This window comes from Ignavibacteriota bacterium (genome assembly GCA_016707525.1).
Classification (GTDB): Bacteria; Bacteroidota; Ignavibacteria; order UBA10030; family UBA6906; genus JAGDMK01.
This window is the reverse complement of sequence record JADJHP010000006.1, coordinates 346,028-403,698: the sequence shown is the minus strand read 5'-3', so window position 1 is coordinate 403,698 and position 57,671 is coordinate 346,028. Positions and strand designations below refer to the sequence as shown.

Sequence of the window (57,671 nt, the reverse complement as noted above, 5' to 3'; positions counted from 1 at the left end):
CGAACGCCAGTGCGGCGGAGTACCCCATGTTCCACCACCGGAAACCCTGCTGGTACATGAGGAGCACGATGCTGAGCGTGCTGTTCATCGGTCCTCCCAGCGTCATGACGTACGGCTCCGCAAAGAACTGGAAGTATCCGATCATGGTGATGATGCTGATGAAGAGGGTCGTCGGCGCCAGCATCGGCAATGTGATCTTGATGAACTGCTGGACGGGCCCCGCGCCGTCGATGCTGGCCGCCTCATACAACGATGCAGGGATATTCTGAAGTCCGGCGATGAAGATGATCATGTTGTAACCGAAATTCTTCCACACGGCCATGATGATCAGCGCGGGCATCGCCCAGTCCGGATCGCCCAGCCAATCGATGGGCGAGAACCCCAGCGCGCCCATAGCGGCGTTCAACAGGCCGAAGCGCGGGTGGTAGACATACCGCCACACCACCGCGATCGCCACGAGGGTGGTGACAACCGGCATGAAATAGATGAACCGGAACATCGGCTTGAAGCGGACCAGACGGGAATGCAGCAGGAGTGCTGCGCCGAGTGACACCGCCACGGAGAGCGGGCCCCCGACGACAAGGAAGTACAGGGTGTTGCCCAGGGCCTTCCAGAAGAGCGGATCGGCAAAGAGCTGGGCATAGTTGCGGAACCCGACGAACCGGGCGTAACGGATATCGCCCAGCGAATAGATATCGAAATCCGTGAAGCTCATCACCAGTGCGGCCAGCACCGGCAGGAAGAAGAACACGCTGATGGCCAGCAGGGCCGGCCCGAGAAAGATCAGCAACGCCCGGATCTGAGAGCTACCGTACATTGAGCATCCACCGTCGTTTTTCGAGAATGCGGTCCACATCCCGGTCGAGAGCGGCAAGGCTCTCCTCGACCGTCATCTTGTTCCGGGCTGCGAGTTCGGCGAAGTCCTGCACCTTCATGGCGATCTGTTCCCATTGCGGGATCGTCGGTGTGGGCGCCACATGCTTCAACTGTTCGAAGAATGCCCGCGCGTAGATGTTCGTCGCGAGCGCGCTGTCCTGCCACGCCTCCACGCGCGCGGGAAGGTCTCCGGTGATCCGGTAGAACGTTATCTGCTGCGCGGGGTCCGACAGATAGCGAATGAGCTCCCAGGCGAGTTCTTTCCGTGGCGAACCGGAGAAGAGGACGAGACTCGATCCGCCGGCGAGCGAGACCCCGGGGGTGCCGGGTTCCGGGCCGGGCAACGGCGCCGTCATCCACATGTCCTGCAACGCGGGAGGAAGACGGCGGGAGAACTCGCCGATGTTCCACGGGCCCGTGATATACATGGCGAAGTATCCTTCGCCGAAACTCTGGTAGATATTCATGACATCGGTGAGTGCGGCGGGGGCGTACCCGCGCTTGAAGAAATCGATGTAGAACCGGAACGCGTCGCGGAACGCCTCACCCGAAAAATCGCCGTACGAGTTCCGGTCGCGCAGCATCAACGACCCCTTCTGCATCCCGAAGATCACCGGCGGCGCCCATTCCGTCGTCGGAAGCAGCACCGCATACCGCTCGCGCCCCCCCTTCGCGGTCACAATGCGCCTGCAGAGCGTATCCCACTCCGCCCAGGTCCGCGGCGGCGCCGCGAATCCCGCCCGGGCACAGATGTCCTTCCGGTAGAACAGCACACGGGTATCGACATACCACGGCAGACCGTACTGTACGCCATCGATGAAGTTCGTGCGCCAGATACCGGGGAAGTAGGACGTGCTGTCCAACCCGCTCTTCCGGATCCATGGTTCCAGCGGTTCGATCGCCTTCAGGGTGACGAACTCCGGGATCCAGGTGTTACCGAGCTGACAGATGTCGGGCGTGGATTCCCGGCATACGCGGTGAGGAGTTTTTCGTGCGCTGCGGTCCATGGGATCACCTGCAGCTTCACGTGCACCCCGGGATGCCGCCGCTCGAATTCGGGAAGCAACGCTTTGACATTCTCCCCCTCCGAGCCAAAGGCCCAGAACTGGATCTCCGTGTCCGGTGCGCTCGCCCCGGAACACCCGGGCCACAACACCGCACAGACAAGCGGAACACCGAAGAGACGAAGCCAGAACCCGGTGGTCATGGGTTCGCCCTCCTGGGGAGCATGGACCACTGCAGGAGATTGAAGAGGTATCGTTCGGCCACCGGGTCCTTCCTGCGGGCGTACAGGCCCCCGGAGGCAGGTTCACCGTTGAGCCGCCCGCGTACCTGCAGACGCGTGACCACAACACGTCCGTCGCCCACCCGCCACTCCATCACGACGGGTACCTCGAGGCGCAGCCCGCACCGTGCAAGGATGCGTGGAGTGGAAGGTGCAATGATGTCGTGCTGCGATACGACTTCTCCGCCGAATGCCCCGTTGAACATGCGCAGATGGGCGGGAGCGAGGCCGTCCCACAACGCATGGCCCGGATCGTCAGGGAAGATGTATGAATCGTACCCGCCCCTGTCGGCATCCACCCGCCGGATGATCCGGAGATCCATCCCCTCCAGGATCGGGATCGTTTCCTCCGCGACAACTCCCGCTTCGGGCTCCATGAGCACCAGCGTACCGCCCCGCTGGACGAAGTGCGTGACCGCGGCAAGGCGCGTGGAGAACGCGGTGCCGCGCGACGCCTGCTCCACAACGAGGAGGATGCCGGGCTGGGGCTCTTCGATCTGATCGAGTGAGATCAGGGGGATGCCGCAATGCTGGAGATACGTCAGCACCTCGCCTCGGGGATCGAGAACACCGATACGCACGCGATGCAGTGCCGGGGGAACTTCAAGAGAAGGAAGCACATAGGCCGGCTTGCGCGAATGCACTTCAGCCCCGCCGTCCACATCGTCCCGCAACACCGCGGTCACCGTATACGCACCCGGTGCCTCCGGGAACGAGATGGCAACATCCTGCAGGGCATGCCCGAGCGCTTCGGCATGCACGGACACATCCTGGTGCACGACCCACCCGCCATCCGCACCCACGACACCGCAACGCACGGTCCCCGTGAACGGAACGGAACGATCATTCATCACGTGAAGCGGGATGCTCCTCCGCTCACCGGGAGAGAAATGCCTGTCCCAGAGTTCGAGACTCACGCCGGTCGGCGCGAACGCGTTCTTCAGTGCCCGCAGCACCGGCCTGGGCTGCAGGTCCTTGATGGCCCCGAGGAACCAGTTCGCCGTCGGTCCCTGGTTGTTGCTGAGATACACGAAGGGTTGAACGGCATCCGCACGCATACGGCGGTAGAGCTCGACGAGTTCGCCTGCGAGGAAGCACTGATGCTGTTCGATCTCCTCTTGCGTCGCCTCCGCTCCGACCCAGCGTGCGATCACATCCCGCGTAAGAACGGTGGGGACACTCTCACGATCGAGCCACCACCAGAGGAATTCGTTGATCACGACAGGTGTGGGCGATGCCGCCAGATCCTGCAACGACCGTGTGAATCCGAACCTGGTGTCGTTCAGGACGGGACCCAGCGAATAGATGTACGGATGATCGTCCCCGAAGTCCACCGGCTCCCACGGCCGCGTGGGATCCAGCTCCTTCATCTTCGGGATCACGGTATGCTCGACGACCGCATCGGTGGATTCATTCAGCGCATCCCAGATCACGATGCTCGGATGGTTCCAGTTGTCGCGCAGCCACCGGGAGAACTCCTTCGTGATCTGCTCCTCGGAACCCGTGGCCATCCAGAATTGCCATTCGTTCTGGAGGAGCATCCCGTGCTCGTCCGCGATGTCATACCACCGGTTGTACATGTGCCCGAGGTGATTGCGGAAGAAATTGAAATGGTGCGCCTTCGGAATGTCGATGAGCAGTCGCTTGATCCATCCCTCATCCCAGGGGAGGGTCCCCCGTTCGGGATCGGAAAGGAAACGATGAAAGGCGATGTTCCCGCCACGGAGGAATATCCTCTGGCCATTCAAATGGAAATGCCCGTCGCGGATCGTGAATTCCCGCATGCCGAATGTCGTGATCGTGCGGTCCACGACGCGCCCGTCCACACGGACGATCGTTTCTGCTTCGTACAGGAAGGGATGGTCGGGTGACCAGAGATGCACATCGCGGATCGCATGCCGGAAGATGATCGGGGTCTCACCTGCGGGCTGGAGCACCACCGGAAGCGCGATATCGCCTGTGACCAGCCGGCCGGAAGCTTTCTCAAAGACGCATGTCCCGACGGACACGTCGCGTGAGGATGCCACCCCGCTGATGGCGACGCGGATCTCGGCCCCTGCAGCTTCGATCTGCGGGATCACCTGCACGCCCGAACACCGGAGCGAGCCGGTCAGCACGAGCGCAACATCACCCCAGATCCCTGGAATGAAGGTCCCTCTCTCCTGATCACGTCCTACAGCGCTCTCGAGAGGCAGCGTGGATCGTGCACCGACACGGACCAGCAGAACGTTCTCGCTGCCGTACTGGAGGAACGGAGCGATATCATATTCCTGAGACGTATAACACGCTATATCTTCGCCTGCGAACCTCCCATTCACCCACACCGACGTGCCGAACATCGCCTGCTCGAATACCAGCAGCGCGGCCTCCCGGCGGAGGGGCTGCGGGACCGTGAACGTATGGCGGTACCAATGATACTCGGTCTGTTGGTGGTCGTAGCCCGGCCGGGCCATATCCACCAGGGAAGGCACCTGGACCGTCCGGCCCCACGACGCCGGCGGCCCGCTCCGCCCACCCGGCTCAAGCTCCCACGTCCCATTCAGGGAGAGAATGATGCGGGCATCGCGACCTTCACGTGGCCTGTTCTTCTGGATATGAAAATCAATACTCAATGATCACCGATGCTGGAAGTGACTGGAGACGGATCTCCCCCGTTGGAGAGCACAACGCATGGGAGCCATTGACGCTGACCCGTTGCACGGGGGATCCGGTGGGCACGGCAACGATAAGGCCCCCCGATGGGATGCGGACTCCCGCGGGGATCTCCACGGCCAGGACAGAGCCATTCTGCTTCATCGTATAGGCGAGCTTCCCGTAGTAGGTGGGGAAGCCACTGATGCCGACGCCGGTCGCCGAAGCGATCCAGGATGCAGGGATCCCCGCACCGATCACGAGCGCGGTATCGCGCTCCCGTTCATACACGAACATGGCACGCACCGATCGGATGAAATCGGATCCGACCCAGGTGTGCGGCATGTCGCCAATGAACTTCGGGGTCTTCGGATCCCGCCAGACCACCTCCGCCCAATGATTCCACGCCGGCGGACGGCGGTCGTTCATGAAGAACTGCAGCGCTTCTTCCACCCGCTCCCGCTGCCCCAGGTACACGAATGTCCCGATCACGCGTGTTTCGTACGGCGTGTAGTTCGGATTGGTCTCCCGGACCTTGCGTTCCTGAAAATACGCAAAGTATTTGTCGAATGTATTGTGAAGTTGGGGTTCCGGGATATTTCCCAGCTCCCCGCCGGGGGCAACCCCGATGGTGGTCGATGTCGCGTCGAAATCCCCGATCTCCGCACATCCAGGGATGTAGTCCACGTTGGTGTTCGCCATCGCAAGGCGCATGGATGCATAGAGGCATGCCCGGAAATCGTCCCGTTCCACGGCGAACTCCGCAGCATCGTTCCGCTCCCCGAGCACAACGGCCATGTCCGCCGCATCCTTCAAACCGCGGAGCGTGAAGAAGTCGTCCCAGTAGGAATGCCGCGGGATGTCCCAGTACCCCTCGTGGCTGATCGACTCAGGCACCAGGCCGTACAGCGCGCGCTGTTCCGGGGTCCCGTTCTTATAGACATCGGCTTTCCGCTGGGCACGCAATGACTGAATATACCGCACGGCCTTCACCACCGTATCGTACTTGCCGCGCAACCACGTGGTATCACCGGTATACCGGAAGTACTGCATGACGGCGTAGATGAACTCTCCGTGACTGTCATGTTCGGGCACGGCATCCGGCCCCCGCGCATCGATCACACACGGGATCTTCCCGCTGGGGAACTGCCCCTGCGCATACCAGTCGAGAAACTCGCGGACCTCCCCCGGATGCCCCGTCTGCAGAAGCGCCGTTGCGGTCAGCGAGCCGTCACGGATCCAGGACCGTTCGTAGCTCCGCGATCCCGGCTGGATGCCCGGGCCATCACGGTTGATCATGATGTATGCGAGGTTCGACTGCACCGTCCGGATCACCGGCTCTGCCTCCGGCGGGACCGTGACACGGAAGGTAGCGAGGTGCCCCTGCCACCACGACAAAGTTTGCTCCGTCATGAGGGTATGATACATACGGTCGCCGCCGGCGGCCATGTTCGCCTGCGGACTCCCCCGCCAGCCGTGGAACGGCACGCCGACATAGATCTCTTTCCGGTCTCCCGTCATGAGACTGAGATCATACATGAGTGCCGCAGACGCAAACCCGTTGCCGTCGGCCGCACGCTGCGCTCCCGGCAGAATGCCGCGGGACAGGTACTCGACGATCTCACCGGACGCGAACGAGGTTGCCCCGAAGCCTGACGGCGCGGTCATCGGCACGACATCCCGTTCATTCACACGGATCCGCCCCTCCGCCATCGCCACGCTGTCGATGCGCGTGACCCCGCCCACCGTATTCAGGAATTGCCACGGCGGATTCACCTGGAACGGCCGGATGGCGAGGAACAGCTTCGGACGCGAGTTGCCGGGCCGCGACATTTCAAGCACATACCGGAGTCCCAGGATCGAATTGCCCGCGACACCTCCCGCAACGGCTTCCATGGTCAGCGTCCACTCGTCGCGATACCGCCACGTGACGCCCGGCGAGGGAAGATAGCCCTGCGCCAGCGAAGGGGTCGAGGTCACATCCTGCCAGGAAAAGAGTCTCCCGTCCAGGTAGATGAATGGCTCGATCGAAAAACTCAACTTGTCCGGCTCCACCGCTCCGATCTCATTCATGAGGGCCTCTTTGTCGTCCCCGGGAGCACCGGTCACGGTCCAGTAGGTCTGCTCATTGTGGAAGTACTTCGGGTACCAACCGCGGGGCGCATCCGCCGCGACAGCGCGGAACAGATCGTTCGGGGAGGCAGAGAAGGAAGGCGGCTGGACCACGATGCTGTCGATGGCCACACCCTTCGTGTCTGCGTATGCCGTTGCCCGGAGACGAAGGAACCGCCCTTCCGCTTCAGGGAGATATACGTAGTCTTTCCCCCCGTTCCCTCCTGCTGCGGTGTGCACGGATTCCCAATCGCGGCCATCATCCGAAAGATCGATCGCGTATCCCGTGGCATGACGGCCATGAGCCCAATGGATGACCAGCCCGCCGAATTCCCGCTGATACCCGAGATCCACATGCAGCGCGGCCGGCGACCGTGACCCCGTCTTCCATCCGGTGACCACCCTTCCATCGGAAGAGATCTTCACCCGTCCGGCGGAGGCCGGTGTGGTTGTGACCTTCGGCTTTGCACTGGCTGCCGCACCGTCGTCGATCGGTTCGAACCGGAAGTTGTCGATGGACACTGTCCCTGTTCCGCCGCTGCCGACAGAGACCACGAACTCGACGGCCCGAACGGACCTGAGAGGTGCATCCCGCTGTGGCCCCCACGCCAAGGAGAGATGACGTTTCTTGATGCGCTGACGCGTCCACGTTTTTGGATACGTGATGTTCAGCTTCTTTATCCAGTGAACATTCTCATGCTCGTCCATCACTTTGAACTCGAAGTTGTTCACCGGGGCATCCGCCTGCATATCGAACGTGAACTGATAGTTCGCCGGCAGGTCAACGGCGAAGTCCTTCCGGGCGATCACATACCCGGAGACTTTGCTGAGGTCGAAGTGCATGGCCAGAGCGTTCCCGGTCTTCCCGGGCACGCCCGCAAGACGCAGATCCGCGCCTTCGGAGACGATCACGCGCCATCCATCCGTTGTTTCGCACCCGTCCAGAAGACGGGGTTGTGTCCAGGCCAGCACAGGGGTGAGGAGGATCAGGAATGCGCCGGGGGCGAGAGAACGCAGGCGTGCGAGATTCGGTCTCATGTGTGGGCCATCATGTGGTCATGGTGAACACGGTCCCGCCGGTCATGACCGGCGGGGTTCTGGTTGAAGAAGAAACGGCTGTGCGGCGTGACGCGCACCGCTGGCATCATGGTGCCGCGTTCGTGAGCCACCCTCCGGAGAAGCCCGCCCGCCGGAGCCCTTTCACGATGGAGGGGTTCCGCGCGATCTGCTTCCACACAAAGCCCGTCCGCAGGTTCTCGATCATGATGGCGATCGGTCCCTGATCGATACCGACGTGATCCGGGTCGAACCACCCATCGGGCCACCGCTCCGTACGGTAGGTCATATTGAACCCGTCCGCGAATCCGTACTTCCGGAACAGGCGGTCGCCATGCAGCGTGCGCATCGCCTTGAGTGCGGGGATGCAGATCTCCGGCGCAAACGGCAGGGAGCCACCGGCCGCGGCCGGCGCGATCGTGCCATCATCCAGGTTCCAATCAAAGGATGCACCTCTCGCCGCATAGCCGGTGAAGCGCCGGCTCACGCCGCCGACAACGAAGGTCGTATCCCCCGGCCCATCGCATGCGGTCATGCCCCACACGGTGTCCGCATAGCCCGCCATGCCGAGCGGGTTGGCGATCGCATAGGCACGTGACGCATAGGTCGCACGCCGCGAGTTCTCGAAATAATCGATCCCCTTCTCGCGGATATACCGGTCGGTCACGCCGCGGAGATCGATCCAGCAAAACGAGAACTGATGACCGAAGAGCGGGGCGAAGCTGATGAAGCTCTGGCCACGATAGTCCGCCCAGCGGCAGGGCTCCAGCCAGTACTCCCACATGCCATCCCGCACGGGATGGGTCGGCGAACCGAGAGCAAGCATGATGAGGAACGCCGATTCGTCATACCCCGCCAGGTGGTCGCATTGAAACCGCTCTCCGGTTTCCAGCCATGGGAGATCCCCGGCCCGTTGTTTGTCGCCCACTGCCAGTCCACCCGCCGATAGAGGGAATCCGTGTACGCACGCAGGGCCGCCTCGTCCGGAGTAACGCCGTCAAAGTACGACTGACAGGTGAACGCCCCCATCAGCATCAGGCCGGTGTCGATGGTGGAGAGTTCGCAATTCCAGTAGCGCGAACCATCGCGAACATCCACAAAGTGATAGAAGAATCCCTTGTAGCCCGACACGGCCGTCGAGCCAGGATGTTGCGGCAGGCTATACAGATACCGGAGGGTGGTTGCTGCACGCCGGGCACCCTCCGCGCGTGTGATCATTCCGCGCTCCACGGCGATCGGATAGCAGGTCAGAGCGTACCCGACAGCGCCGATGCTGGACGGCGAAGGGGACGGCCAACGGTCATACGCCAGCCCGTTCTCCGGTGTTGTCTCCAGGAAGAACTTCAGCGTACGTTCCTGCAGCGTATCAAGGAAGGGATCCCAGGCAACGGACTTCTGCGGCGCCATGATCGGCGCCGACGCTTCGCGCGCACCCGTACACGACAGTGCGACAACCCCGATCACACCAGCGACCAGTAACGTCCAGCGGTAACGCATAGAACTCTCTCCTGTGAAGACCATGGATCGTAGCGTCATTTTGCCAGCAGCATGGAACGGGTGATCGTCGTCGTCCCCGTACGGAGCTGGTAGTAATACATGCCTGAGCTCAGGCGGGTACCATCGAATGTGATCGCATGGTTGCCCCCTCCATCATGCCATCCACAAGATCGGCGACCACCTGGCCGAGCACGTTATGGATACGCAGGCTCACCCGTGCCGTGGCTCCTGCAGGCAGGGAGAACGTGATGGTCGTCGACGGATTGAATGGATTGGGGAAGTTCTGGCCGAGTGCGACAGCGTGCGGCACCAGAGGTGTCGGATCGTCAACCGACGTCACGGTGGTGAATCCTGCTACGGCAAGCCCCCGCTGGATGTCCTCATTCTTCATGAATCGCTTCCAGACCTTTCCCGTGCGATAGTTCTCGATCATGACGATGATCGGCCCCTGATCGATGCCGATGATATCGGTATCCCACCAGTTGACCTTGAGGTTGAACGCATCGCGGAACCCGTATTTGGTCCAGAGATTCCCGCGATAGTTGTTCCACATATTCCTCATCGTGGGGAGCACGGCCTCGGGTGCGAACGCGATGGAGCTGATCGGCGCGGTGGGGACCAGTGTGCCATCGTCATCCTGTGCGGGCGGTGCCCCGTGCGCACGATAGCCGGTCGGCGTGTCGCTCGCCGTCAGCCCCCAGAGGGAGTCGCTGTACCCCGGGAAATTTCCCGGATTGGCGGCGCAATAGGCGCGCTGGGCAAGCGCAGCACGGCGGGAGTTCTCAAAGTACGTGATCCCCTTCCCCCGCATGTACTCATCCTGGATGTTCCGGAAATCGATCCAGCAGTGCGAATACTGATGGCCGAACAACGGCGGAAAGATCACATACGTCTGGCCATAGTGCGTCTGCCACTGATAGCCGGCGGTCCACGCCTTCCACCCGAGCGAATCCACCGGATACGTCGGCGAGCCCATGGCCAGGATATACATGATCATGGCTTCATTATAGCCGACCCACTGGCCGTAGTTCAGGAATCCGCTGCCGGGCATCCAGCCCATAAGGATGCCGGGGTGAAAATTGCGCATCAGGTCCCAGTTCGCTCGCCGGGTGATGTTGTCGGCCAGCGTGCGGATCTCGACTTCGACGGCGTCAGCCCCGTCAAAGAACTCCCGGGCGTCCACGATGCCGGCGAACAACAACGCCGTGTCGATGGTCGACAGCTCACTGTCCCAGGTCCGCTTGGCCGTACTCATGTCGAGCATATGATAGAACAGCCCGTACGCACCGATGTAGTTGGAACCTGACCCTTGCGGCCCGTTCCAGAACGTGCGGAGCATCGTCACAACCCGGTCGGCGGCGGTCGCACGCGAGACCCACCCGTGATCCACCCCGATGCAGATGGCGCTGAGTCCGAATCCACAGGAAGCGATGCTGGAAGGCACCCACGAAATGTAGCCCGTGCCGTTGACGCTGGCGCGGTCACGGATCAATCCATTGGAAGGATTGGCTTCATCCCAGAAGAAACGAAATGCGGTATACTGGACCGTATCCAGAAGGGCGGTTTCGGTGATCTGAGCGTCAACATGGCCGACCGCGAGAATGGCCAGCAGGAACAGAAGTGGTCCGCGTCGCATTGTGATATCCGATCGAACAACCAGTGAGAGGAATGGCCGTCCACCCCGCGAGCAGGACGGACAGCCTGAACCTGAACGGATGGGCTACGCGCCCCCGAGGATGACGCGAACATCGTGCGTCGACCCCGGAATGGCCGGTGGAAGGACCCTGGCACGCGGCCCCATGGATGCGCAGGCTTCGATACCATCCACGAACACTCTGGCCACGCCACACGCGACATGCTGGGGGTTCTCGACCGTGATGGTGTACTGGACACCACGGAACCTACGCCGCACGGTGTAGCGGTCCCAGGAGGGAGGAATGCACGGATCCACGATCAGGCCGTGTGCCGTTGCACGCACGCCGAGGACCCATTCAAGGCCGACCTTATACAACCATGCAGCAGATCCCGAATACCACGTCCAGCCACCGCGCCCATAGTACGGAGACTCCGGGCCTTCGATATTGCCAGGGGTGACGAACGGCTCCGCGCAGTAGACATCCGGCTTGCGTGAGCGATTGATCGGATTCAATTTGGCATAGATCCGATGTGCGGCTTCGCCCCTGCCGAGGAGCGCGGCGGCGATCACTGCCCAGGTTGCGCCATGCGTGTACACGCCGCCATTCTCGCGCATCCCCGGACTGTACCGCGTGAGATAGCCGACGTACTTGTCCGGCGTCGCGTAGGCGGGGGTGAGCAGCAGCGGGCCGATCTCCTTCTCGAGCTCGCGCTCGACGACATCGAAGACCTGCTCTGCGCGCTCGTCATCAGCCACGTCCCCGATGATCGCCCATGTCTGCGGATTCAACCAGACGCGACCCTCCGTGTTCTTCCGGCTCCCGAGGCGTTCTCCCGAATCTTTGGTGGCGCCATAGTAATACTCGCCATCCCAACCGAGCGTGTTCAGCTTCTCGCGGAGCTCCCCTGCCCGGGCACGAAAATGTCCGGACCGGTCGTGGTCGCCCCGGACCGCCGCCACGCCCGAGAAATCCAGAAGGATCCTGTGCAGGAAGTGGCCAAGCCAGATGGACTCGCCTTTGTTGTCGAGCCCCACCGCACTGAGGCCGTCATTCCAATCCCCACCACCGATGAGCGGCAGGCCACGGTCACTGAAACGTGTGAGCGACTTCTCGATCGCGAAAACACAGTGGTCATACATCGATGCGGGCGATGGCTCATCCACGAATGGTTCGGTGCAATCGAGGATGCCGGTATCGCCGGTCTCGTTCAGGTATCCCGTCATCACGTACGGAAGCCAGAGCAGATTGTCCGAGATCTGATTGCGCATGCCGATCTCCGACATCGGGTGCCACCAGTGGTAGACCGAACCATCCGCGAATTGGTGCCGTGCATGGAGCCGCAATTGGTCGCGCGTCCGGGACGGATCGATGGTGAGCCAGAGCTGGCTGTCCTGGAGCTGATCGCGGAACCCGTATGCTCCACCCGTTTGGTAGTACGCCGTGCGCCCCCAGATACGGCCTGAGATCGCCTGATACTTCAACCAGGTGTTCTCCATGAGGTTCATGGAGTCGTCGGGCGTGTGCACTTCAACTGTCGACAACAACCCATGCCACATGCGGCCGACGGCATCCAGAGCGTTCCGGACATCAGCCGGCGTGCGGAACGTGCGGGCCAGGGTCCGGGCTTCGTCAGCGGTTTCGGCACAACCCAGGACATACACGATCGTGGTCTCTTTTCCGGGGGCAAGCCGGATGGTGTGGCGGAGACTGGCGACGGGATCGAGCCAATTGCCGGACTTCTTCGCCAGTGGCCGGGCCGATGCTGCTGCCACGGGATGTGCGGGTGAGCCGTAGTTCCCGAGGAAGGATTCCTTGTCGGTATCAAAGGAAGAAGGCTTCAGGTTCGACGCATGAAATGCCACGTAGGGCCAGTTCGTGTTCCAGTGCCCGCGGTCGGTCGGCACTTCCCAGAGCCGTTTGGTGGCGATCACCGCATGCGCATCCGCATCGTACGACGTTTCAATGAACGACTTGTGGAACTCCCTGTGCCAGTCGGGTGCCTGACCCAGCCCCCATTCCAGATAGGTGGAAAGGGACAACTGCCGGGCACGCCGCGTGGTATTGCGGATGGTGAGCTGCCATACTTCCATGGGGGCGTCAACAGGAACGAACATCGTCAGTTCGGTCTCGATCCCGTGATTCCGTGAGGTGATGACGGAATAGCCGATCCCGTGGCGGCATTCATAGGCTTCCGGCTCGTCACAGACCGGCTTCCATCCTGCCGACCAGAGATTCCCCTTTTCATCGCGCAGATAGATGTACTTTCCCCACTCGTCCCTGATCAGGTCCTGGTCCCACCGCGTGATGCGGTTCAACTGCGCATGGGTGCGCCAGCTGTACCCGCTCCCGGTCTGCGACACGGTGAGCCCGTAGTCCCCGTTACTCATCACATTGATCCACGGACGCGGGGTGCGCGGGGTCGTGATGATGTATTCCATCCCGGTCTCGGAGAACCGACCGTACTTCGTCTTGAAATTCTTCATTGCGATGAGTACACCACCTCCATGGTTAGAACATCACGCCCAGAGTGAGCCGCTGAACCTTCTGCAAACGTCCATAATCCGCCCAGGCATAGTCGAACAGCAGATTGAGTCCGTTCGCATCATACCGCAGTCCCGCCCCCAGTGTGAGTCCCACCTCGGAGTCCTGCAGGAACAAATGCTGATACCCTCCGCGGAGCGCGAAGGTATTGAAGAACAGCCATTCTCCGCCGACGCTGATGCTTTCACCGTTGTCGCTCGGGTGGAATGCATCCACGGCGATCTGCAGCCGGTTATTCTCGTCGATGACGAACGGCATCCCGAGGCCGACACGGAAGAGGATCGGCAGCGGATAGTCGGTCATCATCAGTTCTGCCGGGATCTGTCCATTGTCACCGTTCACTCCGGTGTTCTGGTCGAACAGGACCCGCAGATCACGTCCGTCATACTTTGCCCGCGTCCCCCAGTTCGAGATACTGGCGCCGATCCGGAATCCGTCCTCGGAGATCTGGTAGAGCGTCCCGATGCTCAGAGACATGGCACTGAGCGAGCTGTGCCAGATCCGCTCCTGGAGGTACGTCACCTGAAGGCCGACCGAGAACCGATCGGAGACCCTCTTCCCGTATCCCACCGAGAAGGAGAGGTCGCCCACCGTGTACTTCTCCCCGGTCCCGAGAGGCTGGCTGATCGTCCGCACGTCGATGTCCCCGGAATTCAGGGAGGTCACGCTGGCAAAGATGTTCCCGAGATCACCCATCGCCAGCACGCCGCCGACGTAGTCATAGGTGATGTCGGCGAGCCAGGGACTGTGCGTGAACTGCACGCCGGTCTGCTCGATGTGGCCCGCGGCAGCAGGGTTGAAATATGCCGACTGGATCTCTTCATAGGTCGTCACCCCTGCGTTGCCCATCCCCGCAACGCGCGCGCTGGGCTCGATCAGGAGAAACTGTCCGATGGTGGTCCCCACCTTCGTCTGCGCCGGCACCTGGTGCACACCCAGCGCCAACACCATCATTCCGACAAGCACGTGTTTTTTCATTGCGGCACGCTCACTTTATGATGGCAAATTTGCCGATGTAGGACCCCGCGGTACCTTCGTCGACGTGATAGATGTACAACCCCGGCGCTGCATCGAGGTTGTCCTTGGTGCGAAGGTTCCACGCCACAAATCCATCAGAGGAACCGTCGTGGGTGAGGGTCTGGACCAGGTCGCCGCGCACGGTAAAGATGCGGATCGTGCAGACCTTCGGGATATTGCGGAATTCCAGCCGCCGTTCGCCGCGGCCCACGACGCCGAAGTTGGCCGGCTCGAAGCTGGCTGCGCCCACGTACGGATTCGGAACCACGTACGGCGCGCCACCGTTCTCCTGCGTCACATCCTTGATCACCTCACCCGTGGTCGTGAACGTGAATTCATCACCGGTCGTGTACGGACGCCGGATGAACAACCGGTAGACATCCCCCGTGGTCGGGGTGATCGTGGAAGCGCCATCGCCGGTCAGCGCTATCGTCCAGGTGGTCCGCTCCGTCGGCGTTGCGGTCGACGGGCCCGTCAGGATCTTGATCGCTTCATGGTTCCCGCCCGGCACATGGCCCAGCGTCTGGTTGCCATCCAGATCGAAGAAGAGGAAGGGCAGTTTCTTGTCGCCCTCCGGTGTGTGGGCGATCACCGTGAACTTGACCGGCTGCGGATCGTACGGGAAGCTCTCGACCGACGTGTCCGCGATCTGGTCGGAGAACCGGATCGAGATGTCCCACGGGAACCCGAACCGTTTGTAGTTGATCGGATAGCCGGTGTAGTTGTACGCGGCAGTGATCTTCGCGTTCGTTGTGCTGCCCGCGAGGAAGCCTGTCGCTGAATCGATCTCGATCACCTCCGGCGTGTACACCACCGGCAGGACACCGAGCGCCACCTGCCCGGTGGCCGATCCATCGAAGATGTTGCCGGTCCGGTACAGCACGGTCCCCGTCGTGGAGTCGATCAGGTTGTACGTCGTCGCGTGCACGCTGTCGGGATCACTATTGAAGGTGATCTTGAACAGGTGATCGTTCGGCACCAGCGGTGACGATGCGACCTGGACGCCGACGGTCCCGGTCCCCGTCCCGGCGATACGCTGTGCTGTCGAGACACCTGCCGGGGCATAGCCGAGCACTCGGGGATTCGGGCGCACGGCTGCGACATTCTTCGGAAGCACGGTGCCACCGCGCAACGTGCGCGAGATGGTGATCGGGCTCTCCGATGGATAGTACGTGAATTGCGTGTTCCCGCGGATGAGGACCGGCCCGTAATCGTACGCGCAGACCGCATAGTAAAAGAGTTGCCCGTTCGTCACGGACTCGTCACGGTAGGTATGGGTCAGGCCACCGTCGTTCCCGAGGTAGTACCCTATGCCCTCGACGGTTGTCGCGGTGTAGCCCTGACGGCCGTCCTTCTTGTCGAACTGCGCAAGCGGCTTGCCGTTCCCGCCCATCGTGGTACCACGCGCGGTCAGGATCACCTTCGTATCCAGGAACTCCGGATCGGTCGACCGGTAGATGCGATAGCCCTCAAAGGCATTATATCCCACGATCGGATTCGTCGCATTCTCCGCGACATCGTCCCACGTCAACTGGACATACCGGTCGCCCACCTCTGCCTTCACCGTCGGCGTCGGCGGAGGGGTCGAGAACTGATAGTTCGCATTGTAAATGGCCTGGACAACGGCCACCGTGCGGCGCAGTTCGCCCAGGTCGTCTCCAAAAGCCAGGGCCAGACTGAACCGCTCGGTCCGTTCGGCCTTCAATGTGAACGGGCCGGAGGCGAACACGAAGCCGATATTGTAATTGATGACGACGCTCGCGTCGAACCGGGTCGCCGGATCGCTGGAGGAGAACATCTCGTACAGGCGCTGCGGCCAGTTCTGGATCCGCCCGAGACCCATCGCGAACTGGATATCATCCACCTCGGTCGAAGGGTTCCCCCTGCCGGGACCGATACGGTTCATTTTGAATCCGGTCAGGCCGATCTGGTCCGATTCGTCGGGGTCCGTCTTCCCGAAGTTCGGCTCGCCAACGTCCGGCCGCCCGTTCCCCTCGGTGCCGTCCGCATCCGGACCCGTGTATCCTTCGTTGCGCGGCCCGATACCGTCACTGCCCAGATCATCGAACTGCGCGAGCCAATTCAGGTTCTCGTCGCCGGTCCACCACTCACCCGCCCGGTACGCGGGGCGTTCGGCAAGTTCTCCAAAGAACGTCTTGAACTTGCCCATGTTGTAGTGTGCATTCACGTAGTCGGCAATGGCGCCCTGCCCGACCAGGTGCGTGCCGCGGTCGCCACTACGGGTCTCATCCGTGAGGCCGTCATTGTCGTTGTCCGTCCCGTCGAACTCCTTGCCGGGAGTCTCCAGATAGGCGTACCCGAGATACCCGGTGTGCGCGCACGTCGAACTGAGTCCGACGCCCCTGCCATTCACATCCCACGTATAGACCAGGTTCAATCCGGTCGAGTTGTCCCAGTGTGCATTATCATCATCCGATTCATAGACCCCGTCACAGGACAACGCTTCGCCGCCGACCCCGGAGTCCATGTAGATGCCGAAGATCATGTTCTCTCTGCTGTTGAGCTTCGGATAGTCGGTGGTGCTTTCATTGGTGATGTCGTAGTGCCAGAAGATCACATTCCCGGACTGCGGGTTGGACCACTGGAAGCCCCGGACCTCGACCCTCATACCGAGCCCCTTGCGCGTGGTGTCGCGGGTGTCGGCGACGTAGTCGAATGCATCATAGTAATCGTCGTCCATCACGGTGAAGCTTTCCTGATCCGCGGCCGGCCGCTTCCCGAAATAGCCGTTCCACTTCCCGTTCCAGGTCATGTCCTTGTCGGGCCAGGTCGCAGGCCACGTCAACGTATCGTTGCTGATGGCCGGCGAGAGTGCGCGGTTGATGGTGGTGCTCTCCTGGAAGTAGCCGGGGCGCGGTTCGAAGCGCTGCACACCCGGGCCGTGGGAACGCGCCTTCTGCCGCTCGCGATACCCGGTCTCCATGATGTAGTTCTCGGTGGCACTGCGGTCGAGGATCTTCGACAGGATGAACGGCGTGGTGCCGTCCGAATAGTTGATGCCCGAGCCCTTGGGGACTTCGATCGAATGGAACGTGGACAGATCGACGCGCCCCGGATCGTTCGGGTAGTTGCCCACCATGCCATAGTTCCAGAACTCGGTCCGGATGTTATTGGCATCGTGGGTGCCCTTGCGTTCGTACAACGAGCTGCCGCGCTTTGCCGCAGGCACGGGCAGCGAGATCTGCGCCTGGGCCAGCGAAAGCGCCAGCACAGCACAGAGAAGCGTCACAACGATACGGGTCTTCATGAATGACTGTCTCTCCATGGCCGGCTCACAAAGATGAATTCAGGGAAATACCGATCTCGAACCGGCGCGGTGCGTAGTACCTGGTCGGATCGGCCAGGGACCCGCGGTCGGTGTACGGGGTCGTCGAATAATCAGGGCTCCCGGTGTTGGCGAACACCGAGCCGTTGAAGTATCGGGCATTGAAGAGGTTGAAGACTCGCGCGAAGACACTCATGTTCCACCCGCCGAGCGTGAAGTACTTTTCGCCCCGCAGGTCCACGAGGACCCCTTCCGGTTTCCTCCCGGAATTCCGCTCGATCTGCCCGGTCAACCCGAGGCCGATCGATGGCGTATAGGGTTGGCCACTGGCATAGCGGACGACCGCACTGACGGAATAGTCCTCGGGGTTGGACAACTGCACGGTGAGGTTCACGGTATGGCGCTGATCCCAGGAGAACGGCAGTGTCTGCGGACGGGCATCAAGACCCGCCTGCGCGAGGTTCGCGGTCTCCTGCGGATCGCTGGAATTACCCTGCGCAAGCTGCCAGGTGTAATCGAGCGACGTGCTCAGGAGGCCGATGCGGCGCTGGTCGAGGGAGACGGTGAAACCGGTGACGTTGCCGAAGTCGATGTTCGACAGCCGGGAGTACTGTGCACCGGTATAGGTATTCACGAACTGCACGCCGAGCAGATCACGAATGTCCTTATAAAAGAGGTTCACCGAGATGCCGAAGGCATCCGTGAGCGCGTTCTTGTAGCCGACCTCGTACTGGACGGTCTGTTCGGGCTTCACGTCAGGGTTGCCGAGCACACCGTAATCCAACGCTCCCGCCTGCAACAGCGAAAGCCGGTTGTAGTCGGCGTTACGGTACATATCCCCGAGATTGGGCAGTTGGTAGAAGTGTCCATAGGAGAAATAGACGGATGATGTCGAGGTGATCGGATACGAAATGCCCAGGCGCGGAGCGAGCGTGGTCTTCTTGGTGGTCGACCGCGTCCCCGTCGGCGCGCCGGGAATGGCGTTCGCCGGATTCGCGAGATCCGCGGGCATGGTGGACCGTCCATCGAAGTATTCAAAACGAACACCGGCGCGGATGGTCAGGTCGTTCCACTCGATGAGGTCGTGCAGGTAGGCCGCGCCGGAGATCGGGGTGTACGTCCGTGCACCGGGGTACTCGGGCGGATCGTCATACACGCGGGTCAGGACGGAGGTGTTGCCGACCTGTTTGGCGAGCAGCCATCCGGGCGCACCGAATTCCATCGTCGATCGCTGGACCTCGACACCGGCCTTGATCTGATGCGCACGCGAGATCTGGCTTGTCACCGACGCCTTCGCAAGATAGGTGTCGGTCTTCTGCAGATACCGCGAGAGGTCCACGCCGCGCACGATGGCCCCATAATAGTAGTCGGCGTTCAGACTCAACGGACCTTGCTGCACGAGGTCGTACCGGGGATCGAAGAAGTCCTCATACGCCCAGTCGGTATAGCTGAAATAGTTCTGCCGGACACTGACCGTATAGAATGTCGAGGACGAGAGCGTGTGCGTGATATCCAGCCCGTGGACGTAGGAACGCTTTTTCTGCGTGGTGCGGCCATCGGGGTTGATGCGCCAGGAGAAGGCGCCGCCGAGGTTCTTGCCTTCGATCAGATTGAAGAGGATCTGATAGCTGATCTCGAGCTCGGGAATGGACTTATTGGTGATCTTCCCGAGGCCGGACCATTCGCGGGTGTACCCCATCGCCACCTCGCTGCTGTCGCCGGTCGGATACGCGATGCCGCGCGCAAAATCCGAGGAGTCATTGATCGTGAACAGCCTCTTGCCGTACAGATAATCGTCGAAGTGGTACCGGCGCGCATTGAGCAGGAAGAAGGTCTGGGGGAGGCCGGTGGGGCCACTGATGCTCAGTTGATAATTCTGGGTGGTGGCAGGACGGAACGTGAAGTCCAGGTTCCGATAGCCGTCATCGCCGTAGAGGAACGATCCCGCGAACGCCTCGGCATCCACGGTGAAATTCTCGCCGCCCGATTTGAGGACGGTATTGACCACACCGCTCATGGCCTGTCCGTATTCGGCATCGAAGGTGCCGGTGATGACCTGCACTTCCTGGATCAGGGACCGGTCGATGCGGACGGTGGAAGTATTGTCGAACACGTTGTTGACCGAGACCCCGTTCACCTGATACTGCACTTCGCCGGCACGGCCGCCGCGGAAGTGTCCGTCCACGACACCTGCCTGGAGGTTCACGATATCCTGCAGTTCCTGAACGGGAAGGGTTCGAATGTCGCTGTCGGAGATGGTCGCCGTGGTGCTCGTGGCACCCACATCGACGACGGGCCGCTGCGCGGTCACCACCACGTCCTGCGTGGTGATGGAGGCATCTTCGAGGACGGCATCGATCTTGGTCGTCGTGTTCACGGAGACCCTGACCTCACGCGCGGAGTGCGGGCGGTAGCCGACCAGCCGGAATTGGACGGTGTAGGTCCCCGGGGGAACGTTGATGATGGAATAGTACCCATCGATATCGGTCACGCCGCCAAGCTTGGTGCCGGCAAGGATGATGTTGGCGCTGGGCAATGGCTCATTCTTGGCGTCCACAATGCGCCCTGCGATCTTACCGGTTGTGCCCGCGAGCAGCGGTACCGCAGCAAGGAAGAGCAGCAACGCGACACAGCTCACGCCGGTCCTGGTTGTCGTGTGGTTCATGGCGATGCGTCCCTTTGAAACACATCCCCCCACCCCGCGCGGATCGCGGGGTGGAGGGGGTGAATGATGGACAGCTGTTACTTCATCAGCATCATCTTGCCGAGGAGCGTGGCGCCCGTGGTCACGTTCTTCAGGCGGTAGAAATACGAGCCGGAAGCAAGGCCCGCCGCGTTGAAGCTCACGCTGTGGTCGCCGGCCTGACGCACGCCGAGGGACTGCGAATTCACGAGGCGTCCGAGGAGGTCATACACATCCAGCACCACTTCGCTCGCCCGGGCGATCTGGAACTTGATCGTGGTGGACGGGTTGAAGGGGTTCGGGAAGTTGCCGAGGAGCTGGAAGTCTTCGGGGAGCTGACCTTCGGCTTCGACAGCGTTGACACCGCTCGGGTTGATCCAGAACATCGCCGGACCGTCATCCCAGTCGCCCGGGCGGCCAAGCCACGTCTTCACGCCGTACGACCCGCCGTTGAACGAATCGCCGTCGTAGTTGATCAGCGAGAAGTAGGCAATGCCATCACCGCGACCGGCGGCGTAGCCGAGGCCCGTGAGGCGGATCGCCATTTCAGCGGTGTAGCCGGAATCAGCCGTCGTCCCGAGCGTGTCCACCGTGGTGCCGCCCTTGAGGGCGATCTTCACGCGAACGATCGTCCCGAGGGAGTCAAAGCCATCCGGTGAGAGGTCGAAGAGGCGCTTCGTCTGGCCGGCGGAATCCACACGGAACGCGAAACGCATGCCTGCGATCGCATTGTCGCCATCCAGGAGCGTGCGATGGTTGAAGATGACATTGAGACCGTCCCAGCGGTTCTCATTGTCCACCGACTGGACGAACCGGTCGTTGACGTTGAAGCCCAGGAACAGCGTATCGTTCTTCACAGCAGCCTTCACGGTCACCAGACTCGGATCGAGTACGGGGTTCATCGCGCCGTTCACTTCCTGCTGGGTCTGACCGCTGCGGTACTTCAAGGTGTTCGGATAGGCAGCACGGAGCGCACCGTCGCCATACTTCATCGACAGGGACGGCGCACTCTTCCAGATACCTTCGTTCAGGACGCCATCGATGACCGGCGACGGCCACGAGGTGGTACCCGGGATCTCGTAGTCCGCTGCGATCGCAGGCACGGAGCCGGAGGTCGTCACATCCGAGCGCATGAAGATCTTCAGGTGACTGAGGGAGCTGGCATTGCCCCACGGCCCCTGGAGGAACGTGCGGTTGGAAGACTGCTTGAGCGTATCCATCGGCCATTCAAAATCGTTGTCCCAGATGGCCACGTTCCACATCGCGATATCGCCGCCGACCTGCTTCGGTTTGTATCCCCAGAACTTCAGGTTGAACACGAGCTCGGTCGTCCAGGCGGTATCGGTCTTGGTGTCGCTGTTCGTCGTCCCCTGCACAAAGGTCGCGGCATCCCAGATCTGGCGGAGGGAATCCGGACGCGGGTGCGTATACGTCGACCCTGCGAAGCCCATGAATGCCGGCAGTGCGCCGACTTCCTTCGTCGTGGTATCCGCCCAGCCTTCTGCCACCCAGCCATAGAACATCTCGAAGTTCTGCTGCGTCTGGCCGGGAACCTTGATCACACCGGCATTGCCGGTGGGCTGCGGGAAGCGCAGGTTCATCAGCAGAGCGTCGTTGTGGGCCCAGAGCCCGGCACCGATAGACTTGTCACGGCACAGAACGGAAATATACAGACTGTCGCCGTAGACGAGGAACTTCACCGTTGCGTCGGTCGGATCCGTCGGCGGCTTTACGCCGTTCTCAAAGACCCAGCCGCCGCCCGGATCGCCGGACGACAGACCATACTGCACACGGATCGATTCGGCGACCGCCCATGCGGCTTCGTTGAGCTTGCCGTCGAGCGTGATCGCGGTCGCTGTGGTGCGTGCCCAGACCGCATCGGGGCGCTTGGTCATCTGACCGAATGCGCTCACCGATACGAGGAGCAAGGCCACAACAGCCATGGTAGAGAGTTTTGCTCTCATGACGATTACCTCCTGTGGTGATTGAATGATGGAGATGGGACAGCATCTCCAGGTGTACAACGTGGATTACGGGTTTGGTGCTGACTGAATGTATCGTTGCTTACACAGGAACGGGAACCGCCCCGGGCAGCGCGAGAGTCTGCGGCGTCAGGGGTTCGCTCTGTTGCACGAGTGAACACCCACATGAGGCACGCAGGCTCAGCGTCGTCGGGGTGATGATCTGCTGTCTGCGATGCGTATTCTGATGACGGACGGCATGCAGCGCCGTTTCGATCGCCAGGACGCCGAGTGCATGGATCCCGACGCGCACGGACGACAGGGTCGGGGTCGTGTACGAAGCGAATGGTACATCGTCGAACCCTGCCAGCGCCATTTCCTCGGGCACATCCACGCCTGCATCGCGCAAGGCGCTGAGCGCTCCCACCGCCATCGCATCATTGGAGGCGAAGATCGCCGTCGGCCGGTGCGGCAACGCCAGAAGCGTCTTCACCGCATCCACACCCGAGGTCTCGGAAAAATGTCCGGGCACGATGAGCTGTTCATCCGCCGGAATGCCGTGGGCCGCGAGGGCCGCATGATAGCCGCGCAGACGTTCATCGGAGTCCGTATTCCCCGGCGTACCGGTGATGATCGCGACGCGGCGGTGGCCGTGATCCAGGAGATGTGTCACCATGTCCTTCGCGCCGCCGAAGTTGTCGACCGTGATGGAATCGTACGCATCGGATTCCAGTTGATAGTTCAGGAGGACGACGGGGAGCGACTGCGGGAGGTTCTCGTTCAGGGTCTCGGCATCGATGTGCGGCGACATGATGACCAGGGCATCGACCCTGCCCCGCATCATCGTGAGTGCGGCGCGGATCTGACGGCGGTTGTTATGAGAACTCGACACGACCAGATGATAGTTGGATTGCTGGGCGGTCTGGTCGCTGCCCCGGAGCACTTCAGAAAAGAACTCTCCGAACAGATCCGGCAGGAGGAGCCCGATCGCCTCCGTCTTCCGGCGGCTGAGGCTGCGGCCGGTGGCATTCGGGACGTAGCGGAGTTCGCGGGCGACCTCCCGGACATGCTGGCGTGTCCGTTCATCGACGGGGCCGACATTGTTCAGCGCCCGCGATACGGTCGCTATGGACACCCCAGCCTTGAGCGCAACTTCTTTTATGGTCGTCGGCATGTGGTCCTGATGAACAATGATGGTTGGATCGGGTCGATGAAAATGTAAACGCTTACATAAGAGAGGAAAAAAAAACATGCGGCCGCGGCCGCTATGTAAGCGTTTACATTGTACAACTCCAGATCGATATTGTCAAGCGTAAAGTAAAAAAAATGCCGGAGGGTCGCCCCACCGGCATTTCGTACGCCAGCCTCCTCCACTGCCACACTTTCTTAGTCGTTCTTCGCACCCGCCCTTATCCACTCCTGCAGCACCTTCACCTCGTCTGCACTCAGCTGCGCAGGGCGCTCCGCCGACTTCCTCCGCTTCGACCGCATCGGCATCCGCTCTCCGAACGGCGGATCGGCAAGGACCTTCTTCACAAGCAAACTCTCGTCCGGTTTTCCCGGCACGACCGCCGCTCCATGCTCTCCGCCCTTCATCAACACGGCGTGATCATCCAGCGACAGCGCACTGGGATTGAAGCTCTCCTCCGCATGACACGGAAGACAGTGCTTCTGAAGGATCGGCATCACATTCGCTTTGAATGCCGGCACCCCCTCACCCGGCCTCTTTTCCATACCGGCAAGACCCAGGAATGACGGGACGACAAGGACAACCAGCACAACCCGGCGCACATTCATACACGATTCCCCTTAGAGATAGAGATGGAAGAGCACATGCAATTCATTGTTCGAGACATCCTTCGGATCATCGACGATGATCCTGTAGAGAGGACGGACCTCAACACCGGACACCGGGAAGAATTCAAACCCGACACTATACCTGGACACCGAACCGCTCTTCAGGTCCCGGTCGGGATCGTAGAAGTCATACATGAATTTCAGATCGACACCCGGCGTCACCGCATAGTCAAGCTCACCGAAGCCCGCAACTGCCGTGACCGTCTTCGACGCCACCGCGGATCGGATCATATCCACTTCGCCCACCACCGTCAGATCGCCCGCACTGAACGAACCGAACGAGCCGGCCAGGGTCTGTTTCCCTCCGGCTTCCAGCTCGCGCCGGTACACGTTCGCGCCGACGCCGAGTGTGACGTCCTCGCCGAGCGGAAAGAGCCCTTCCGCCCTTCCCAGAAATGCCTTCCGGCTGTCCCCACCACCGAACGCATCCGAGGCATTGAACACCCCCGCCGCGATCCGGAATGCCCCGGGGGCGATCGCAGCCTCCACACCGGTCAACTCCGGCCTCCCGGTCGCCGGACTGAAACCGGTGTACGTCCGCACGAACGACGTATGATCATCCATCCGCATGCCGTAGTTCGGCACGAACTTCCCGACTTTGATGTGCCCATTCGAGGGAAGGACCTGCAGCGACCCAAAGACCTCGAAGCCGCTGTACAATCCCTTCTTCAAATAGAGGCCGACCTTCTTCGAGATGCGGAAACTCAGATACAGGTCGCCCTGCATCTGCCAGAAGGAATTCTCCGTCCTGGACGTCGTCCCTGACGAATCAGGGACCGACCGGACCATATACAGCGTCCGGAAATCCGCCCCCACCCCGAGCACATTCGTGATGATGTTCGTGACATCCTCGGTGCTCATGCCATCGGACCACTCGGGCACCGGCAACTCTTCGCGCCCGTACTTGGCGCCGAAGGCCTGGCGCATGCCACCGCCGGAGGGATCCACGTGACACGATTGGCATTTCATACCCGTGCGTGCCGAGAACCGTGGGAGGGCGTCGGCCGCTGATGCCCACCACGCCACCACCGCCATGACGACGACCATACGCCGGTACCAAACCATGAGAAGGGTCCTTTCGTGTGTGAGAATGCTTCGCCTGTCTGTCAATCTCTGTACTTGTCGGGCACGATGCCCAGATCCGCCATCTTCCTGTACACGGTCTTCCGGTCCACTTCCATCAGCCGCGCGATCTGATTGATGTTCCCGCGGTGGAGCCGCAACATCCTGACAAGATACCGCTCTTCAGCATTGCGCAGGACCGCCCCAAGGTACTCCTTGTACGGGGCGGTCCAATCGCCCGGCACGCCCGGCGTGCCCGCCTGTTCCCCGTCACCCTCCTGCACCTCCGGCAGATCCACGGCAAGGATCGTATCCCCCGGACATTTGATGATGGCCCGTTTCACCAGGTTCTCCAGTTCACGGATATTCCCTTTCCAGGGGTGCCGCATCATCGCACTCACGGCCTCCGGGAGGATCGAGCGCACGCGGCCACCTGCCAGTCCGCCGTGCTTCTGCAGGAACGCCTCCACGAGCAACGGAACATCCTCGAGCCGCTCCCGCAGGGGAGGCAGGGTGATGGGAAAGACGTTCAGCCGGTAGAACAGGTCCTCCCGGAAATCGCCCTCGCGCACCATCACCTCCAGGGTGCGGTTCGTTGCCACGACCACCCGGGTATCCACCGTGATGGGCGTCGAACCGCCCACCCGCTCGAAGGTCTTCTCCTGCAGGACACGCAACAGTTTCTTCTGGACCCCCGGCGTGATGTCGCCGATCTCGTCGAGGAACAGTGTGCCCGTGTGTGCCTCTTCAAAACGGCCCCGGCGCTGCGCCGTCGCCCCGGTGAACGCACCCTTCTCGTACCCGAACAGCTCGCTCTCCAGAAGCATCTCATTGAGCGCCGAGCAGTTCGTCGCGATGAAGGGCGCATCCTTGCGCATACTATTGAAATGGAGCGCACGCGCCACGAGTTCCTTCCCCGTCCCGCTTTCACCCTGCACGAGGATCGTGACGTCCGTATCCACCACCTGACGGATCTGCATCAGAACATCACGCATCCGCGGACTCCGCGTGATGATGTTCGCATAGCTGTAGGTGGACTGCAATTCCTGCCGGAGCTGGTGAAGTTCCCTGTCCCGCTCCCGCCCCTGAAGGGTCTTCCGGATCTTGATCAGGAGCTCGTCATTATTATGGGGCTTCGTCACGTAATCCGCGGCCCCGAGCCGCATGGCCTCCACCGCGGTCTGGATCGAACCGAAACCCGTCACCATGATCACCGGCACCTCGGGCAACTTCTCCCGCAACCGGGACAACAGCACCAGGCCGGTCATCTTCTCCATCATCATATCCGTGATCACCAGGTCCACCGGGGTCACGCCGAGCACAGCCAGGGCCTCTTCACCGTTCGTCGCCAGCATGACACTGTATCCTTCATCCTCGAGGAGTGTCCTGGTGGCGACCCGGAATGCCCGGTCATCATCGACGACCAGGATCGTCGTTGCAGCAAGCGTTGGATCGGTCATGCCCTGACTCCTTCTCCCGCGCGGACGACCGGGAGTCGAATGATGAATTCCGTGCCCACGCCGGGAGCGCTCTTCACATCGATGGAGCCCTGGTGCTGCTGGATGATCCCGTAGGTCACCGCCAGGCCGAGGCCCACACCACTCACCTCCGATTTGGTGGTGAAGAACGCATCAAAGATCCTCGGCAAATGTTCCGGCGCGATCCCGCTCCCCGAGTCGCGCACCGTCACCACGGCCCGGTCTCCCTCCTGCACCAGCCCCATCACCAGGGTTCCTCCCTCCGGCATCGCATCACGGGCATTCAGGAGAAGGTTCAGGAGCACCTGTTTCAGTTTGTCGCGCGAGCCGCAGATCGCAGCCACCGGTCCGGCGATCACCGAAGAGAGGCGGATGTTGTGCGACGCGAACGCTTCCCTGTGCGCCCGCTCCATTTCATGGACGAGCGCCCCCAGGTCCACCGGCGTCATCGGTGTTTCGGCGACGGACCCGCGGTGCACATCGAGCAACTGCCGGGTGAGCGTTGCCATGCGCGTGACCTCCTCGATCGCCAGACTGATGAGTTCGTGCGCCTGATCGTTCGCCGTCATGCGCCGGAGCGAGGATTCCAGGAGGCTGCGCGTATTATGGATGGGGTTGTTGATCTCATGGGACAACTGGGCCGCCATCTTTCCGGTCACCGCCAGCCGCTCACTCCGCACCAACTCCTGCTGCGTCCGCCGCAACCGTTCCATCGCTTCTTCCAGGTCCCTGTTCCGCCGGACCAGGTCGCGGTTCACCTGATCCAGGCTCGCGATCTTGTCCGCCAGCGACTCCCGCATCTCATCGAAGTGTTCCGCGAGCACGCCGAGCTCATCACGGCGTTGCCCACCCACCGACCCCGGGCCCGACGCATGGACGGTCAGATCGCCCTTTTGCATGGCGGTGGTCGCCTTCACCAACCGGTCCACCGGCGTGGCCACGGTGCGACGGAACACAAGGACGGCCAGGCTCACGGCAACGACCGTGAAGATGACGAAGATGATCACGGACCGGCGCCAGTTGCCCTGCGTCGCCTCGGTGAAACGGGCAAGCGAGAACCGCACATCCGCCGCGCCGAGCGTATACTCCAGCGGGACGGCATGGCACTTCTGGCATACCTTCGTTGCGTTGAACGGGATCACCGCACGGAATTGATCGCCGCTGCGCAGGAACACCGGCTGGCCGCCGGCGAGGACATGCGCCTGCACGGAGTCCTGCAACGGGGTCGGACGCATTTTGGCATGCAGGGCCAGGCGCCGTTCTTCGCTCAGAAGTTCTTCGCGGAGGCGCAGGTCATTCGCAAGCACCCCGAGACTGTCGAAGTGGCGGATCCTGTTCACCCGTTCGACGTAGGTCGTATCGATCTCCTGGCTGTACACCATCTGACTGACCAGGCTCTCCCGGATGAGGTCGGCGTAGGTGTGCGCGGACATCTGCGCCTGCTCCATCATCTCCTCTTCCTGAAAGCGGTTCTGAACGATCACACTGATCGTCAGGGAGACGAGCATCAATGGAACGACACCCAGAAGGATCTTCCAGGAGAGGGAGACGGAACGAAGAGGCATCACTCGGTCCTGCCCAGAAGACTATCCGACGTCGTTGTCGCCCATTCGCAGAGCCTGTCTTTTTCCGCTTCACTGAGCGCAGCATCGCCGTGCAGCAACAGATACCCCTTCAGCGGCATGCTCCCCTTGTCCACCTCAATGGAGATCATCTCGAGCTTGGCGGCCTGCCGCTTCACCGAATACGTCCCCCACGTGGAAAAGTTGAGATGGCGCCGGCCCTCCTCGACATGGTCCGCCACGATCCAGGACGCCGGGGCGACCGCCGTGTACCATGGCCACCGCGTGGTGTGTGAATGACAGTCGTTGCAGGACCTGTCCAGGATGGCCTGGACATCGGCAGGGACACCGAGCCGCGATGACAGAGCAACCCGCGGGTCTTCCCCGGGGTTTGTCCGGTCCGGCCGCGCAATGAACTGCATGGCCACGAGGCCCACGCCGATGATGAGGGCTACGATCTTCAGAATGGTCTTCATGGTTCTCTCGTGGGGGTCATCAGATGATACGCACCGCGGACGGCAAGGTCAATTGTTCAGCGCTCCCTGATTGATCCACGTACGGAGGACATTGACGGTGCTGTCCTGAAGGTACGGGCCACCCTGCGGCATCTGGGTCCCGAACGGCGCGGGGTTCAGCAGTTTCTTGATGAGGTTGCTGTTGTCCGCCTGGCCTGCCACGACCGCGGCCCCGTGCGCCCCGCCGGTCAGCAGGGCGGCTACGGAAGTGACCGTGAGCCCACCGCTGCCGCCATGGCACCCGGTACACCCATGGCGTTGAAGGATGGGAACCACATGCTGCGAGAATGATATCGTTGACCCCGCCGGCGGAACGGGCAGGTCGGGTTGCACGGGCTCGGTGCCCATGTCCTTACAGCCTGCGACGGTGACAACGAGGAGCCCGATGGCGATCTTCTGGAAGGTGTTCATGTCAGTTCCCGGTCCTTCATTCTGGAGTTTTCGGCGTCATCATTTCAAGACCGACAGCGTGCGGGCATGAGAGGCTCCGGACGCGCCGATCAGGCGATACACATACACACCGCTGGCAAGACCACGCGCATCGAAGTCGACCTGGTACGCTCCGGGCTGCATCACGCCCTGGGCGAGAACTGCAACCCGTTGACCGAGGAGAGTATAGACCTCGAGAGCAACGCGCTCTTCTCTTGCCACGCTGAAGGGGATCCTGGTGGACGGATTGAAGGGATTCGGATAGTTCTGTCCGAGGGAGAACGCTTCGGGGGTACCCGTGTCAACGACCCTGACGTCGGTCAGGCCCGTCGCGGCCGCAGCAAGCTGTCCGCGGATCTCACCAGCGGGATTGGCAGCCGTGTGGAAATTCACGTAGATGTTCCCTGCGAAGAGCGAATCCTTCAATACGTCGGTCAGGGCCTGCGTGGGGGCCGAAGCCGCCCAGTTGCCATTTACCGTGCCCGATGCGGGTTCCCCAGCCACGGCAATGGCCTTCACCAATGCCCCATTCCGCCCCGGACCAGCGGCATGGAAATGCCCGCCTGCCGTGAGTGGACCGCTCAACCCATAATACGTAAACCGATAACGGAGGTCATTCCGTTCCCCGTTCAGCACGGCATACCCGCTCCCTTTGCCATTCGTTGTCACCGATGGGCTTTCCTGCGACCCATCAAGGGTCACATCAAAACCGATCCCGGTGGTCATATCCAGTTGTCCGCGGATCTCCCCACCCGGATTCGCCGCCGTGTGGAAGTTGACATAGATCTTCCCTGCCAGGAGCGACTCCGCTATTGCCGGTGTGAACTTCTGGGACGCATCCGTCGCCTTCCACAGGCCGCCGATCGTGGCTGCAGCCGGTCCACCGGATGTCGCTATCCCCTTCGCGATGGGGCCATTCCGGCCAACGGTGCCGAAGTGGAAATGGCCGCCTGCGGTCAGCGTACCCGTCAGGCCAAAATACGTCACCGCGTACCGGGCTTCAGTCCGCTCGCTGTTCATGACGATATAGGCGACCCCGCGCCCGTCCGCGGTCACCGCAGGCACTTCCTTGTCAGCTTCAAGCGACGCCGAGAATCCCGTCCCGCCCGCAAGCACAAGTTGCCCGCGGATCTCTCCACCCGGATTCGCAGTCGTATGGAAGTTCACATACAGCCTTCCGGCGACCGCGGAATCCACCAGCGCCGGCGTCAGCGGCTGCGAGCTGTCCGTCACCTTCCATGCATCACGCACAACATTGGCGGCGGGGTCCCCACTCTTCGCTATCGCCCGCACGACCCCGCCGTTCACACCCACCGCTCCCGTATGCACATGGCCACCTGCGCTGAGCGTCCCCGATAATCCCTGATAGGCGATCTCATACCTCATCTCGGTGCGGTCCGTGGACAGAACGAAGACCCCGGTCCCCGAGGCTGTGGAAGCATTGACGGGGACCTCCTGGGCACTGTTGAGATCAACCGTGAAATGCAGTTCGGTCCCGAGCGACACCTGCCCGCGGATCTCTCCTCCGGGATTCGTTGCCGTGTGAAAATTCACATAGACCTTTCCGGTCAGCAACGACTCCACGATCGCGCTCGTCAGGGGCTGTGATGCATCGGTCGTCCGCCACACACCGGTGACCGTTCCGCTCGCCGGCGCACCACTTGTCCCGTAGTTCTTCACCACCGGTCCGTTGACCCCGGCACGGCCCATGTGGAAATGGCCACCAGTGATCGTCCCGCTCAGTCCGTGATACGTGAGCGTGTACTTGAGTTCGGTCCGGTCATCGCTGAGCACGAACGATCCGGTCCCGCTCGCCGTCGTGGAGATGACGGGAACATTATCCGCGCCGGTCAGCGCAGCGGTCAGATGAATTCCTGCCATGGCCGTCGCAGCCATGCACACGATCAACAGCAATAAAATGGTCTTCACTGGATCCCTCGTCTCGGTCGTTCAATGCGTCGTGGATTTGTCACCGCGCGTGGAGATATGCAGCGGCGCGTACAACGGACAGACACTCACCGCGCTGGTCAGCAGCAAGACCACGGCGAGGACGCCGAAGATCCATGCCGCAAGGCCGGTGACGGTCTCCGTGAGGAGGAGAACGATGAACACCAGGGCCAACCCCGAGCGTGCGATCCTGTCAAATGTTCCCATGTTCTTTTTCATGATGCGATCCCTTGAGATGAACGTGGACTACGTGTGTGGCACACCGCAAATGGATCCGGGATCAGTCCGGCTCTCCGTTGCGGTCGTTGTCTTTGAATACCGATGCGAACGACCCCTTGACCCTCTCATCGATCTGCTTGTCCTGGTTGAACGGGTCCAGGACCAGCCCGTTCACGGTGAACCAGGCGTACGGGTCGATCTTCATGGTCACATTCACCGTCCCTTCCTCCGTCACCGCTACCGGCGGAAGCAGGACCAGTTCCTGACGTGCCGACTCGCGCGATGTGAACGTGAATGGCGTGTCATGATAGAGCCCCGTGACCACGACCGAATATCTCTCATTGCCGCTTGATCCCACGCGGAAACTGGAATCAGGGATCGATTCATGATCCTCCGGCTTGTGGATATCGAACCGCACGCGGTCATACACGCCAGCCCGTACACGGGTGGCAGTGACCGGGGTCATCTTCGCATCCAGGTTCAGGTCGACGACGATGGACCCGGTGTGCACATCCGTCGAGTCATCCGATGTGGCACGGGAGAGGGCGATCCGCTTCAACAGGATCTTCACGGACGTGATGTGAAGGGTCTCGTGGTGGACCTTGTGGATCACCGAACCTGCGGCCTGGACACTGAATTGGACATTGTGTGTCGAGATGTCAGGACCGACGCCCTGATCCTTGCAGCCAGAAGCCAGCATGCCGATCGCCAGCATCAATGATACACCCGCAACCTGAAACGTTCGCGTTCGCATAGCGCACCTCGGGAGATGGACGATTGGTGAAGTTTGGAGTGCCAATGCTATTTCAAGCGGCGTGCCATGCATGAGAACGGCGAAAGGTGGCCGAAAGAGGCTGGAAACGGGGAAAGGGGAGCAGGGTGTGGCACGAATGCCACACAGTAAAACGGGACACCAAAAACAGAACCGGGGCATGCATGCCACATGCCCCGGTTGGGTTGAACGACCGATCGTGGAGCCGGCAGGCGCTAGACCTTGTCGGGCTCCGCGTGGATGGAGACCTTGGTGATCTCGGGGTATCGTTCGTAGAGCCGGCTCTCGAGTTGCGAAACGATCCGGTGCACCTCAGCAAGCGAAAGGGTGTGCGGAAAGATGCAGCTCAGGTGTACGGTGCACTGTTGCTCTTCGTTCCGCAGGATCTGGGTGACGGTGCCTCCCACGACGTCCTGCTGTTGTGCAACGAACTGCCCGACGGAGGTGCGCAGCGCATCGTCTGCAGCCGTGGGGGCGACTTCGCTCTGACCCGGGAGATACTCCTCGAGGTGGACCGTGACATGCGCCACGTGCTGCACCTGCCTGAAGATCGCTTCTTCCAGTTCATCGGCGATCGCATGTGCATCCACGAACGACACGCCCGCCGTATACTCCACATCGAACTCCACGTGGTATCTCCCCTCCTGGTGGTGGACCACCAGGTTGTGGGGCGGGCGGAGCCCCCGGCCAATGACGATCATGCGAACCTTGTCGGCGACCGACTCGTCACTGCTTTCAAAGGGTTCCGCGTGGACCACAACGTCGATCCCGGGATGCCGCTCGTTGATCGCATGCTCAACGGCGTCCATGATCGCGTGGGCCTTCTGGAACGGCGTCGTACGGCGGATCGCAACCGTCGTATCCACGAAGATCTTTGCACCTGAGGGGCGAATGCGGATGTTGCGGACATCCTCCACGCCATCAACACTCTGGACCGCTGCGACCACCTGCTCGTAGAGGCCGTCCGGTACTTTATCCATAAGGGCGTCCACCGTCCGCCGGCCCAGCCGGTAGCTGACGAACAATACAAGGAAGGCGACGATGAGCGCCGCGAGCGCATCGAGCCAGACGTAGCCCATGGACACGAAGACGAGTCCGGCGAGGACGACCAGCGAACTCCACACATCACTTGAGAAGTGCAGTGCGTCGGCCTCGAGCGCCTGGCTCTTGTACTTCACCGCCACCTTCTTGAGGGCGCGTGATCGACTGATGTCAACGAGGATCGCCACACCGATGACGATGTAGCCCCAGATGGACGACTCCACGTGCGATCCCCCGGTGAGCAGCCGGCTGACCGCTTCATAGATGATCCATCCACACGTGATCACCAGCAACAGGGTTTCGATGAACGCAGAGAGGTTCTCGATCTTCCCGTGGCCGTACTGATGTTCCTTGTCCGGCGGCCGGGCAGCGATCTTCACGGCGACAAACGTCACCAGCGCCGCCAGGAAATCCAGGCCGGAATGGGCGGCCTCGGAGAGGAGGCCCAGACTATTGGTCTCGATCCCGACAACGAGCTTCAGGCCGGTAATGAAGATCGCAGCGAACACCGAGGTGAGAGCGATCCTGCTCTTCTCGCCGTGGGGGTCCTCAACGTAGCCGACGTCAATGTGCGGTGGCATGCAACGATCCCGTGGGGATGTTCGATGGATTCGTGGGCCGTGCCGTATCGGACCCCGGCCTGGTCATGGTGCCTGCTCCGGCGCTACATCATCCAGCTTGAACCGCATCCGCAACGCATCATGCTCATGGCTCCACGAGATCAGGCGGAATCGTCCGCATGCCCCCGTGGAGGCGACATGGGCCCCGATACATGGGCAGACATCGGCGTCGCCGCAGCGTACGATACGCACACGGTCGCCCGACCCCTCAGGGAGGCGCGACAGATTGAACTGCGGTCCGGCCTCTTCAAAGGTCAGGAATTCCTCCGTCACGGGCAGGTCCGCAACGATGAATGCATTCACCCGGGCCTCGACCGCTGCCGCTTCCTGGTCCGTGAGGGTCCGGCCAAAGCGGTAATCAGCCTTCGATTTCTTCTTCTCGATGTGCGTCGTGAACGGGCGGTCCATCCCGAACATCGCCACCAGGACACCGCTCATGAGATGTTCCGCGGTATGCATCCGCGGGTCAACGTCCTTCATGCGTCTCCCTCCATCACTGCCCATGGCACATGGAAACCTCCGGCCTCCCGGGGAACGGTCACACCAGGGCAACTTCTGCCCTGGTATTCGGGTACCGGCAAGACGGTGTTCAATGGTTCAAGCTACGAAGTGACATGAGGAAAAACAAGATGAGGCAACGAATCACCGTTGGACAGAATCGAATTATTGATGAGGCAACGGGCGGGGGCTGGTGGACGGATGATCACCTGCGGGGATCAAGGAGCAGGTGCCCGTGCAAGCATGACGCAATCCCGCGAACGCTCTTCATCAAAGGATTCGAGAGCTATGCTCCCGAGCGTGCTGATGTCCGAGAAGCCGGCGTGACGCGCAGCCTCGCGGAGATCGTCAGCGGTGAACGGTGTCAGGTCCACGGATTGTGTCGCCGCCGGGGCTGTGCCGTCCACACGCTCCCGGGTGATGTTGAAACGGATCCGGCCGCCCCCGTACTCGTACCAGCGCAGGAAGCGGATGCCATCCTCGACCTTGTCTGCCAGGACCCGCTCCTTGGATGCGAGGATGCGTTTGTAATTGAGCATCTGCACGAAGAGCAGACCGCCGGGACGAAGAATGTCCCGGAACGCCTTCAGCGAGACCAGGAGGTCGTCGGGAGTGGGAGCATGGGCAAGGGTGTTCCCCATGGACAGGACCGCATCCTGGGGCTGCATGACCAGAGAAGGGAGATCCTCGAACGCCCCGACCAGGGCGGTGAGTCGGAGCTCTTCCCGGGTAGCGCGAACCCTGAGGGCATCGACCATGGCGGGTGAGAGGTCCACCGCGGTGACCTGCACACCAAGGCGCGCGAGGAGGATCGCATGGAATCCGGTACCGGTGCCGGCGTCGACAGCCTGACTGATCTTGTAGCGGTCGACAAGGAGCTTGATGAACGGGCGCTCGCGGACGAAGCGCTGTTCGAACCCCGTCATCCGGTCATAGTCGACGGAAAGCCGGTCATAGAACCCGGCGATGTCACCGGTCTCAGTCCTCGGGTCCATACGCGGGCACCTGTCCACGGAAGTGATTGTACACCGGCGCATCGAGCGTGTTGAAGCGCCTGAGGTATTCCTCTTTGCTGATGCCGTTATGCCAGAACCCGGTAAGCATGGCCATGCCGACCACCGCAACGAAGACACCGGCGACAAGCGCACCATAGACCTTTGCAGGAACGGCGCGTGCATGGTTCGCCGCACGAAGTTCCAACGTGTCCTTGACCGGACACGCCGCCACGCATGCCATACAGCTCGTGCATTCGTCGCTCCACACGCGTGTTGCCTTGTGGACCTTGATGCGCGACGGGCAGGCTTTCGTGCAGAGTTCGCAGTCGATGCATGTCGCTTTCGTCCGCGTGATCCTCAACGGGCTGAGCCAACCGGCGATGCCAAGCAACGCCCCGTACGGACAGAGGAACCGGCACCAGAAGTTCTTGATGACGACGGAGAGCAGCGCCAGAATGATGATCGTCCAGAGCGCGAACGTGGTGATCTCCGCGAAGAAGAGATACATCTTCACGTCCGCCATCTTGTTGTACGGACTGTAGATGAAGGCTGCGAGGCTGGAGGCATCCATACCGGCGATGGACGCGACGAAAAATGCCAGCAGCAGATACTTGAGTGACCGGAGCGGATAGTCCAGCCACCGGGGCGGGTCGAATGTCCGTCCGAACAGTTTCTTGCCGAACATCCAGAGCGATTCGCTGAGCGTGCCGATGGGACAGAGCCAGCTGCAGAACGCCTTCTTCAGGACGACGCTGACTGCGAGGATCGCGAGAAGGATGATGAGACCCGACGGATGCACGTTATTGACGATGCCGGTATGCCACCAGTACTTCAGGCTCATGAGCGCACTGATCGGGAGGAATCCTTCGGCACCCGGCGGACGTTGAACAAATGTTTCCGTCCCACCGGATGTCCCCCATCGCATGAACAGCGCGAACTCGACGCCGATCCAGATGCACAGGGCGACGAAGGCGAACTGGATGACCGACCGCTGGAATTGCGAATCTCCGGCCCACCGCGCGCGCAGGCGCTTGAACCAATGCGACTCATGCTTGTACGCCGGCGTGCCGCGGCGCATCTCCGGCGGGATCTTCTTTATGCGCAACGGACGGGTTGAGACCGATGATGGGGTCGTCGTCGCTGTTCGTTCCTCCATGAACCTCTCCTTCTCCTGCAGCAGCATGAAGCTCCTCCCTTCGTCCCGAGTCTATCGGATGGTCTTCTCTGATTACTGTTCAGAAAAACATCGGGGTCATTGGTACTTCGGCCGGTACTCCGGACGTTTCATATCGCGCGCCATCTCTGCGACATTCCGGCTGACGAGCATCTGGTAGATCTGATCCCGTTGCGCGCCCCACATCTCATGCACCGAGCACGGGTTCTTCCCCGAGCACTCCGGAAACCCGAGCACGCAGGAACTCGTAAAAGCATCGCCATCGATCGCTTCGACGATGTGGAAGAGGGTGATATCTTCCGCCGGAAGCGCGAGAGAGAATCCGCCCTTCGGGCCCTTCTCCGACCTGAGCAAACCCTTGCGGGTCAGGCTCTGCAGGATCTTCCCCAGGAAGTGATACGGGATCTTCAACCGGCGTGTCAGGGCGTTCGTCGGCACCCGCTCTCCTGCCGGCTTGAGGGCAAGGAAGAGCACGGCCTGGATCGCGTACTCACATTGTCTTGAGAAGAGGATGCTCATTGTATTTCAGATATCTTTGTCTGAATATAAGAACCGGGGAGGAGAAAGTCAAGTCCCCCTTCGCCCCGTTGACCCTTCCCGTATTTCGGCGTACCTTGAAGCCAATGCACACTAGCAACTTCTCCGGGAACCCTATGTACCCGCACCTGCGCATGATACTGAACCAACCATCCCTGGTGGCTTTCTGCCTCTTCGTGGGCATGTCGTCAGGTACGGCCCAACCAGGACTGCTCTCCGCACGACAGGTGGGGCCCGGGGTCTTGCACTCGAAATTCCTGCTCAGCGGGCCGTTGACGGTGGACGTCCTTTCGGTCTCCCTTCGCGAACCCACGGTCCGGATCGAGACCTATCGCCCCGAGGGACTGACCGAGACCACGGATCAGGCGGAAGCAAACGACCGTCCCGGTCACCGGGTGCTCGGGGCCGTGAACGCCGACTTCTTCTCATTCCAGACCGGATGGCCTGTCGGGAACCAGATGGTGAACGGTACGTGGGTCCTCGGAACCAGATCCGCACGCTCGCACATGGCGATCGATGCCGCAGGTCGTCCGTTCATCGAGCGCATCACATTCACGGGGAGCGTCACGGCATCCTCGGGCACAACCTTCCCTCTTGCCGGCGTGAACATCCCGCACCGCGCCAACCCGCTGGTCCTCTCCACGACGTTCCATGGCACGCTGACCGCACATGATCCCGTGCTGGGTGCCTGTGTCGTGCGGTTCATCGATTCAACTCTCACTGCCGGCGACACGCTGCGCGCTGTCGCACTCGCGAACAACCCCGGGGACGGCATGCCCGTCATGCCGGGCACAGCTGTCCTCTCGGCATCGGCGGACACGGGAGTTGCATTCCTGGCCAGCCACGTCCACATCGGCGACACGCTCCGCCTCCTTCTTGGCACCGCGCCGGGCCTCCGCGGGATCACACAGATCATCGGGGGATGCGGGCGTTTTCTTGCCGGCGGTAGGGACGTCACCGACAGTACGTCGCGCCTGGAGGGCATCACGGAAAGATTCACGGGCGTGCGGCATCCGCGGACGTTCACGGGGTTCGACCGCGATTCCACGATGCTCTACATCTGCACGGTCGACGGCAGACAGTCTACGAGCATTGGCATGACGTTCGCGGACATGGCGTCCTTCCTGCTCTCGCTCGGGGCAACGGAGGGATTCAATCTGGATGGCGGTGGATCGACCACGATGGTGGTGCAGGGAACGATCGTGAATGCACCGTCCGACAAGACCGGCGAACGGCCGGTCGCCAATTCCCTGCAGGTCATCAGCACGGCGCCGGACAGCCTCCTGCATCCGCCGACCCGCTGACGCGTCAACGTGCCGAGGAAGGCCTCGCGCCAGGCGGTGCACTCCCGCTACGTACGGCGATCATTTCCGCCACGATGCTCACCGCGATCTCTTCCGGTGTATGGGAACCGATCGGGAGGCCGATCGGTGTACGGATACGTGCGATGCGTGTCTCATCCACTCCCGATGCGCGCAACCCTTCCAGCACCACCTGTACCTTGTTCGCACTCCCGAGCATCCCGAGATACCTCCACTCCGCACGTACGGCCTGATGCAGCACCGCGGCATCATCCCGGTGGCCATGCGTCATGATCACCACAAAACTCTGCGGCGTTGATCCGATCCGTGCGACGATGCCATCATAGGGGGCGCAGACGATCCGTGCCGCGAGCGGGTGCTTCTCCGCCGATGCCCACTCCGCACGCGGGTCCACCACCGTGACCATGAACCCCGTCTGTGCCGCAAGCCGCGAGAGGGCCACGGCACAGTGACCGGCCCCGAAGATGATGAGGGGAACACCTGACGCGAGTGGCTCCACCAGGATCTCTTCAACGCCCCCACACACCATCGGGGTTGCGATCCCGGTACCGTCCATCCTCCCCAGGTCGAACGACCACCGTACGGGGCTTCCCGGTTGCTCCGCCCCGATCTTGTCCAGCGTCATCTTCTCCAGTGCCCCGCCGCCGATCGTCCCCGCCACAAGCCCTGAAAGCCGGGCGATCATCTTCATCCCCATGCGTGCAGGGGTGGAGTCCGTCGTCGCTATCACCGTTGCGAGCCATGCCGGTTCCCCCGAACGGGAACACGCCGCGAGCTGATCGTAGAATTCTGCACGTGCTCATCAGACACCAGAAGAGATGATGGATCAGGTGGACGCAATGACCGACGCTCGGGTCATCTCATATCGTCGGGAGTATTCACATTCTGGACAACACCTTCATCGGTGACAACGACCCGTACGGTGCGAATGCCACTCTCGGCAATGATCGTACGGAGCGACGCATCCGGTCCTCCCCCCCGGATCAAGCCGAACAGACCCGCAGGCACATAGACCGGGTGTCCGCCGCGACCGATGTATTCCGGTTTGACCACAGCATCCGGTTGCCCCACCGCACATTCCATCAGGAGGCGCACGGTGGCGGGAGCAATGTACGGATGATCCACCGGGAACACGAACGCTCCCGGTGCCCCTTCGATCGTGGTGAGCGCTTCCCTCAGCGATGACAGCATCCCCCGGGAGGGGTTGGGATTCACGACAATGCTGACCGTCGGACCGCACTGTCCCTGAACCCGCCCGGCTTCCTCTTCGGTCACGACACACACCACAGGCGCACACCCGGCACCCCGCGCAAGGCCCACAACCCTATCAAGGAACGTCCCCCCTTCTGCCGGAAGCCGGTACTTCGGCTGCCCGATCCTCTCGCCTCTTCCCGCGGCAAGAATGACGGCCGCCGGACGCGCTGTCACGAGAGTCCGATCTCCCGGTTCAGGCCATTGATCAATGCATCCACCCGCGCCGGTTCCTCCTCGAACAATTCACGCCAGTAGGCGGGATCCCACTGCGCATTGAGCTCATCCGATGTCTTTCCCTGCTGCTCCACCCACGTATAGTATTTCAGATTGTGAATGGCCTTCCGGTCGTAATACCCGAGCTCCTTGAAGTGATCGATCCGCTGATGGTGCAACGGCCCTGCAAGGTCGCGCTCCGCCTGGGGCGAAGAGTACGCCCCGCGCTCGGCAGTGAGTTCCCCCAGGCGCGAACGGTACATGTCCGCGGAATCTGTGAAGACCGTGAAGATGACATCCTCCGACGACATCTCGAAATACCGTGCCGTCTTGATCGCCGCAAGCATATTGGCGATGGAGGAGATGCCCAGCAGGGGCAACTGCTCGACCACTCCTGCCGCCACGCCGGCGTTACGGAGGGCAGCCTTACCCTCCGGCTCGTTGAACAGCCGCAGGATGCGCATGGCATCTTCATCATCGATGGCCGCGACGCCGTCCGTATTCCGGACATTGTGCACCCAGGGGACGTGTTTGTCGCCGATCCCTTCGATCCGATGGCCTCCGAACCCATTCATCAGCAGTGTCGGGCACTGGAGCGCCTCACTGGCCACGATCTTCAGGTCGGGATGCAGCCGCTTCAAAAGATCACCCGCGGCGATCGTCCCCGCCGAACCCGTCGCGGAGATGTAGGCCGCCATGCGTCCGCCCGCGCAGGCCTTCTGAAAGACCTCTTCCATCGCCGGGCCGGTGACCGCATAGTGGAAGAGGGGGTTGCCGAACTCTTCGAACTGGTTGAAGATGACGTTGATGGGATCGCCCTTGAGCTCCCAGCATTTGTCGTAGATCTCCTTCACGTTCGATTCGCACCCGGGGGTGGCGATCACCTCGGCACCGATCTCCCGCAGCCAGACGAACCGTTCCTTCGACATCTCTTCCGGCAGGATCGCCACGGACGTGCATCCCAGAAGAGCGCAGTCGAACGCTCCGCCACGGCAGTAATTGCCCGTCGACGGCCACACGGCCTTGTGCTTGTCGGGATCGAACTCACCGCTGGCCAGTCGCGGCACCAGGCATCCGAACGCAGCACCCACCTTGTGCGCCCCCGTGGGGAAATACTTGCCCACCAGCCCGATGATCCGCGCAGGAACGCCGGAGATCGCCGGAGGGATCTCCACGTAGTTCACATCTCCGAAGAGCCCCGTCGTCATATCGTTCTTCCAGCTGATGCGGAAGAGGTTCACGGGATTGATGTCCCACAACCCGACGCCCTGCAGCCGCTTCAGGATCGCCGGGGGGATCTCCGAGGGATTCGCCATCTGCCGGAATGTCGGGATGACAATGTTGCGCTGGCGGCAACGAGCAGCGGTGCGCGCAACAACCTCGGGGTGATGCTGCTTGACGATGCGCGACATGGTCATGCCCTTTCCGTTGCCCGGGTCATGATCTGTTCGATCTTGGTGACAGGATGCTGCATACGCGTCAGGAACACGAGGGCCGCAATGACGAACGGCTTGAAGCCGGCCTCTTTATAGGTCTGAATGCGGGAGCGCTCGAACACCGATCCGGCCACTTCGCCCTGAGCGCAGCTCACTCCCGAGATGTCGGCCGGGAGGCAGTGCATGTACAACGCCTTCCCGTCCTTCGTGGTCTTCATCTTCGCCTCCGTGCACTCCCAGTCCTTGTGCTTCGCATTCTCCGCAAGGCACTGCTTCTCGAGGTCGGTCAACCCCGGACGATCGCCCTGCGTGAGCAATGTGGTCCGCTTCTCCATCACGTGGAAGGGTGCCCAGGATTTCGGATAGACGATGTCCGCACCGGCGAATGCCTCATCCATGGAATTGCCCACGGTGAACTTCCCGCCGGCAGCCGCGGCCTGCTTCTTCGCCCGTTCCACCACATCCGGGATCAGGTCGTACCCCTGGGGATACGCGAGAGCGACGTCCATCCCCATGCGTGTCATGAGTCCGATGATCCCCTGCGGCACCGACAGCGGCTTGCCGTAGCTGGGGGAATACGCCCAGGTCATGGCGATCTTCTTCCCGCGTAATGCTTCCAGCGAACCGAATTCGGCCTTCAGATGCGCCAGGTCTGCCAGTGTCTGGGTCGGATGATCGATGTCGCACTGCAAATTGATCACGGACGGACGGCGGTGCAGCACCTTCTTCTCATACCCTTCCTGCACGGCAGCGCCGACCTCGCGCATATACGTGTTCCCCGCGCCGATGTACATGTCATCCCTGATCCCGATCACCTCGGCCAGAAAGGAGATCATGTTGGCGGTCTCGCGGACGGTCTCGCCGTGGGCGATCTGCGACTTCACTTCATCCAGCTCCGAGAGTCCCAACCCCAGGGCGTTCACTGCCGAGGCGAAACTGAATCGGGTCCGGGTGGAGTTGTCGCGGAAGATGGAGATCGCCAGTCCCGTATCGAACGAACGGATCGAGACACCGTCGCGGTGGAGCTTCTTGAAGAGTTCGGCAACGAGGAGGATCCCCTTGATCTCGTCGTCGGCATGGTCCCAGGTAAGGAGAAAATCCTTGTTGTACAGGTCCAGCTTCAGTCCGTGCAGCGCATCCAGCGTCGTGTTCATGGTCTGCTTCTTCAGTGTTGTATGAGGTTGTGGTCAGGTTCCTGTGCGGCCTGCTGATAGTACGGTATGGCCGCAACGATAGCATCGACGATCTGCTGGTACCCCGTGCACCGGCAGAGATTGCCATAGATCGCCCGGGAGATCTCGGCCCGGGACGGATTCGGATTCTTGAGCAGCAAGGCATGAGCAGTCAGGACCATCCCCGGTGTGCAGAAGCCGCACTGGATGGCGCCGTGGTCCACGAATGCCTGCTGCAACGGATGCAGTGTGCCATCCGGCGCCGCCATGCCCTCGATGGTCAACACCCGGTGCCCCGCCGCTTCGCTCACGGTCTTGGTGCAGATCTTCATGGGCGCATCGTCCAGCAGGATCGTGCACGCGCCACAGGCACCGATGTCGCACGCGTTCTTCGCCCCCGTCAGATCGAGGTCCTCGCGGAGGAACATCACCAGCCGTTTGTCCGCTTGCTCCGGTGTGATCGGGTACGTCCGGCCATTGACGGTGATGGTCATCGCGCACCTCCTTCCGCCGGTTTCGGGCGGATGGGCAGGGATGTGTAACGGATCCCGCTGGCGTTATACACGGCATTGGCGACCGCCGGGGCCATGAGCTCATTGGTCGGCTCGCCGATGCTCTTCGCGCCGGACGGCGACTGCGGATCGGCGTTCTCGATGATGATCGCCTTCATCTGCGGCATATCCATCGATCGCGGGATGCGATAGGAATTCAGGTTGCTGTTCATGATCTTGCCGTCGCGCACATCCAGCGCCTCATGGAGTGCATAGCCGATCCCCATCGCCATGCCGCCAAAGAACTGCCCTTCGAGCATCCCCTTGTTCACGGCCGTGCCCACATCGTGAGCGGCAACGGCATTCAGGAGCTTCACCTTGCCGGTCCGCCTGTTCACGGTCAGTTCGATCGCCTGGCAGCCGTACACCCAGGTGAAGTAGGCCCGTCCCTGGCCATGCTCCTCCTCCCACGACGTGGTCGGTGCACGGAAGACACCGAACGCATGCGGGAACTTCTTCTGCTTGAACATCGCGGTGATCACGTCATTGAAGGGGATCGCCGCGCTTCCCGTTGCGGCATACAGCCGGGCTTTGTCAAACCGGACATCCGCTGCCGTGCATCCAAGCATGGGTGCCGCGGTCTCCGCCATCTTCGCCTTCAGCTCACGCGCCGCCATCACCATCGCCCCGCCACCCATGATCGTACCGCGCGATGCAACGGTCGTACCGCTGTCAGGGATGACGGACGTGGACGACTGACGGTAGCGGATCCGTTCGGGATCGAGTCCGAGTTCCTTTGCCGTCAGCAGGATCATCGCGGCCTCCGCCCCCTGCCCGTTCTCGTGCACACCGGTCTCGATGATCACGGAGCCATCGGCCTGCACATTGATCATCGCGGCGCAAAAGTCCACACCCTCGGAACCCAGGCTCACGCCCCTATAGCTCATGGCGAGTCCGATGCCATACATCTCCTCCGCTTCCCCGGCGCCGCGGGCATTCTTCTTCAGCTTCTCTTCGTATCCGATCTCCTTCACGACCGCGTCCAGCACCTGCTCCATCGCCACGGTGTGGTCATCTAATTTCTGGCCGGTGATGGTCGTGGTCCCCTGGCGGACCATGTTCTTCCGGCGGAGGTCGAGGGAGGAGATGCCCAGGCGCTCTGCCGCGGTCTCGATCATCGATTCGATGACGTAGTTCATCTGGGGCGACCCGAATCCGCGCATGGCGCCGGTGACAGGGTTGTTCGTGTACACACCGAACGTATCACAATGCACGTTCGGCACATCGTACGGCCCGCAGCACTGCACCGTGGAGCGCCAGGTGACCCACGGGGTGACCGAGCAGTAGGCGCCGCCATCGGCAACGATGCGGCAGCGGACGGCGACGATCTTCCCTTCCTTCGTGAGGCCCATGGTGTAGTGCACACGGTACGGATGGCGCTTGTAACTCTCCCGGATGGACCAATCGCGCCGGTACATCATGCGCACCGGGCGCCCGACAAGCCGGGCCGCCAGCGCCGCACGCGCGCACACGAGTGCCGCTGTATCATCCTTCCCGCCGAACCCGCCACCCATCGGCACACCGACAACCTCGACGTCGGCAAGCGGCGCACCGAGCAGCGATGCCACGAACCGCCGTGTGCTGAACGGATGCTGCATGCTCCCGCGTACTTCCATGACGCCGTCAGGCCGCGGGATACAGATGGCAACCTCGGGTTCCATGTACGCATGCTCGATCCACTGCGTGCGGAAGTCCTGCTCGATGGTCACGTCGGCCTGCCGGAATCCGTTCTCGACGTTCCCGCGGCGTACGTGATGCGTGTTGATGATATTCGTGCCCAGCTCTTCGTGGACGAGCGTCGACCCTTCCCTCATCGCCTCCTCGGGGTCCAGGATCGGTGCGAGCGGTTCGGCGTCCACCTGAACGAATCCCGCGGCATGGATCGCCTGCTCGCGCGTTTCCGCAACGACGACCGCGATGACATCGCCATGGCAGCGGATGCGGTCATCGGCGAACGTCCGGAAATCCTTCACGATCTGTCCCTGGCGGTTGGCACCGGGGATGTCCTTCGCCGTGATGACCCGGACGACACCCGGGGCCTCCGATGCAGCCTGTGTATCGATGCCGCGCAGGACGGCATGGACGTGGTCGGCATAGACCGGGACCGCATGCAGGGCGTTGGGGACCTTGATGTCGTCGGTGTACTTCGTCTTCCCGGTCACCTTTGCCACCGCATCATTCCGCCACGAGGTCTTCGTCAGCTCTCCCATGTGCAACTCCCTTGCGGATGATCGGTGTCCAGGAGGAATCCATCATGGACGATAGGTACACCATGGACCAGCACCGAGTGCATTCTGAGCCGGGTGAGGAAGCCCGGGTAGGGCTCGTATGTTTCCGCCAGTGATGACCGTAACTGATTCGGATCATCATCGGGTGAGACGATGATGATGTCGGCATCCGCCCCGGGCTGCAGCGACCCTTTGCGCGGGTAGAGGCCCAGGACCCGGGCCGGGTTCTCCGACAGCATCAGCCCCAGCCGGAGCAGGGGATCACCCTTGCCGCCCTGCAATGCTGCATACGACACGTGGGGCAGCGCGCCGAGACCGGGGATCCCGTTGGGAACATTCCGCACATCCTCACACCCGGTGTCCTTGTCCTCGCAGAAGAAGGGGCAATGGTCAGAGGCGAACACATCGAATGCTCCCTCGCGCGCACGGGCAGCCATCTGCTTCACCAGCGCGGGTGAGCGGAGCGCAGGCGAGCAGATCCACCGGTGCCCGTCGGCACGGTCAAGCCATGTGGCATCGAGCGTGAGATACTGCGGGCCGGTCTCGCACGTCACATCCTGCGAACCTCGTGCCGCAGCGATCAGGTCCGCCCCTTCGGCCGTGGAGACGTGGACGATGTGGACAGGGACCCCATGGGCAGCCGCGCGTTCCAGGACGGCGCGGATGGCGGCGGCTTCGGCGGCTGGTGGACGTGCCTGGGCGTGGGCGGAAGGGTGCGACCAGTCGTCCACTTCCGCGGCGGCCGCCGCCAGCATGAGATCGTCCTCGCAATGGACCAGCACCCGCACCGGGCGCCCACGCAGGAGGCGGAAGATCTCGTCCAGGTCATCGTACGACGAATAGATCCCGGCAGTCCGGTAGGTCGTGTACAGTTTGATCGTACGGATCCCGCACGCAAGAACATCCTCCAGTGCGCGCCAGCCAGCCGCATCCCATCTGGTCGGCGTCACGTGCACCGCAACATCGCAATACGCATGGCCATTGATCCGGAGCGCCATGCGCGCCAGCGCCGCGGTCAGGGGGATGTCGGGAGTCTCGGTCACGAATGTACCCACCGTCGTGATCCCGTTCTGCACCGCACAGCGCGTCCCCGACCCGATATCATCCGCCAGTATGCAGGGGCCGATGGTATCGTCGAGATGCGTGTGCATGTCGATGAATCCGGGGAGCACAGGGAAACCCTGTGCATCGATCGTTGGCCCGTCAAACCCTTCACCGACGGATCCGACGCTCTCGATCACGCCGTCGTTGATCAGGATATCGGCATGCTCGAACCGGTCGCGCTGCCAGACCTGCCCGTTGCGGACGAGGAGATTCATGCACGCCCCCCCGCAAGAAATGTCCGCACGGCGTCCAGGTCCGGCGCGACAGGCTCCGGAACCTTCGCGCCTTTCAAGGCAAAGTCGACATCCTTCAGGCCATGGCCGGTGAGCAATGCAACGACATGTTCACCGCGGGCGATCCAACCGCTTGTGGAAGCACGCAGGAGTCCGGCAACCGCGGTCGCCGCCGCCGGCTCGGCGAAGATGCCGGTGGTCCGTGCCAGCAACGCCTGCGCCGAACGGATCTCGTCGTCGCTCACGGTCACCGAGGTGCCCCCGGACTCCACGAGGGCGCGCCGCGCCATGTGGGCATTGCTCGGCGTGCGGACGCTGATGGAATCGGCCGCGGTCACGGGGTGGAGCGCGTCGGAGTATGCACCTGTCATGAAGTAGCGGTGGATCGCATCCGACGTCTCGGCCTGAACGCACAGGAGTCGCGGAAGCGTCCGGATCAGCCCCGCGGCCAGGAGGTCCTTGAAGGCCTTGTGGATGCCGTGCAGGATGACCCCATCCCCCACCGAGACAGCGATCACATCGGGAGCTTTCATTCCGGACTGCGCAAAGATCTCCAGGCCGGCGGTCTTCTTCCCTTCGATGGTCAACGGATGGTATGCCGTGTTGCGGTTCAGCCCGCCTTCCTCTGCCGTATATTCGAGCGAGAGCGCAAAGGCATCGTCATACGTTCCCGCCACCGGCACCAGTGTCGCGCCATACAGGAGGATCTGTGCGAGTTTGGCGCGTGGCGCTGTCGAGGGGACGAAGATCACCGCCTTCTTCCCTGCTGCCGCGCACACCGCGGCGAGCGCACTCGCGGCATTGCCCGTCGACGCGGTGACAATGGTCGACTCGCCCAGCCGGTTCGCTTCCGCAACCATCAGGAATGACGCACGGTCCTTCAGCGAACCACTCGGGTTCAGTCCATCATTCTTCAGGAACAGCCGGTCGAGACCGATCTCACTCCCGAGCAGCGCTGCAGGTGAGAGCGGTGTCCCGCCGACAGGATAGGCCGGAAAGTACTCCGGCTCGATGGCAGAGAACGCGTCCCACGACGGCCGGGAGGCGTCGAACGAGCGGCGCAGTGCTTCGGCATCGAACGTCACTTCCAGCACCCCCTTCAACGGCATGCCGGGGCGATAGCTCTTCCCGCACTCCGGACAGAGATACCGGACCTCGTCACGGGCGAACGAGCGGCTGCACACCGTACATGTATAGCGGAAGGGGGTCATCGTTGTCCGTCAGGGTTTCGGGCTCTTCGCCAGGGTCTCGACCAGGCTCGTGTAGAACGCTGCCGCACCGGTCAGATGTTCGATGGGCGTTGCCTCGTTCGGCGCATGGGCATACACTTCGTTGCCGGGGCCAAGGCCGAGACACGGGATGCCATGGATGCCCGCCACCGCGATGCCGTTCGTGCTGAACGTCCATTTATCTACCAGCGGTGCTTTGCCGAACGTCGTGGTGTACGCAGCAACGGCGCTCTTCAGGTACGGCGAATCTTCGGACATGACCCACGTTGGATAGTACTTCTCCATCGGATACACCTTGCCCGTGTACGCGGCCTCGTTGTAGGTCAACGGCTGCACGATGGCATCCGTGATGCCCGCGCGGGCGGCCGCATCCTGCACCTCGGCGATCGCACTCTCACGTGTCTCGCCTGCGGTGAGCCGGCGGTCCAGGTGGAGGCGTGCGCCATCGGCGACGGCACAGAGCGAGGGCGAGGAGGAGACGATCTCGGTCACCGTCACGGTCCCCTTCCCGAGGAACGGATCGTTCTTCAGGCGGTCGTTCAGCTTTTCGATCTCCAGAGCGATCTTCGATGCCTTGTAGATGGCGTTCACGCCGCGCTCGGGGGCGGACCCGTGGCAGCTCACGCCCTTCACGGAAACGTGGATCTCCATCCTTCCGCGGTGTCCGCGGTAGATGTTCATATTCGTCGGCTCGGTGATCACCACGAGTTCCGGGCGGATGTTCTCTTCACGGATGAGGTGGAGCCAGCAGAGGCCGTCGCAATCCTCTTCCATGACGGTACCGGTGAAGAGGACCGTTACCTTGTCCTCCAATCCGAGTTCCTTGATCATGCGTCCGGCGGTGAGCATGCTTGCCATGCCGCCCTTCTGGTCCACCGTGCCGCGTCCCCAGACCTTGCCGTCGGCCACCTTCGGCACGAACGGATCGGTCTTCCACTGCGTGAGGTCGCCGGCGTACACGGTATCGATATGGGCGTCGAAGCAGATCACACGCGGGCCGTGGCCGATGCGTCCGATCACGCTTCCCAGGCCGTCGATGCGGACCTCGTCGAAGCCAATGGCGGTCATCTCTTTGCGGATGACCTCGATGACGTCCTTCTCTTTCGAGGAGAACGATGGTGTCTTGATCAGGTCGCACAGGATCCGGACGGTGTCCTGTTCCAGAGCCGTTGCACGGGTAAGATTCTTGTCAGCCATGATGTATGATACTCGTCGAATATTCAGAATTATCGAATTGTCAACTCAATGAAGAATTAGGAATTCTTAGTTCTTAGTTCTCAATTCTTCATTCGCTACGCGCCCCCACACACCACTCGCGGCCTCGCGCGCCTTTGCCATCACTTCCGCTTCATCCAATTCCAACTCCAGCTTTCGCCGGTACATCAGGACCCGCCCGCCGACGATCGTCGTATCCACGGTCGCGGAAGCGATGCCAAACACCAGATGGCCGTGGAGTGAATCATGCGTGAGTGGCGTGGCAGGGTCGTATTCCAGCGCGACCAGATCCGCAGCAGCTCCCTCCGCCATTGTTCCCACCGGGGTGCCGAACAGCCGGCTCGCCATCATCGGGTTCGTTTCCCACTGTGCTGCAAGCATCGCCGCCCACCCGGCCGACGGCGATCCCTGTTTCAAACGCTGCGCCCAGAGCCCGGCACGCAGTTCCTGGCGCATATCGTGCGTCATCGCATCGGTACCCAGGCCCACCGCGACTCCCCGTGCGCGCAGACGTTCCACATCGGCGATGCCGACGGCATTGTTCATATTCGATTGCGGGTTGTGGGCAACGACGGTACCGGTCGATGCCAACAAGTCCATTTCCGCATCGTCCACATGGACAGCATGCGCGGCGATGGTCCGCTCTCCGAGGATCCCCTTGTGGTGGAGACGTTCCACGACACGTTTGCCTGTCATCTTCAGCGTTCCGTCCTGATCGGCGGCCGCTTCTGCAACGTGGATATGGAATCCAGCGTTCGAGGCCTTTGCAGCCACAGCGGCACGTTCCAGGGTCCGGTCGGAGAGCGTGAAGGACGCATGCAACCCGAAGAGACCGGCGATCAGGCTATCCTGCTGGCCCCGGCACGAAGCAAGGAAGTCCGCGTTTTCCTCGATCCCCTCCGCGGCGACCTTTTCGCCGTCGCGGTCAGACACTTCATAGCACAGGCATCCACGCAGGCCGGTATCCTTCATGGCGCGATGCAATGCAGGGAGCGAACCACGCACGGCGTGAGGGCTCGCGTGATGATCGACGATCGTCGTGGTTCCGCAGCGAATCGCCTCAAGAAGGACCGGCACGGCACCATAATAGGATGCGTCGACAGAAAGCGCGCGGTCCAGTTTCCACCAGAGGTTCTTCAGGACGCCGGTGAAATCCGCGGCAGGCTGTACGGTATGGAGACCGCGGGCGAAGGTGCTGTAGAGATGCGTATGCAGGTTGATGAACCCCGGCAGGATCAGCCGGCCGCTGAGGTCCAGGTAGTCCACTTCCAGGTCGTTGAACTCGTGCGACGGTGCGATGCGTGCGATCCTGCCGCCTTCGATCATGAGCGCGTGGTCATAGAGTACACGCGGGGAGACGGGTGACGGGTCGGCGATGATGCCGTTCACGAGGAGGAGGCGGGAGGCCATGTCAGTGCTCCAGCATCCCGGCGAGTTCGACAGCGGACCGGTCGCGCATATGGAGCGCCCCCGCGAAGCATTTCTGTGCGCAGAGCGAGCAGCCGATACAGCGGGATGCGTCGATCACCGGCAGTGCCCGGCCATCCATGCTGATCGCCATGTACGGGCACCGGGCGCAGTTGCCGCAGTGTTCGCAGAGCGCAGCGGTCAGCGACGGCACCTGCTTCGTCGCGGTCAGTTGATCGAAGGGGACCACCGGCATCTGCGCGGACGACCCGATGAGTTCCTGCACGCTCTTCATGCCGCGGCCGGCGAGGTAATAGCTCAGGCCGGATTCCAGTTCATCCACCACGCCCAGCCCGTACTTCATGACGGCAGTGCAGAACTGCACGGAGGAAGCGCCCAGGGCAAGGAACCCTGCGGCCGCGCGGTGATCCATCGCACCGCCGTTGCCGGAAATGTACAGTCCGAGGTCCGACACACGGGCGAGCGTAAGGTAGGTGATCGGAAGGACGCCTTCGCCGGACATCCCGACGATCACGCCGCGGTTCCCGCGGCTGTCCGGCACCGGCTGCCACGCCAGTGCAGGGAAGCTGTTTGCGAGCGTGATCCCCGCCTGCTTGTCCGGGTACTGCGCGAACACCTCTTTGATCCGGAGCGCGATCGCGCGCATGGATGTCACCGCGCCGGTCAGCTTGAAGATCTTCGGCACATCCGGATCGCCGGCCTCCATCACCCAGTCGATGATCTTCGCGGAAAGTTCGGCATTCTGCGACACCACATCGCCGTCCATGCCGTCGCCCCCCTGCGGACACGACAGGCTGTACTCGATCCCCATCGCACCGGCATCCTCGAGGATCTTCGTATTCGTTTGCCACGCGGTACGGTCCGTGGTATCGTTGCCCGACACCGGTCCGCCGGTGGATGCCAGGGTGAGGCGTTCGGGGAACTCGCGCACCAGTGCGCGCACTTCATCGGCCACGCGTTTGAGCGGGTGGCCGGAGACATTGTCGAAGTTGCCGTAGGTGGAATCGCCGAACACCACCATGTAGCCGCCGGGGATGTGCACCGGCACATCGTTGAAGGCGGTCTTCATCACGCCGCCAGCCCATCCGGCCTTGTACGCCTTCACCATCTGCTCGTACCCGTCGGTGTGCGGCGCGGCCGAGAGGAGGAGCGGCGAGAGGATCTTCCGGCCGAAGAACGAGGTCGTCAGCGGCACCGGACGCATCGTACGCCCGGCGAGCGTTACATGGCTCTTCGGCGTGCGGGGCATACGGAACGGCTTCTCGCCGGACAACTCCGCGTCGATGGCTTCGGCGGCGTTCTTCCCGGAGGCAACAGCCTCCACGACCGTCGCGGCACCATGCACCATATCGCCGGCGGTGAACACGCGGCGCAGTTTTTTCGGATCGAACCGGGAGGTGCTGCCGATCGCAGTGATCACGACATCACAGGAACGGAACGCAGACTTCTCTTTCGGCAGCGGGGCAAAGTTGTCAGGGGTCGGCTTCTTCCCCCGGCGCACATACTGCTTCATGGTCGTCACGCCGGTGACCGCACCCGCCTTGTGATGCACCTTCGTCACGCGTGTGCCGGTGGTGATCTCCACGCCATGAGAGAGGAGAAGATCGCGCTCGTACGCGGTCAGCGGCATGTTCTCCATCTTGCGCCGGTACACCAGTTCGCAATGCGCGGCACCGCCGCGCGCGGCGGTCGTGGCACAATCCACAGCGATGGCGCCGCCGCCGATGATCAGGACCCGCTTGTTCTTGAGTTGTACGGCATCGTGATACGTGAGGAAGTCCTCCCACGTCATCGCATACTGTTCTCCGGGAATGCGCGCGGGCATCGGCCTATCGAGACCTGATGTGACAAGCACCGCCTCGTACGTTCCCCCTTCCAGGAGCTTCACAGGATCCAGGATCGTGGCCTCGGTGAAGAGGATCGTATCGCCGAGGGCGAGCGTGAAGTCGATGTCGCGCTGGAGGTCTGCGCGGGAGAGGCGCGATGCGGGAATGAGATTGCACATCCCGCCGGCACGGTCGGACTGCTCGTAGATGTCGACCGTGTACCCTTTTTGCGCAAGCACCGCGGCACCTGCGAGTCCGGCCGGACCTGCGCCCACAACGGCGATGCGTTTGCCATTGGACGGCGCTGCCGGGAACGGCGGCATGCCGGCGTCGTATGCTCTGCGGATGATCGACGATTGAACAGCGGGGATGTTGATGGGGTGGTCGAAGAGGCGATGGACGCACCCTTTCATGCAGAGGTTATCTGGGCAGATGGCGCCGCAGATGCCTCCGAGCGGATTGCTCCCCATGATGAGGGCCGCTGCGCGCCGGTAGTCCGATGGCCCGCCGGCGCGGGCCGCCATGATGAAATCGGCGGGGGAACAATCGGCCGGGCAATGTTCTTTGCACGGCTTCTCCTCGCACGACTCGCATCGGGAGAGTTCCTGCCGAAGCTGGGCTTCGGTCAGCTCCCCGGTCCTTCTCACTGTCACGTCGGGATTCCTCTCTAGTGTATAAAGTTACTACATATACACGGGATTATCAACGGTGCTGGCGGTTTGAGTGTCAGGATCGAGCGTCCGGGGGACTCGCCAGGAGGGGACGATGAACGCTGTGGGACCTCTCGGATCCGCGGCAAATCGTGTCATGCTGCAGGTAGCACTCCAGGGACAGGGGGGGCTCGGTCACAAATGAGGTTTCCAGGCGGGGTCAACAACTTTCCAGAACGGGGGGAACAAGGATGGGCGACCAGCCGGACGCACGCATCCCGGTGATGGTCACATTCGCCTCCAACCGAAATCGAGGTGCCAGGATCGAATTTCTCCCGACTGTCCGCCGATCAACACCGTGTTTCCGCCCCTCATCAAGGTAACGGCCTCGTCGTCATTGCTATTCGATTTGAGCACTGCACAGGTGACACCGCTCAACGAACTCATCGCATAGGTTTCGCCGAGTCCGGCCGTCAGGATGACACGATACGCCGGATGCATGGCCGCCGCGTTGATCGTACCGTTCCCGGGGATGACCAGAACGTCTCTGATCACATCCCGGCTGAAATTGTGGATACGGAACGTTCCATCGTAACCTCCCCAACCATACACCACTGCACCCAGGACGTCGCCATTTTCGTCGATGCACGGATGTTTCAGGAACTCGCCACCGGCAACGCGTCGCAATTCCTGTCCCGAAATGATATCCCAGAAGCGGACCGCATTGTCAGCGCCTGTAACAAGTGTGACGTTGTCGGGATGAAGGAACAATGATGGGCCCTTTCCCGGAAAGCCTGGCAGTGATCGTTCGAGGATCCCACGGTCGATATCCCATATCTCGATGGCACTGGAATCGCACGAGAGTATCGCCCGCTTGCCGTCATCGGTGATCTCCAACGCTCTGGTCGTTCCCCGTACGCGGACCGTTCTGATCAGCGTCCCGGTGCTCACGCGAAAGAATGAGAAGGCAGACGAGTCCTTGTTCCACCCCACCCCGAGGACACTGGCGTCGCCGGAGAGCGCGAACCCCGCGACGGACCGGGAAGGGATCGGAAGGAGAGAAAGGAGTGAGCCATCCGCCACACGGTAGGCACCCGCCGAACCATTGCTATTGAGCACTGCGATCACCCCATCGTCATCACTCAATCGCATATCTTCCAACCAGTAGGGTGTCTGCACCGTCCGTAGAGACGTCGCGCCCGTCACACTGAATGCCACAGGCATCTCCTCGCTCCAGGAGGAAGCAAGGGATGACGTCGCACGTTGGAGCCGGTAGTAATACATCTCCCGATGGTCCACAGACCCGTCGACGAACACCGTATCCGTTCCGTCAACAACCTTGACGTCCGAATACACACCGAACTTCACCTTCCGCTGGATACGGATCCGGGAGCCGACAGAAGTGTCGGGTTTCCAGGAGATGCGAACCGATGTCTCACCTGCGCCCGAGCAGGCGAGTTCCTCGGGCGCGAGCACACGGAATCTGGCGGAGACGGACCCCAAGGCGTTTTCAACGCCGTTCGGGGCGATGGCGGCCACGCGATACCAATACTCCGTATCTGCCGCCTTCGCCTCTCGATCGTCGAACAGCGTGGTATTCCGTGGCACGACTGCGACCGTTCGGAAATAGCCTTCCGCGGTCGTCTTCCGCTCCACCCTGAATCCGGTTTCTCCCTCACTGTCGTCGTGCCACGAGACACGGAACAGCGTATCGGCAATGGTCCGGATCGCCACACGGGATGGCGCCGCCGGCAGGTATTCCGACCACGCAGGGTCATGGATATTCGAAAAGATCAGGTCCGGCGTCTCATTGCATCCGGCCGAAGCAACGACCATCCAGGACAAGAGTATCAGCAATTTCCGGTACACCTCTTTCCGTCTCATCACGGCACCACTTTCCAGTAACCATCCAACGCCCACACCTTGACACTCTGAATACTATATGAAGCAGCGCACGTGGCAAAACTGGTTGTGAGGCGCGAAGGGCTGATGTCCCGGATCGCATCGGATTCCGCCTTGAACGACATCTGTCGCACGAGATCGTAGCCGCGAACCTCGATCACACCTCCTCCCGATCCGCTCAGGCCAAGAACGATGCCATGCGGTGTCCTCAGAAACTCAAGATCTGAGATCCCGTGGGAACTCGGATAGTCCCCGGTCGCGCTGACACTCAGGTCCGCCGACCGGAGGAGTGCGATCTCACCGGGCTTCGACACCGTTACGATGTTCAACCCGTCAGGACTAACCGCCATGCGTCCGGCCTTCCACGCCTCATAGTGCGCGTGCTCCTGCAAGGTGACAGGATCGATGATCCTGATCACACCGTTGATGTCCATAAGTGCGAGAAGGCCCGTCGCGTTGATGAAGCCAGCGCGCCTGATACCTACGGCCGTCCGTCGGCGCAAAGCACCGGATGGCACATCGAGAATCAGTCCCCCGGACTCACCCCCTGCAACGAGCGTTGCTCCGTCCGGTGCGAACGCCAGAGCAGCGAACGAAGAACTTTCCCGGATCTCCCATATCAACTGACCGGACGCCGCATCCCACAGGCGGAGATATTCTCCCCAGGTGGTCGCGAGGGTCTTCCCATCTGGATTGAAAGCAGCCTGCCCGACCCTGGTCCGGAAGGTACACAAGGGGGTCCCGTCCCGTGCATCCAGGATCTGGACAACTCCATCATTACCGATCGCGATCATTGATTCATCCCTGCTGTACGCCGCAACTGTCGGATTGGGGAGACTATAGGTCCGGACCAGTGTGACAGGGGCAGACTCATAGCGCAACCGCAGTTCGCTCCAGAGTCCGGCATTGCGGGCGTACGTGCCCGCATCCTGTACGTGTACGAATCCGAGGGGCGGACACTGCGATCGGTCCACGTGTTCACAGCAGCATTTCCAGGAAGAGCGATCCCTTCGTATGCACCCCCGTTCACACTGCGTGTGAGTTCGTACCCGGATACCATTTCCTTGAAGGGATCCCAGGCGAGCACGATCTCGTCCTGGCAGATCCGGGCAAGCCCGAAGCGGTCCGGCCCGGGTAACCCGACGCTTATGGACACTTCTTTGCCGTAGTGCAGGACCTTGCCTTGGCCGATGGCTGCAACCCGATAGGTGTACACCGTGAAGAGGGGTCGACGGGAAGTGTGTCCCTGAACGTCGTCGTGTTCGGGGGTAGCATGATGGCGAAGTCCACCTCCGTATTTCCCCCTGCCCTCCGCTCCACGCGAAAGCCCGATTCCCAGGATGACCGGTCTTCCCATGACACTTCGATCAGAACATCCGAGTACGCACGCGCGGTCACCAGGCCCGGCGCAGGAGGGTTGTACGCTGTCCCGGGAGAGGATCCAATGGATTGCTGCCAGCCATGTCAGGCACCTCAAAACACCCGGCGCACGACAGCACCACCGCTATACTCCCGATCACTCGTAGTATCATGTGGGACACTCAGAAGGCATACGACAGGACAACATGAGTCTCGCTTAAGCCTGACGGCTGGTGGAGATCTGCATCGAGGACATGCCAGAGATCTTCTTGATCGTGTCCTTGAGCGCATGATGCAGAATGACATCGGCCAGATTCAAAGCCCAGACCAGGACGGTGGCGCCGAGTGCCACATATGCCCGTCGCGAGGCATCCCTCAGAGCTTCTTGTTTCACTTTCATGAGTTCATGCGCTGACCTGGCTGTCGCTTCGTCCCGGGCAGCGAGATACGTGGCCTGCGCATCGTCAAACGCACTCGCGGCCGTCCGATACGCGCGGTCTGTCATCGTGAGATAGGCGACGCTCCCCACTGCAGCGCCAAGGAAGAGAAACCCCTTCAGGAATGACGCATCAGACAATTGGTTCGTGCCGGGAAAGAGGCCACCGAGAATCGCACGCCCTGCCGACGGCACACCCAGAGCTGCGCGCCAGATATTCCGCTGATCGCGCGTGACGCTGATCTCGGTGAATGCTGATCGATCACCGGATCGTGCCTCCAACATGTAGGTGGTCGGAACGACCGCGGTATCGGATGCGGCGTCATCACCGATCGCTTTTCCGTCGAGGAAGAATCGGGTACCCTCTTGATTGGAGGTCAGGACAAGCGTCCCGAATGAAGGGAGAAGCCGCGGAAGGATCTCCGCTGTCTCGCCCGCATGGGTGGCAAAGCGGGTCTCAACAGAAGTGTACCCGACCTTGAAGACCCAGACCGAATGCGGACCCGGAGCAACACTATCGATCACGATCGGGCTCCGTCCCCGGTACACGCTGTCCAGATAGACGCGGCAACTCTCCGGGGCACAGCTCACCTTCACCCGGGAAAGAGCAGACGGGATCGACGAGAGTTGAGGGATCGTGACAGGTGTCGATGGTTGTGCAACGAGCAGCGTGGGAACGAGCAGGCAGAAGACTATGCAGAGGAGACGTGATGGGTGTTGACCAACGATGTCCTGGCCCACGCATGGATATTCTGAGACCTTTAGGGCGTACGGCACGATCGGATTCCCCCGGTGCTTGTGGAGTGTGCGGCGCGTCAAAAAACG

39 protein-coding genes and 2 pseudogenes (1 of these 41 cut by a window edge) are annotated in these 57,671 nt (G+C 61.8%); 1 reads left to right on the top strand and 40 read right to left on the bottom strand.

Annotation, left to right across the window (positions count from 1 at the left end; translation table 11 throughout):
- The 26 genes and pseudogenes from IPI01_12020 to IPI01_11895 form a co-directional block, all read right to left on the bottom strand.
- On the bottom strand, window positions 1-817 hold the 5' portion of the coding sequence (locus IPI01_12020; GenBank protein ID MBK7258503.1) for a sugar ABC transporter permease. The gene continues 74 nt to the left of window position 1, outside the view; only the first 817 of its 891 coding nucleotides appear in the window; its start codon is at window positions 815-817; the stop codon falls past the left edge of the window.
- Window positions 807-2,029: pseudogene (locus tag IPI01_12015) on the bottom strand (sugar ABC transporter substrate-binding protein). Before IPI01_12015 ends, IPI01_12020 begins: the two are co-directional and overlap by 11 nt.
- A 50-nt stretch (window positions 2,030-2,079) precedes the next feature.
- On the bottom strand, window positions 2,080-4,773 hold the full coding sequence (locus IPI01_12010) for a hypothetical protein (protein MBK7258502.1): 2,694 nt from the start codon (window positions 4,771-4,773) through the stop codon (window positions 2,080-2,082).
- Window positions 4,763-7,942: a discoidin domain-containing protein gene (locus IPI01_12005; GenBank protein ID MBK7258501.1), complete on the bottom strand. Its 3,180-nt coding sequence runs from the start codon at window positions 7,940-7,942 to the stop codon at window positions 4,763-4,765. The genes IPI01_12010 and IPI01_12005 overlap by 11 nt, the downstream gene beginning before the upstream one ends.
- Before the next feature lie 106 nt (window positions 7,943-8,048).
- Window positions 8,049-9,457: pseudogene (locus IPI01_12000) on the bottom strand (Tat pathway signal protein).
- Window positions 9,458-9,566: 109 nt separating this feature from the next.
- Complete coding sequence (locus IPI01_11995; GenBank protein MBK7258500.1) at window positions 9,567-11,093, bottom strand: Tat pathway signal protein; 1,527 nt, start codon at window positions 11,091-11,093, stop codon at window positions 9,567-9,569.
- Between the two features lie 84 nt (window positions 11,094-11,177).
- A complete protein-coding gene (locus tag IPI01_11990; GenBank protein ID MBK7258499.1) occupies window positions 11,178-13,577 on the bottom strand; it encodes a glycosyl transferase family 36 in 2,400 nt (799 codons plus the stop codon).
- 25 nt (window positions 13,578-13,602) lie between these two features.
- Entirely contained in the window at window positions 13,603-14,613 is a 1,011-nt protein-coding gene (locus tag IPI01_11985; GenBank protein MBK7258498.1) for a PorV/PorQ family protein, read from the bottom strand.
- Window positions 14,614-14,623: 10 nt separating this feature from the next.
- Complete coding sequence (locus IPI01_11980; GenBank protein MBK7258497.1) at window positions 14,624-17,920, bottom strand: hypothetical protein; 3,297 nt, start codon at window positions 17,918-17,920, stop codon at window positions 14,624-14,626.
- Between the two features lie 25 nt (window positions 17,921-17,945).
- The gene (locus IPI01_11975; protein ID MBK7258496.1) at window positions 17,946-20,603 is read right to left on the bottom strand and encodes a TonB-dependent receptor; all 2,658 of its coding nucleotides are present in this window, start codon (window positions 20,601-20,603) and stop codon (window positions 17,946-17,948) included.
- A 77-nt stretch (window positions 20,604-20,680) separates the two neighbouring features.
- Complete coding sequence (locus IPI01_11970; GenBank protein ID MBK7258495.1) at window positions 20,681-22,585, bottom strand: T9SS type A sorting domain-containing protein; 1,905 nt, start codon at window positions 22,583-22,585, stop codon at window positions 20,681-20,683.
- Window positions 22,586-22,685: 100 nt separating this feature from the next.
- The gene (locus IPI01_11965; GenBank protein MBK7258494.1) at window positions 22,686-23,756 is read right to left on the bottom strand and encodes a LacI family DNA-binding transcriptional regulator; all 1,071 of its coding nucleotides are present in this window, start codon (window positions 23,754-23,756) and stop codon (window positions 22,686-22,688) included.
- Window positions 23,757-23,968: 212 nt separating this feature from the next.
- Window positions 23,969-24,379: a hypothetical protein gene (locus IPI01_11960; protein MBK7258493.1), complete on the bottom strand. Its 411-nt coding sequence runs from the start codon at window positions 24,377-24,379 to the stop codon at window positions 23,969-23,971.
- A gap of 12 nt (window positions 24,380-24,391) precedes the next feature.
- On the bottom strand, window positions 24,392-25,504 hold the full coding sequence (locus IPI01_11955; GenBank protein ID MBK7258492.1) for a hypothetical protein: 1,113 nt from the start codon (window positions 25,502-25,504) through the stop codon (window positions 24,392-24,394).
- 41 nt (window positions 25,505-25,545) lie between these two features.
- Window positions 25,546-26,961: a sigma-54-dependent Fis family transcriptional regulator gene (locus IPI01_11950; GenBank protein MBK7258491.1), complete on the bottom strand. Its 1,416-nt coding sequence runs from the start codon at window positions 26,959-26,961 to the stop codon at window positions 25,546-25,548.
- The gene (locus IPI01_11945) at window positions 26,958-28,544 is read right to left on the bottom strand and encodes a HAMP domain-containing protein (protein ID MBK7258490.1); all 1,587 of its coding nucleotides are present in this window, start codon (window positions 28,542-28,544) and stop codon (window positions 26,958-26,960) included. The genes IPI01_11950 and IPI01_11945 overlap by 4 nt, the downstream gene beginning before the upstream one ends.
- A complete protein-coding gene (locus tag IPI01_11940; GenBank protein MBK7258489.1) occupies window positions 28,544-29,017 on the bottom strand; it encodes a heme-binding domain-containing protein in 474 nt (157 codons plus the stop codon). The genes IPI01_11945 and IPI01_11940 overlap by 1 nt, the downstream gene beginning before the upstream one ends.
- Before the next feature lie 48 nt (window positions 29,018-29,065).
- Window positions 29,066-29,467, bottom strand: coding sequence for a hypothetical protein (locus tag IPI01_11935; GenBank protein MBK7258488.1), 402 nt, complete (start codon window positions 29,465-29,467; stop codon window positions 29,066-29,068).
- 39 nt (window positions 29,468-29,506) lie between these two features.
- Window positions 29,507-31,414, bottom strand: coding sequence for a CHRD domain-containing protein (locus tag IPI01_11930; protein ID MBK7258487.1), 1,908 nt, complete (start codon window positions 31,412-31,414; stop codon window positions 29,507-29,509).
- 21 nt (window positions 31,415-31,435) lie between these two features.
- Entirely contained in the window at window positions 31,436-31,651 is a 216-nt protein-coding gene (locus tag IPI01_11925) for a DUF2892 domain-containing protein (protein ID MBK7258486.1), read from the bottom strand.
- A gap of 61 nt (window positions 31,652-31,712) precedes the next feature.
- On the bottom strand, window positions 31,713-32,405 hold the full coding sequence (locus IPI01_11920; protein ID MBK7258485.1) for a hypothetical protein: 693 nt from the start codon (window positions 32,403-32,405) through the stop codon (window positions 31,713-31,715).
- A gap of 233 nt (window positions 32,406-32,638) precedes the next feature.
- Window positions 32,639-34,045 (bottom strand): cation diffusion facilitator family transporter, encoded by a 1,407-nt coding sequence (locus IPI01_11915; protein MBK7258484.1) that lies wholly within the window; start codon window positions 34,043-34,045, stop codon window positions 32,639-32,641.
- Between the two features lie 63 nt (window positions 34,046-34,108).
- Complete coding sequence (locus IPI01_11910) at window positions 34,109-34,564, bottom strand: hypothetical protein (protein MBK7258483.1); 456 nt, start codon at window positions 34,562-34,564, stop codon at window positions 34,109-34,111.
- A 236-nt stretch (window positions 34,565-34,800) separates the two neighbouring features.
- The gene (locus IPI01_11905) at window positions 34,801-35,577 is read right to left on the bottom strand and encodes a class I SAM-dependent methyltransferase (protein MBK7258482.1); all 777 of its coding nucleotides are present in this window, start codon (window positions 35,575-35,577) and stop codon (window positions 34,801-34,803) included.
- Window positions 35,561-36,655 carry a 4Fe-4S binding protein gene (locus tag IPI01_11900; GenBank protein MBK7258481.1) on the bottom strand — a complete coding sequence of 365 codons (1,095 nt, stop codon included), beginning with the start codon at window positions 36,653-36,655 and terminating at the stop codon, window positions 35,561-35,563. The genes IPI01_11905 and IPI01_11900 overlap by 17 nt, the downstream gene beginning before the upstream one ends.
- A gap of 174 nt (window positions 36,656-36,829) precedes the next feature.
- Complete coding sequence (locus IPI01_11895; GenBank protein ID MBK7258480.1) at window positions 36,830-37,270, bottom strand: Rrf2 family transcriptional regulator; 441 nt, start codon at window positions 37,268-37,270, stop codon at window positions 36,830-36,832.
- A gap of 152 nt (window positions 37,271-37,422) precedes the next feature.
- Between IPI01_11895 and IPI01_11890 the strand changes: the two genes are divergently transcribed.
- On the top strand, window positions 37,423-38,592 hold the full coding sequence (locus IPI01_11890) for a phosphodiester glycosidase family protein (protein ID MBK7258479.1): 1,170 nt from the start codon (window positions 37,423-37,425) through the stop codon (window positions 38,590-38,592).
- A gap of 4 nt (window positions 38,593-38,596) precedes the next feature.
- Here the strand turns inward: IPI01_11890 and IPI01_11885 are convergent, their stop codons facing one another.
- From IPI01_11885 to IPI01_11820, 14 genes are all read right to left on the bottom strand, one after another.
- Window positions 38,597-39,340 (bottom strand): XdhC family protein, encoded by a 744-nt coding sequence (locus tag IPI01_11885; protein MBK7258478.1) that lies wholly within the window; start codon window positions 39,338-39,340, stop codon window positions 38,597-38,599.
- Window positions 39,341-39,465: 125 nt separating this feature from the next.
- Window positions 39,466-40,038: a nucleotidyltransferase family protein gene (locus IPI01_11880; GenBank protein ID MBK7258477.1), complete on the bottom strand. Its 573-nt coding sequence runs from the start codon at window positions 40,036-40,038 to the stop codon at window positions 39,466-39,468.
- Window positions 40,035-41,489: a pyridoxal-phosphate dependent enzyme gene (locus IPI01_11875; GenBank protein ID MBK7258476.1), complete on the bottom strand. Its 1,455-nt coding sequence runs from the start codon at window positions 41,487-41,489 to the stop codon at window positions 40,035-40,037. The genes IPI01_11880 and IPI01_11875 overlap by 4 nt, the downstream gene beginning before the upstream one ends.
- Before the next feature lie 2 nt (window positions 41,490-41,491).
- A complete protein-coding gene (ygeW, locus tag IPI01_11870; protein ID MBK7258475.1) occupies window positions 41,492-42,667 on the bottom strand; it encodes a knotted carbamoyltransferase YgeW in 1,176 nt (391 codons plus the stop codon).
- 11 nt (window positions 42,668-42,678) lie between these two features.
- Window positions 42,679-43,179 (bottom strand): (2Fe-2S)-binding protein, encoded by a 501-nt coding sequence (locus tag IPI01_11865; GenBank protein ID MBK7258474.1) that lies wholly within the window; start codon window positions 43,177-43,179, stop codon window positions 42,679-42,681.
- A complete protein-coding gene (locus IPI01_11860) occupies window positions 43,176-45,446 on the bottom strand; it encodes a xanthine dehydrogenase family protein (GenBank protein MBK7258473.1) in 2,271 nt (756 codons plus the stop codon). The genes IPI01_11865 and IPI01_11860 overlap by 4 nt, the downstream gene beginning before the upstream one ends.
- On the bottom strand, window positions 45,434-46,783 hold the full coding sequence (locus IPI01_11855; GenBank protein ID MBK7258472.1) for an amidohydrolase family protein: 1,350 nt from the start codon (window positions 46,781-46,783) through the stop codon (window positions 45,434-45,436). Before IPI01_11855 ends, IPI01_11860 begins: the two co-directional genes overlap by 13 nt.
- Window positions 46,780-48,012 carry a threonine synthase gene (thrC, locus tag IPI01_11850; GenBank protein MBK7258471.1) on the bottom strand — a complete coding sequence of 411 codons (1,233 nt, stop codon included), beginning with the start codon at window positions 48,010-48,012 and terminating at the stop codon, window positions 46,780-46,782. The genes IPI01_11855 and thrC overlap by 4 nt, the downstream gene beginning before the upstream one ends.
- Window positions 48,013-48,021: 9 nt before the next feature.
- A complete protein-coding gene (locus IPI01_11845; GenBank protein MBK7258470.1) occupies window positions 48,022-49,227 on the bottom strand; it encodes a YgeY family selenium metabolism-linked hydrolase in 1,206 nt (401 codons plus the stop codon).
- A 66-nt stretch (window positions 49,228-49,293) separates the two neighbouring features.
- A complete protein-coding gene (gene ssnA / locus IPI01_11840; GenBank protein MBK7258469.1) occupies window positions 49,294-50,655 on the bottom strand; it encodes a putative aminohydrolase SsnA in 1,362 nt (453 codons plus the stop codon).
- Window position 50,656: 1 nt separating this feature from the next.
- Window positions 50,657-53,128 (bottom strand): FAD-dependent oxidoreductase, encoded by a 2,472-nt coding sequence (locus IPI01_11835; protein ID MBK7258468.1) that lies wholly within the window; start codon window positions 53,126-53,128, stop codon window positions 50,657-50,659.
- 309 nt (window positions 53,129-53,437) lie between these two features.
- Window positions 53,438-55,033 (bottom strand): hypothetical protein, encoded by a 1,596-nt coding sequence (locus IPI01_11830; protein ID MBK7258467.1) that lies wholly within the window; start codon window positions 55,031-55,033, stop codon window positions 53,438-53,440.
- Window positions 55,033-56,025 (bottom strand): hypothetical protein, encoded by a 993-nt coding sequence (locus IPI01_11825; GenBank protein ID MBK7258466.1) that lies wholly within the window; start codon window positions 56,023-56,025, stop codon window positions 55,033-55,035. Before IPI01_11825 ends, IPI01_11830 begins: the two co-directional genes overlap by 1 nt.
- A gap of 602 nt (window positions 56,026-56,627) precedes the next feature.
- Window positions 56,628-57,587: a PEGA domain-containing protein gene (locus tag IPI01_11820; protein MBK7258465.1), complete on the bottom strand. Its 960-nt coding sequence runs from the start codon at window positions 57,585-57,587 to the stop codon at window positions 56,628-56,630.
- Window positions 57,588-57,671: the final 84 nt, after the last annotated feature.

Bases quoted from the DNA above. Each gene is read 5' to 3' on its own strand.
- IPI01_12005 (MBK7258501.1), bottom strand. From the start codon at position 7,942: ATGAGACCGAATCTCGCACGCCTGCGTTCTCTCGCCCCCGGCGCATTC.
- IPI01_11995 (MBK7258500.1), bottom strand. From the start codon at position 11,093: ATGCGACGCGGACCACTTCTGTTCCTGCTGGCCATTCTCGCGGTCGGC.
- IPI01_11990 (MBK7258499.1), bottom strand. From the start codon at position 13,577: ATGAAGAATTTCAAGACGAAGTACGGTCGGTTCTCCGAGACCGGGATG.
- IPI01_11985 (MBK7258498.1), bottom strand. From the start codon at position 14,613: ATGAAAAAACACGTGCTTGTCGGAATGATGGTGTTGGCGCTGGGTGTG.
- IPI01_11980 (MBK7258497.1), bottom strand. From the start codon at position 17,920: ATGAAGACCCGTATCGTTGTGACGCTTCTCTGTGCTGTGCTGGCGCTT.
- IPI01_11975 (MBK7258496.1), bottom strand. From the start codon at position 20,603: ATGAACCACACGACAACCAGGACCGGCGTGAGCTGTGTCGCGTTGCTG.
- IPI01_11970 (MBK7258495.1), bottom strand. From the start codon at position 22,585: ATGAGAGCAAAACTCTCTACCATGGCTGTTGTGGCCTTGCTCCTCGTA.
- IPI01_11965 (MBK7258494.1), bottom strand. From the start codon at position 23,756: ATGCCGACGACCATAAAAGAAGTTGCGCTCAAGGCTGGGGTGTCCATA.
- IPI01_11960 (MBK7258493.1), bottom strand. From the start codon at position 24,379: ATGAATGTGCGCCGGGTTGTGCTGGTTGTCCTTGTCGTCCCGTCATTC.
- IPI01_11955 (MBK7258492.1), bottom strand. From the start codon at position 25,504: ATGGTTTGGTACCGGCGTATGGTCGTCGTCATGGCGGTGGTGGCGTGG.
- IPI01_11950 (MBK7258491.1), bottom strand. From the start codon at position 26,961: ATGACCGATCCAACGCTTGCTGCAACGACGATCCTGGTCGTCGATGAT.
- IPI01_11945 (MBK7258490.1), bottom strand. From the start codon at position 28,544: ATGCCTCTTCGTTCCGTCTCCCTCTCCTGGAAGATCCTTCTGGGTGTC.
- IPI01_11940 (MBK7258489.1), bottom strand. From the start codon at position 29,017: ATGAAGACCATTCTGAAGATCGTAGCCCTCATCATCGGCGTGGGCCTC.
- IPI01_11935 (MBK7258488.1), bottom strand. From the start codon at position 29,467: ATGAACACCTTCCAGAAGATCGCCATCGGGCTCCTCGTTGTCACCGTC.
- IPI01_11925 (MBK7258486.1), bottom strand. From the start codon at position 31,651: ATGAAAAAGAACATGGGAACATTTGACAGGATCGCACGCTCGGGGTTG.
- IPI01_11920 (MBK7258485.1), bottom strand. From the start codon at position 32,405: ATGCGAACGCGAACGTTTCAGGTTGCGGGTGTATCATTGATGCTGGCG.
- IPI01_11915 (MBK7258484.1), bottom strand. From the start codon at position 34,045: ATGCCACCGCACATTGACGTCGGCTACGTTGAGGACCCCCACGGCGAG.
- IPI01_11910 (MBK7258483.1), bottom strand. From the start codon at position 34,564: ATGAAGGACGTTGACCCGCGGATGCATACCGCGGAACATCTCATGAGC.
- IPI01_11905 (MBK7258482.1), bottom strand. From the start codon at position 35,577: ATGGACCCGAGGACTGAGACCGGTGACATCGCCGGGTTCTATGACCGG.
- IPI01_11900 (MBK7258481.1), bottom strand. From the start codon at position 36,655: ATGCGCCGCGGCACGCCGGCGTACAAGCATGAGTCGCATTGGTTCAAG.
- IPI01_11895 (MBK7258480.1), bottom strand. From the start codon at position 37,270: ATGAGCATCCTCTTCTCAAGACAATGTGAGTACGCGATCCAGGCCGTG.
- IPI01_11890 (MBK7258479.1), top strand. From the start codon at position 37,423: ATGATACTGAACCAACCATCCCTGGTGGCTTTCTGCCTCTTCGTGGGC.
- IPI01_11875 (MBK7258476.1), bottom strand. From the start codon at position 41,489: ATGTCGCGCATCGTCAAGCAGCATCACCCCGAGGTTGTTGCGCGCACC.
- ygeW (MBK7258475.1), bottom strand. From the start codon at position 42,667: ATGAACACGACGCTGGATGCGCTGCACGGACTGAAGCTGGACCTGTAC.
- IPI01_11865 (MBK7258474.1), bottom strand. From the start codon at position 43,179: ATGACCATCACCGTCAATGGCCGGACGTACCCGATCACACCGGAGCAA.
- IPI01_11860 (MBK7258473.1), bottom strand. From the start codon at position 45,446: ATGGGAGAGCTGACGAAGACCTCGTGGCGGAATGATGCGGTGGCAAAG.
- IPI01_11855 (MBK7258472.1), bottom strand. From the start codon at position 46,783: ATGAATCTCCTCGTCCGCAACGGGCAGGTCTGGCAGCGCGACCGGTTC.
- thrC (MBK7258471.1), bottom strand. From the start codon at position 48,012: ATGACCCCCTTCCGCTATACATGTACGGTGTGCAGCCGCTCGTTCGCC.
- IPI01_11845 (MBK7258470.1), bottom strand. From the start codon at position 49,227: ATGGCTGACAAGAATCTTACCCGTGCAACGGCTCTGGAACAGGACACC.
- ssnA (MBK7258469.1), bottom strand. From the start codon at position 50,655: ATGGCCTCCCGCCTCCTCCTCGTGAACGGCATCATCGCCGACCCGTCA.
- IPI01_11830 (MBK7258467.1), bottom strand. From the start codon at position 55,033: ATGAGACGGAAAGAGGTGTACCGGAAATTGCTGATACTCTTGTCCTGG.